58 protein-coding genes (1 of these 58 running past the window's edge) are annotated in these 54,350 nt (G+C 64.5%); 30 read left to right on the plus strand and 28 right to left on the minus strand.

What is annotated here, in order from left to right; translation table 11 throughout:
- Positions 1–46: 46 nt before the first annotated feature.
- From NR187_RS12890 to NR187_RS12900, 3 genes are all read left to right on the plus strand, one after another.
- Positions 47–256 carry a cold-shock protein gene (locus NR187_RS12890; protein WP_211386395.1) on the plus strand — a complete coding sequence of 70 codons (210 nt, stop codon included), beginning with the start codon at positions 47–49 and terminating at the stop codon, positions 254–256.
- Positions 257–416: 160 nt separating this feature from the next.
- The gene (locus tag NR187_RS12895; RefSeq protein WP_211386396.1) at positions 417–617 is read left to right on the plus strand and encodes a hypothetical protein; all 201 of its coding nucleotides are present in this window, start codon (positions 417–419) and stop codon (positions 615–617) included.
- Positions 618–635: 18 nt separating this feature from the next.
- A complete protein-coding gene (locus NR187_RS12900) occupies positions 636–872 on the plus strand; it encodes a hypothetical protein (RefSeq protein ID WP_211386397.1) in 237 nt (78 codons plus the stop codon).
- Positions 873–900: 28 nt separating this feature from the next.
- Here NR187_RS12900 and NR187_RS12905 read toward each other — a convergent pair whose 3' ends face one another.
- The 4 genes from NR187_RS12905 to NR187_RS12920 all read right to left on the minus strand — a co-directional run bounded on the left by NR187_RS12905 (position 901) and on the right by NR187_RS12920 (position 5,004).
- A complete protein-coding gene (locus NR187_RS12905) occupies positions 901–1,737 on the minus strand; it encodes an SDR family NAD(P)-dependent oxidoreductase (RefSeq protein WP_256806632.1) in 837 nt (278 codons plus the stop codon).
- A gap of 59 nt (positions 1,738–1,796) precedes the next feature.
- Positions 1,797–2,216: an ester cyclase gene (locus NR187_RS12910; RefSeq protein WP_256806633.1), complete on the minus strand. Its 420-nt coding sequence runs from the start codon at positions 2,214–2,216 to the stop codon at positions 1,797–1,799.
- A 66-nt stretch (positions 2,217–2,282) separates the two neighbouring features.
- Positions 2,283–4,523 carry a xanthine dehydrogenase family protein molybdopterin-binding subunit gene (locus tag NR187_RS12915; protein WP_256806634.1) on the minus strand — a complete coding sequence of 747 codons (2,241 nt, stop codon included), beginning with the start codon at positions 4,521–4,523 and terminating at the stop codon, positions 2,283–2,285.
- A 10-nt stretch (positions 4,524–4,533) separates the two neighbouring features.
- A complete protein-coding gene (locus tag NR187_RS12920) occupies positions 4,534–5,004 on the minus strand; it encodes a (2Fe-2S)-binding protein (protein ID WP_211386401.1) in 471 nt (156 codons plus the stop codon).
- Between the two features lie 202 nt (positions 5,005–5,206).
- On the opposite strand from NR187_RS12920, the gene NR187_RS12925 reads away from it, so the two are divergent.
- From NR187_RS12925 to NR187_RS12935, 3 genes are all read left to right on the plus strand, one after another.
- Positions 5,207–6,100, plus strand: a complete 894-nt coding sequence (locus NR187_RS12925; protein ID WP_256806635.1) for a LysR family transcriptional regulator — start codon at positions 5,207–5,209, stop codon at positions 6,098–6,100.
- A 160-nt stretch (positions 6,101–6,260) separates the two neighbouring features.
- Positions 6,261–7,049: a carboxymuconolactone decarboxylase family protein gene (locus tag NR187_RS12930; protein ID WP_256806636.1), complete on the plus strand. Its 789-nt coding sequence runs from the start codon at positions 6,261–6,263 to the stop codon at positions 7,047–7,049.
- A gap of 34 nt (positions 7,050–7,083) precedes the next feature.
- Positions 7,084–7,476 (plus strand): putative quinol monooxygenase, encoded by a 393-nt coding sequence (locus NR187_RS12935; protein ID WP_211386404.1) that lies wholly within the window; start codon positions 7,084–7,086, stop codon positions 7,474–7,476.
- A 1-nt stretch (position 7,477) separates the two neighbouring features.
- Here the strand turns inward: NR187_RS12935 and NR187_RS12940 are convergent, their stop codons facing one another.
- Positions 7,478–8,371 (minus strand): LysR family transcriptional regulator, encoded by an 894-nt coding sequence (locus NR187_RS12940; protein WP_256806638.1) that lies wholly within the window; start codon positions 8,369–8,371, stop codon positions 7,478–7,480.
- A 285-nt stretch (positions 8,372–8,656) separates the two neighbouring features.
- On the opposite strand from NR187_RS12940, the gene NR187_RS12945 reads away from it, so the two are divergent.
- From NR187_RS12945 to NR187_RS12955, 3 genes are read left to right on the plus strand one after another with little or no spacing between them, the layout of a single operon-like run.
- On the plus strand, positions 8,657–9,052 hold the full coding sequence (locus tag NR187_RS12945; protein ID WP_256806639.1) for a cupin domain-containing protein: 396 nt from the start codon (positions 8,657–8,659) through the stop codon (positions 9,050–9,052).
- Positions 9,053–9,091: 39 nt separating this feature from the next.
- Positions 9,092–10,087 (plus strand): aldo/keto reductase, encoded by a 996-nt coding sequence (locus NR187_RS12950; RefSeq protein WP_256806914.1) that lies wholly within the window; start codon positions 9,092–9,094, stop codon positions 10,085–10,087.
- Between the two features lie 42 nt (positions 10,088–10,129).
- Complete coding sequence (locus NR187_RS12955; protein ID WP_256806640.1) at positions 10,130–10,894, plus strand: SDR family NAD(P)-dependent oxidoreductase; 765 nt, start codon at positions 10,130–10,132, stop codon at positions 10,892–10,894.
- Positions 10,895–10,903: 9 nt separating this feature from the next.
- Here the strand turns inward: NR187_RS12955 and NR187_RS12960 are convergent, their stop codons facing one another.
- The 3 genes from NR187_RS12960 to NR187_RS12970 form a co-directional block, all read right to left on the minus strand.
- Entirely contained in the window at positions 10,904–12,127 is a 1,224-nt protein-coding gene (locus NR187_RS12960; RefSeq protein ID WP_211386407.1) for a GGDEF domain-containing protein, read from the minus strand.
- 86 nt (positions 12,128–12,213) lie between these two features.
- Positions 12,214–13,716 (minus strand): class I adenylate-forming enzyme family protein, encoded by a 1,503-nt coding sequence (locus NR187_RS12965; protein WP_256806641.1) that lies wholly within the window; start codon positions 13,714–13,716, stop codon positions 12,214–12,216.
- Positions 13,717–13,720: 4 nt separating this feature from the next.
- On the minus strand, positions 13,721–15,613 hold the full coding sequence (locus NR187_RS12970; protein WP_256806915.1) for an extracellular solute-binding protein: 1,893 nt from the start codon (positions 15,611–15,613) through the stop codon (positions 13,721–13,723).
- 259 nt (positions 15,614–15,872) lie between these two features.
- On the opposite strand from NR187_RS12970, the gene NR187_RS12975 reads away from it, so the two are divergent.
- The gene (locus tag NR187_RS12975) at positions 15,873–16,679 is read left to right on the plus strand and encodes an invasion associated locus B family protein (protein ID WP_211386409.1); all 807 of its coding nucleotides are present in this window, start codon (positions 15,873–15,875) and stop codon (positions 16,677–16,679) included.
- A gap of 78 nt (positions 16,680–16,757) precedes the next feature.
- On the opposite strand, the gene hspQ is transcribed toward NR187_RS12975, so the two are convergent.
- Entirely contained in the window at positions 16,758–17,090 is a 333-nt protein-coding gene (gene hspQ / locus NR187_RS12980; protein ID WP_092028580.1) for a heat shock protein HspQ, read from the minus strand.
- A gap of 106 nt (positions 17,091–17,196) precedes the next feature.
- Here hspQ and NR187_RS12985 point away from each other — a divergent pair, with 106 nt between their 5' ends.
- Positions 17,197–18,150: an AEC family transporter gene (locus tag NR187_RS12985; RefSeq protein ID WP_211386410.1), complete on the plus strand. Its 954-nt coding sequence runs from the start codon at positions 17,197–17,199 to the stop codon at positions 18,148–18,150.
- A gap of 18 nt (positions 18,151–18,168) precedes the next feature.
- Here NR187_RS12985 and NR187_RS12990 read toward each other — a convergent pair whose 3' ends face one another.
- Positions 18,169–19,353, minus strand: a complete 1,185-nt coding sequence (locus tag NR187_RS12990; protein WP_211386411.1) for a UbiH/UbiF family hydroxylase — start codon at positions 19,351–19,353, stop codon at positions 18,169–18,171.
- Positions 19,354–19,440: 87 nt separating this feature from the next.
- On the opposite strand from NR187_RS12990, the gene pcsA reads away from it, so the two are divergent.
- The 3 genes from pcsA to NR187_RS13005 all read left to right on the plus strand — a co-directional run bounded on the left by pcsA (position 19,441) and on the right by NR187_RS13005 (position 21,989).
- On the plus strand, positions 19,441–20,208 hold the full coding sequence (pcsA, locus tag NR187_RS12995; protein ID WP_211386412.1) for a phosphatidylcholine synthase: 768 nt from the start codon (positions 19,441–19,443) through the stop codon (positions 20,206–20,208).
- A complete protein-coding gene (locus tag NR187_RS13000; protein WP_211386413.1) occupies positions 20,205–20,939 on the plus strand; it encodes a TerC family protein in 735 nt (244 codons plus the stop codon). Before pcsA ends, NR187_RS13000 begins: the two co-directional genes overlap by 4 nt.
- A 75-nt stretch (positions 20,940–21,014) precedes the next feature.
- Positions 21,015–21,989 carry a quinone oxidoreductase gene (locus NR187_RS13005; protein WP_211386414.1) on the plus strand — a complete coding sequence of 325 codons (975 nt, stop codon included), beginning with the start codon at positions 21,015–21,017 and terminating at the stop codon, positions 21,987–21,989.
- A gap of 130 nt (positions 21,990–22,119) precedes the next feature.
- Here NR187_RS13005 and NR187_RS13010 read toward each other — a convergent pair whose 3' ends face one another.
- Entirely contained in the window at positions 22,120–23,316 is a 1,197-nt protein-coding gene (locus NR187_RS13010) for an acetylornithine transaminase (protein WP_256806642.1), read from the minus strand.
- Between the two features lie 322 nt (positions 23,317–23,638).
- Complete coding sequence (locus NR187_RS13015) at positions 23,639–24,787, minus strand: tetratricopeptide repeat protein (protein ID WP_256806643.1); 1,149 nt, start codon at positions 24,785–24,787, stop codon at positions 23,639–23,641.
- Between the two features lie 123 nt (positions 24,788–24,910).
- Between NR187_RS13015 and NR187_RS13020 the strand changes: the two genes are divergently transcribed.
- From NR187_RS13020 to NR187_RS13030, 3 genes are all read left to right on the plus strand, one after another.
- The gene (locus NR187_RS13020; protein ID WP_211386417.1) at positions 24,911–25,858 is read left to right on the plus strand and encodes a hypothetical protein; all 948 of its coding nucleotides are present in this window, start codon (positions 24,911–24,913) and stop codon (positions 25,856–25,858) included.
- A 151-nt stretch (positions 25,859–26,009) separates the two neighbouring features.
- On the plus strand, positions 26,010–26,441 hold the full coding sequence (locus NR187_RS13025) for a MerR family transcriptional regulator (RefSeq protein WP_211386418.1): 432 nt from the start codon (positions 26,010–26,012) through the stop codon (positions 26,439–26,441).
- Positions 26,374–26,793 (plus strand): carboxymuconolactone decarboxylase family protein, encoded by a 420-nt coding sequence (locus NR187_RS13030; protein ID WP_211386504.1) that lies wholly within the window; start codon positions 26,374–26,376, stop codon positions 26,791–26,793. Before NR187_RS13025 ends, NR187_RS13030 begins: the two co-directional genes overlap by 68 nt.
- An 81-nt stretch (positions 26,794–26,874) precedes the next feature.
- Here the strand turns inward: NR187_RS13030 and rimO are convergent, their stop codons facing one another.
- Positions 26,875–28,200, minus strand: coding sequence for a 30S ribosomal protein S12 methylthiotransferase RimO (gene rimO / locus NR187_RS13035; RefSeq protein ID WP_256806644.1), 1,326 nt, complete (start codon positions 28,198–28,200; stop codon positions 26,875–26,877).
- A 111-nt stretch (positions 28,201–28,311) separates the two neighbouring features.
- Here rimO and NR187_RS13040 point away from each other — a divergent pair, with 111 nt between their 5' ends.
- From NR187_RS13040 to NR187_RS13060, 5 genes are all read left to right on the plus strand, one after another.
- Positions 28,312–28,902 carry an ANTAR domain-containing response regulator gene (locus tag NR187_RS13040; RefSeq protein WP_256806645.1) on the plus strand — a complete coding sequence of 197 codons (591 nt, stop codon included), beginning with the start codon at positions 28,312–28,314 and terminating at the stop codon, positions 28,900–28,902.
- Entirely contained in the window at positions 28,899–30,062 is a 1,164-nt protein-coding gene (locus tag NR187_RS13045; RefSeq protein ID WP_256806646.1) for a CmpA/NrtA family ABC transporter substrate-binding protein, read from the plus strand. The genes NR187_RS13040 and NR187_RS13045 overlap by 4 nt, the downstream gene beginning before the upstream one ends.
- A gap of 334 nt (positions 30,063–30,396) precedes the next feature.
- Positions 30,397–32,178, plus strand: coding sequence for a NirA family protein (locus NR187_RS13050; protein ID WP_256806647.1), 1,782 nt, complete (start codon positions 30,397–30,399; stop codon positions 32,176–32,178).
- Entirely contained in the window at positions 32,175–33,794 is a 1,620-nt protein-coding gene (locus tag NR187_RS13055; RefSeq protein ID WP_256806649.1) for a sulfite reductase subunit alpha, read from the plus strand. Before NR187_RS13050 ends, NR187_RS13055 begins: the two co-directional genes overlap by 4 nt.
- 283 nt (positions 33,795–34,077) lie before the next feature.
- A complete protein-coding gene (locus NR187_RS13060; protein ID WP_211386424.1) occupies positions 34,078–34,230 on the plus strand; it encodes a hypothetical protein in 153 nt (50 codons plus the stop codon).
- Here the strand turns inward: NR187_RS13060 and NR187_RS13065 are convergent, their stop codons facing one another.
- Genes NR187_RS13065 through pxpB form a run of 3 tightly spaced genes read right to left on the minus strand, consistent with a single transcriptional unit; the run spans position 34,231 to position 36,797 of the window.
- Complete coding sequence (locus NR187_RS13065) at positions 34,231–35,001, minus strand: LamB/YcsF family protein (protein WP_211386425.1); 771 nt, start codon at positions 34,999–35,001, stop codon at positions 34,231–34,233. It lies immediately after the preceding gene.
- 30 nt (positions 35,002–35,031) lie between these two features.
- Entirely contained in the window at positions 35,032–36,069 is a 1,038-nt protein-coding gene (locus NR187_RS13070) for a biotin-dependent carboxyltransferase family protein (protein WP_211386426.1), read from the minus strand.
- Positions 36,066–36,797, minus strand: a complete 732-nt coding sequence (gene pxpB / locus NR187_RS13075; protein WP_211386427.1) for a 5-oxoprolinase subunit PxpB — start codon at positions 36,795–36,797, stop codon at positions 36,066–36,068. Before pxpB ends, NR187_RS13070 begins: the two co-directional genes overlap by 4 nt.
- Positions 36,798–37,046: 249 nt before the next feature.
- Between pxpB and NR187_RS13080 the strand changes: the two genes are divergently transcribed.
- A complete protein-coding gene (locus NR187_RS13080; RefSeq protein ID WP_211386428.1) occupies positions 37,047–37,745 on the plus strand; it encodes a ribonuclease activity regulator RraA in 699 nt (232 codons plus the stop codon).
- A gap of 24 nt (positions 37,746–37,769) precedes the next feature.
- Positions 37,770–38,174 (plus strand): cupin domain-containing protein, encoded by a 405-nt coding sequence (locus tag NR187_RS13085; protein WP_211386429.1) that lies wholly within the window; start codon positions 37,770–37,772, stop codon positions 38,172–38,174.
- A gap of 3 nt (positions 38,175–38,177) precedes the next feature.
- Here NR187_RS13085 and NR187_RS13090 read toward each other — a convergent pair whose 3' ends face one another.
- The 3 genes from NR187_RS13090 to NR187_RS13100 form a co-directional block, all read right to left on the minus strand.
- Positions 38,178–38,528 (minus strand): hypothetical protein, encoded by a 351-nt coding sequence (locus NR187_RS13090; protein ID WP_211386505.1) that lies wholly within the window; start codon positions 38,526–38,528, stop codon positions 38,178–38,180.
- Positions 38,529–38,703: 175 nt separating this feature from the next.
- On the minus strand, positions 38,704–39,603 hold the full coding sequence (locus NR187_RS13095) for a DUF2147 domain-containing protein (protein ID WP_256806650.1): 900 nt from the start codon (positions 39,601–39,603) through the stop codon (positions 38,704–38,706).
- 170 nt (positions 39,604–39,773) lie between these two features.
- Complete coding sequence (locus NR187_RS13100; protein WP_211386431.1) at positions 39,774–40,568, minus strand: transporter substrate-binding domain-containing protein; 795 nt, start codon at positions 40,566–40,568, stop codon at positions 39,774–39,776.
- 113 nt (positions 40,569–40,681) lie between these two features.
- Here NR187_RS13100 and NR187_RS13105 point away from each other — a divergent pair, with 113 nt between their 5' ends.
- Entirely contained in the window at positions 40,682–41,179 is a 498-nt protein-coding gene (locus NR187_RS13105; protein ID WP_256806916.1) for a DUF1993 family protein, read from the plus strand.
- A gap of 2 nt (positions 41,180–41,181) precedes the next feature.
- Here NR187_RS13105 and NR187_RS13110 read toward each other — a convergent pair whose 3' ends face one another.
- The 6 genes from NR187_RS13110 to NR187_RS13135 form a co-directional block, all read right to left on the minus strand.
- On the minus strand, positions 41,182–41,664 hold the full coding sequence (locus NR187_RS13110; protein ID WP_256806651.1) for a hypothetical protein: 483 nt from the start codon (positions 41,662–41,664) through the stop codon (positions 41,182–41,184).
- Between the two features lie 167 nt (positions 41,665–41,831).
- On the minus strand, positions 41,832–42,821 hold the full coding sequence (locus NR187_RS13115) for a hydroxyacid dehydrogenase (protein WP_211386433.1): 990 nt from the start codon (positions 42,819–42,821) through the stop codon (positions 41,832–41,834).
- 34 nt (positions 42,822–42,855) lie between these two features.
- The gene (locus NR187_RS13120; RefSeq protein ID WP_211386434.1) at positions 42,856–43,956 is read right to left on the minus strand and encodes an ABC transporter ATP-binding protein; all 1,101 of its coding nucleotides are present in this window, start codon (positions 43,954–43,956) and stop codon (positions 42,856–42,858) included.
- A 20-nt stretch (positions 43,957–43,976) separates the two neighbouring features.
- Positions 43,977–44,888 carry a carbohydrate ABC transporter permease gene (locus tag NR187_RS13125; protein WP_211386435.1) on the minus strand — a complete coding sequence of 304 codons (912 nt, stop codon included), beginning with the start codon at positions 44,886–44,888 and terminating at the stop codon, positions 43,977–43,979.
- Positions 44,888–45,826: a carbohydrate ABC transporter permease gene (locus NR187_RS13130; protein WP_211386436.1), complete on the minus strand. Its 939-nt coding sequence runs from the start codon at positions 45,824–45,826 to the stop codon at positions 44,888–44,890. The genes NR187_RS13125 and NR187_RS13130 overlap by 1 nt, the downstream gene beginning before the upstream one ends.
- Positions 45,827–45,957: 131 nt before the next feature.
- The gene (locus NR187_RS13135) at positions 45,958–47,298 is read right to left on the minus strand and encodes an ABC transporter substrate-binding protein (protein ID WP_211386507.1); all 1,341 of its coding nucleotides are present in this window, start codon (positions 47,296–47,298) and stop codon (positions 45,958–45,960) included.
- 445 nt (positions 47,299–47,743) lie between these two features.
- Between NR187_RS13135 and NR187_RS13140 the strand changes: the two genes are divergently transcribed.
- Both NR187_RS13140 and NR187_RS13145 read left to right on the plus strand, forming a co-directional pair.
- Positions 47,744–48,535, plus strand: coding sequence for a Spy/CpxP family protein refolding chaperone (locus NR187_RS13140; RefSeq protein WP_211386437.1), 792 nt, complete (start codon positions 47,744–47,746; stop codon positions 48,533–48,535).
- Between the two features lie 111 nt (positions 48,536–48,646).
- Entirely contained in the window at positions 48,647–49,024 is a 378-nt protein-coding gene (locus NR187_RS13145; protein ID WP_211386438.1) for a response regulator, read from the plus strand.
- Positions 49,025–49,114: 90 nt separating this feature from the next.
- On the opposite strand, the gene NR187_RS13150 is transcribed toward NR187_RS13145, so the two are convergent.
- From NR187_RS13150 to glk, 3 genes are all read right to left on the minus strand, one after another.
- Positions 49,115–49,270: a hypothetical protein gene (locus NR187_RS13150; protein WP_211386439.1), complete on the minus strand. Its 156-nt coding sequence runs from the start codon at positions 49,268–49,270 to the stop codon at positions 49,115–49,117.
- Positions 49,271–49,413: 143 nt separating this feature from the next.
- Positions 49,414–49,617, minus strand: a complete 204-nt coding sequence (locus tag NR187_RS13155; protein ID WP_256806652.1) for a hypothetical protein — start codon at positions 49,615–49,617, stop codon at positions 49,414–49,416.
- Positions 49,618–49,761: 144 nt separating this feature from the next.
- Entirely contained in the window at positions 49,762–50,730 is a 969-nt protein-coding gene (glk, locus tag NR187_RS13160) for a glucokinase (RefSeq protein WP_256806918.1), read from the minus strand.
- Positions 50,731–50,997: 267 nt separating this feature from the next.
- Between glk and pncA the strand changes: the two genes are divergently transcribed.
- From pncA to NR187_RS13175, 3 genes are all read left to right on the plus strand, one after another.
- A complete protein-coding gene (gene pncA / locus NR187_RS13165; RefSeq protein WP_211386441.1) occupies positions 50,998–51,633 on the plus strand; it encodes a bifunctional nicotinamidase/pyrazinamidase in 636 nt (211 codons plus the stop codon).
- 7 nt (positions 51,634–51,640) lie between these two features.
- Positions 51,641–52,756, plus strand: a complete 1,116-nt coding sequence (locus tag NR187_RS13170) for an alpha/beta fold hydrolase (RefSeq protein ID WP_256806653.1) — start codon at positions 51,641–51,643, stop codon at positions 52,754–52,756.
- 144 nt (positions 52,757–52,900) lie between these two features.
- Positions 52,901–54,350, plus strand: partial view of an NAD(+) synthase gene (locus NR187_RS13175; RefSeq protein WP_256806654.1) — the 5' portion only. 584 nt of this gene lie beyond the right edge of the window; the window shows 1,450 of its 2,034 coding nt (coding positions 1–1,450); its start codon is at positions 52,901–52,903; the stop codon falls past the right edge of the window.

A 54,350-nucleotide genomic window follows, 5' to 3' on the forward strand; every position in this document is an offset into this window, starting at 1 on the left:
CTTCTGAGCCCGGCCAAACGCTTATCTGTCTTAAAGGACGACCCCCATGACGACGGGAACTGTGAAGTGGTTTAACAGCCAAAAGGGTTTCGGCTTCATTCAGCCAGACCAGGGAAGCCAGGATGTGTTCGTTCATATCAGCGCCGTTGAACGCGCCGGCATGAATACCCTCAACGAAGGGCAGAAGGTTTCTTTCGAAATCGTTGCAGACAGCCGAACCGGCAAGTCTGCTGCTGAGGATCTGCGCGCCGCATAGGCTGCCGCAATCGCCATGACGTCGCTTTGACCACGGATGTACTGGCAGAGCTTCTGATTTCTGGACCCGCGACCGTTCATCGGCCGCGGGTTTTTTGCACCGGCTGACGCCCGTCGCAAATGAGAACGCCAATGGTCGCATTTCGCGCAAAGATCCCCATATGGACTCCATGAGCAATTGGCAGAAGTCGACCACGCGACAAGCACCCAAGACCAAGGCTGAGCTCCGGCTCATGCTGACCGAGGCGGTCCGCAATACGCAGCCGGGCCTTGAGCCGGAGCGGCTGTCGAAATCCAGGAAGATCGCGGCCGGGACGGCTCCCGCCAATCCAGCGTCCGGGGGCGCCGCACCGGTTCGCTGAGCCACGAGAAGGACCAGCATGCGCAAGCTTCCCCAGCCCACCGAGCAAGAGCTTAGAGAGGGGCCCCAGGCAGTGTCCTTTCAGATCGCGAATGGGAACGCGCGGCAGAGCTGTATTCTGCAAACCAATTTCCCCACCAAAGTGCAGGCGCAGAGATACCTTCTGGCGAATTGGCCGGCCGTCGAGAAGATGGCGCGCGACGCTCTCGCGACGGGAACCGTTGAGGACGGCCAGGTCAAGCTCGTGATGGTTTGAGCGTTCGAGCTCCGACGGCGGCGTGATCTCAGAAAGAGCCGTCTGTCGACTTGGACAGGTCAGAGTACGCTCGCAGTTCCTCGAGGCGAGCTTCGAGGGCCGGCTGGGCCACCGCGAGCGCGTCGCTGCCGGCCGCGAACTGCCTCGGCGGATTGTCCATCCCGGCGATTTTGACCAGGGCATCGCCGAGCCTGGCCGGATCACCTTGCTGGGCGCCGTGGTAGCCTGACCACATGTTTTCTGCGGTGCCTTCCGCGGCGTAGTCTTCGATCGTGCTGCCGGCATATTTGGCGTTGTGAGCATCGAGCAGGTCTGTCCGGAAGAACCCGGGCTCGACTGCGACGATCTTGATGCCGAACGGCTCGACCTCATGGGCCACCGATGCCGACAGGCCTTCGACCGCGAACTTTGCGGCGCTATAGGCCCCGCAATGCTTGAAACCGACGATACCTGCTAGGGAGCTGATGTTGATGATCCGGCCGGATCTCCGCTTGCGCATCACCGGAAGTACCGCGCGCATCATGTACATCACGCCGTAGAAATTGGTCGCGATCAGTCGCTCGATTTCAGCCGTGCTAAACTCCTCGAAATTGCCGAGCAGGCTATAGCCGGCATTGTTGACGAGAACGTCGATGCGGCCGAACGCCTTGATCGCCGCGTCGACAGCGGGCTTGGCCTGGGCCTCGTCGGCGACGTCCAACTGCACGAACGCGAGGTTGTCGCCTGCGACGTCGTTCAGGGCATTGCGGACCTTGTCGAGGTTGCGGCCGGTCGCGACGACGCGATCGCCGGCCTTCAATGCCGCCCTTGCGGTTGCCACACCGATGCCGCTGCCGGCGCCCGTGATGAACCAGACCTTGCTCATGATTACTTCCTGTTCTCGGTGTTGAGAGGGCACTGGCGCCGGGGCTTGGCGGTCAGCCGCTAATTTGCAGGGACTGCGCCGATTTGCTGAAGCAATCCGAGCAGATCGGGCTGGCCTGTTTCTTCGATGATCTGCCCATGCGACAGGCGATAGATGTTCAGGGCCTGGACCGCGATCTTCTTCCCGGTCGATGGGGTGCCGAAGAAGGTGCCGAGGTGAGTCCCTCCCATGGTGAAGCGCGCAGCCACCTTGTCATCTTCGGCAACCATCTCCTCGAGCGTCCATTGAATATCCGGGAAACTTCCGCGCATCATCTGGATGATGGCAAGATAACCCGCCGGCCCTCGCATCGGCTCGCTGCGTCCGGGGACATGGAAGGTCGCATCGGGAGAAATGAGCTCTGCGGCCAGAGTCTGGCTAGCAGTGTTGATGAACTCCGTGAAACGGATCATCACCTTCTTGCTCACGTCTGATGTCATGACGTCATCTCTCTATTCATGGACAATGTGGATATTCGGAAGACGACCGTGGCGGCCGCCGCCTGATCAGGCCAGTTTGAACGGGAGCTGACGCAGCGGCTTGCCGGTCAGCCGTGCGATGGCATTGCCGAACGCCGGTGCCAGGGGCGGCAGGCCAGGCTCGCCGATGCCGGTGGGTGGTTCGACGCTGGGCACGATGTGGACGTTGAATTCGGGCATGTCGGTGATGCGCGCGACGGTGTAGCCATCAAAATTACTCTGTTCGACCACGCCGTCCCTGAGCGTGATCGCCGACCCCGGCAGGCACATCGAGAGGCCAGTGACTGCGGCGCCCTGTACCTGGGCCTCCACGGTGCGTGGGTTCACGGCCAGATTGCAATGCACGCCGGCGGTTACGCGGTGTAGCGCAGGCCGGCCGTCTTTCACCGACGCTTCCACCACATAAGCCACCACGGAATCGAAGGACTCGTGCACGGCCACGCCCCAGGCCCGGCCCGCAGCAAGGTGCGTCTTGCCGTAGCCGCTTCTGTCCACCGCCAGTTGCAGCGCGTCCCTGTGGCGCGGATGCTTGTCGCCGAACAGCCGCATCCGATAGGTGACCGGATCCTGCTGCGTCGCACGGGCGATCTCGTCGAGCAGGGTCTCCATCACGAAGGCGGTGTGGGTGGAGCCCACGCTGCGCCACCACAGCACCGGTACGTTGAGCTTGGGATGATGCACGGTCAGGCGCATCGGCAGCGGGTAGGGGTCGCGCATGCCTTCGGTTGCCGTGCCGTCGATGCCGTTCTTGACCTGGAACTGCTCGAACACGGAGCCGGTGGTGATGGATTGGCCGACAATGACGTGATCCCAGGCCAGTACGTTGCCGCGCTCGTCGAAGCCGATGCGGGCGCGGTGCAGATGCATGGGACGGTAAAAGCCGCCCCGCATGTCATCCTCGCGGCTCCACAGCGTGCGCACCGGCGCATTCAGTCCGGCGGCCCGCGCAGCCTTCGCGATCTCGCAGGCCTCGACCACGGTGTCGCTCGTGCTGGAGAAACGCCGGCCGAAGCCACCGCCGGCCATTTGCACGTTCACAGTCACCTGTTCGGGCTTGAGGTTCAGCACGCGCGCCGCCGCGCCCGCATCCAGCCCGGCACATTGGCTGCCGACCCACAGCTCGGCGCGGCCCTCGGTGAGGGCAACGGTGCAGTTCAACGGCTCCATCGCCGCGTGGGCGAGGTAGGGGAAGACGAACTCGGCTTCCAGTTGCCGGGGCGCTGTGGCGAGCGGCGCCATGTCGGCGTCGAACTTGCGCGGGCCGGGACGGCCGGCCAGCTCGCGGTAGTGGACGAGCTGCCGTTCGCTGTCGACCTTCTCCACCTTCGCGGAGTCCCACTTCAGCTTCAGGGCGTCGCGGCCCTGTGTGGCCTGCCAGTATCCGTCGGCGACCACCGCGACGCCTTCGGCGCCGCCATCCAGCGGCACGCGCAGCACGGCCTTCACGCCATTGACGGCGCGCGCCGCGCTGTCATCGACCGCGGCTAGGCGTGCGCCGAATACTGACGGACGCGCCACGACGGCTGTCAACTGACCGGGCAGGCGCGTATCGATGCCGAAATCCTGTCGCCCGCTGCTCTTGGCCCGCGCATCCAGGCGCGGCGTAGGGCAGCCGATGATGCGGAAATCCTTCGGATCCTTCAGCGTAACCTTCTCAGGCACCGGCCGTGCCATGGCGGCTTCGGCCAGTTCGCCATAACCGAGCTTGCGGCCGCCGGGGCCAAGCACCGTCCCGGCCTGCGTTCGCAGCGTGGCTATATCCACCTTCCAGCGCGCCGCGGCAGCTGCGAGCAACATGGCCCGTGCGCGTGCGCCGAGTTCGCGATACTGCGAAAAACTGTTCTTGATCGAATGCGAGCCGCCGGTGAGATGAATGCCGAACAGCGGATCGACATAGGCGGCATCGTTGGTGCCGTGCCGGCTGCGCACCAGGGTCCAGTCGGCGTCGAGCTCTTCGGCCAGGATCATCGGCAGCGCGGTGTGGACGCCCTGTCCGAATTCCAGCCGGTTGATGGTCACGGTGACCTCGCCGTTGCCGGCGATTTGGACGAAGGCCGACGGCTGCTGTGTCGGCTTGAGGGCGCTGGCGGGGTTACCACCAGCGGTCGTCGCGCCCATGGCGACGTGCGGAAATGCGCCGAGCGCCAGCCCGGTGGCCCCGGCGAGTTTCAGGAAGCTGCGGCGCGGCAGCGTCTTCACGGGCTGACCCCGTTCCAGCATGTGCTGGAGCGCGCGCGGTAATTCGCTGTAGTCGATGTTCGGCAGCATGGCGGCTCCTTCAGGCGAGCGTGCGCGCGGCGTCGGCGACGGCGGCGCGGATGCGGACGTAGGTGCCGCAACGGCAGATGTTGCCGGCCATCGCCGCGTCGATGTTGTCGGGGGTCGGTTGCTGTCCGGCGGGCAGGGACTTGATCAAGGCGATGGCGCTCATGATCTGGCCGCTCTGGCAGTAGCCGCACTGCGCCACGTCGTGCTTGACCCAGGCTGCATGCACGGCGGCGCCGACGCGGTCGGTGCCGTCGGTCGCGGCCTCGATGGTGATGATCTTCTTGCCCTCGGCATCCGAGACTGGCGTGATGCAGGAACGGATGGCCTCGCCATCCAGATGCACCGTGCAGGCGCCGCATTGGGCGGCACCGCAGCCGAACTTGGTGCCGGTCAGCCCGATCACGTCGCGCAGCGCCCAGAGCAGGGGCATCGCAGGGTCTGCATCGATCGTGACCTCCCGGTTGTTCACGATAAGCTTCATCAATCCGCTCCTTGCGGCCTGTCGCGCAGGCCGAGTTGGTCAACTAGGCGTGCCGACATTCGGCTACGTTTGGAGCCGTCGGACAGCCACGACGGCGACGTCTCGACCGGTGCGCTACGTGCCCGCTGACAGCCTGATAAACCTAGATGCGGATTTCGATTAGTCATTATAATCTGCTTAAGCTTATGTATGTGGTGCATGAATGAAGCGAGACGATCTGTATGACCTCGCAGCCTTTGCTGCGGTCGCGGAACAGGGCAGCTTCACCCGTGCGGCGGCCGAGCTCGGCATGTCGCAGTCGGCGTTGAGCCATGCCATGAAGGCGCTGGAGGAGCGGCTCGGGGTGCGGCTGCTGTCGCGGACCACGCGTTCCGTGTCGACGACGGAAGCGGGGGAGACGCTGCTGCGTTCGCTGCGTCCCGCGCTGGACGAAATCTCCTCAGGTGTAGACGCGGTCGGCGCTCTGCGCGGCAAGCCGTCCGGCACCGTCCGCGTCACGGCGACCAAGCACGCGGTCTCGTCCGTCGTGATGCCTGTCCTGCCGCGTTTCCTTGCGTCCCATCCCGATATCCGGGTCGATATGATCGTCGATGACAATCTGATCGACATCGTCGCGGAGCGCATCGACGCCGGCATCCGTTTCGGCGACATCGTCGAGAAGGACATGATCGCCGTCCGCATCGGGCCGGACATCCGTATGGCTGTCGTCGGCGCGCCCTCCTATTTTGCCGACCATCCGGTGCCCAGGACGCCCCGCGAACTCGCCGGCCATCGCTGCATCAACTACCGGCATGTCAGGTCGGGTGGGCTTTACGCCTGGGACTTCGAGGAGAAGGGCCGGCCCCTGGAGGTTCGCGTCGAGGGACCCCTCGTGTTCAACAACGCCGATCTGATTCGAGAGGCAGCATTGGCGGGGCAGGGCATCGCCTATGTCTACGCGGATGAGGTAGCAGCGGACGTCCGCGCCGGGCGGTTGAAGCGGATTCTGGAGAAATGGTGCCCGACCTTCCCCGGCTACTACCTCTATCATCCCAGCCGGCGACAGATGCCTCCGGCGCTGGCTGCGCTGATTGGCGCGCTTCGTTACAAACCGTAAGAGCGCGACACGGACAATTCATAAGCTTGCTCGATAAGTCCATGCGAATTACGCCATCTAATCGCACGGCGGCCCATCTTCTATAACAGGCTGTGAGGGGTGACCACGCCCTGCCGGCGCGCGCGTCCGGGAAGCAACCGCGGCGCACAGGAGATCCTTCATGAAGCTGCAAGCCGCGGTCGTCGCATTGCTTGCGTTGATGGTAATACCATCGGCCCGCACGGAGGAGACTGCCATCATGACCGGATCGAAGTCTGTGCTCTCGTATGAGGATGTTCGGAAGGTTGCCCCGGCGCTGGAGGCCTACACGCAGAACCGTCTCCTCGGCGATGTCTGGAAACGGCCCGGCCTTGCGCCGCGCGACCGCAGCATCGTCATCCTGGCAGCGCTGATCGCGCGCAGTCAGACGATCGAGATGCCGTATCATTTCAATCTTGCGCTCGATAACGGCGTGAAGCCGCGCGAGATATCGGAGATGATCACGCATCTCGCCTTCTACGCCGGCTGGGCCAACGCGATGTCGGCCGTGGCCATTGCCAAGGACGTCTTCGCCGCCCGAGGCATCGGCGCCGGAGAGCTTCCGGCCGTCACGGTGAAGCCATTGCCACTCGACGAGGCTGCCGAGGCACAGCGTGCAGCGTTCGTCGAGGGCCAGTTCGGCGCATCCTTCCCAGGCGTTGTGCAATACACCACCGACGTGCTGTTTCGTGACCTGTGGCTGCGTCCGGACCTTGCGCCCAGGGACCGTAGTCTCGTCACCATCAGCGCGCTGATCGCAAACGGGCAGATGGCGCAGCTCACGCCGCACCTCAACAGGGCGATGGACAATGGTCTGACCCAGACCGAGGCTTCGGAAGCCATCACGCAACTGGCGTTCTATGTCGGCTGGCCCCACGTCTTTTCGGCGATGCCCGTCGCCAAGGATGTGTTTGCGAAGCGGCCACGTTAGCCGCGTTCGCGCGGCCATTGGCGAGGAGGCTGACTTGAGTATCTCGCAACTTCTTCTGATCGGCGCGTCCGTGCTCACGGCAGCCGTCTCCGGAGTCGCTGCCGGCGCCGGAACGCAGCCGCTCTACGTGCAGGAGGCGGAGATCGAGGTCGATCCCGCGCAGCTTGAATCCTACAAGGCTGCGGTGGCCGAGCAAATCGAGACCGCCACGCGCGTTGAGCCCGGTGTCATCGCACTCTATGCCGTATCCGAAAACGACAATCCCGCACGCGTCAGGGTGTTCGAGATCTACCGGGATCAGGATGCCTACCGGTCTCACCTGGAAACCATCCACTTCAAGACATACAAGGCAACGGTGGAGAAGATGGTCCGGTCGCTCAAGCTGATCCGAACCACGCCCATCGCTTTTGGTGCTTTGCCAAAGTGATTCAGCCCCGGTGGCGGAGCGCCTCCACCAGCAGCGCAAAGGCCGCGGAGGGCTGACGCCGGCTTGGGTAGTAGAGATGGTAGCCGGGATAGGGCGGGCACCAGTCCTCGAGCACCCACCTGAGGCGGCCCTTGCTGATATGTGGTTGCACCAGGCCCTCCGGCAGATAGGCCAGGCCCAGGCCTGCAAGCGCGGCCTGGAGCATCTGGGTCGTGGTGTTGAAGAACAATTGGCCGTCGACCCGAACCTTGAGCTCCCGCGAGCCCTTTTCGAACTCCCAGGCGTACAATCCGCCGTGGGTCGGCAGGCGCAGATTGATGCAATTGTGCTCGACCAGTTGCGACGGCTTTCTCGGCTCTGACCGGCTCCGGAAATAGGACGACGCCCCGACGACAGCCATGCGCGCGTCGGGGCCGATCCGCACCGCAATCATGTCCCTCGCGACTTGCTCGCCATCCCGCACGCCGGCATCGAAACGCTGCGCGACGATATCCGTCAGGCCGTAGTCGCTGACGATCTCGACCTTGATGTCGGGATACTCACGCAAGAGCTTCGCAAGTTTCGGCAGAAGGACAGCGCCGGTGGCATATTCGGTCGCGGTGATGCGGATCGTACCCGAGGGCCTTTCCCGAAGCTCGGTCAAGGCGGCGAGTTCGGTCTCGATCTCGGCGATGCGTGGACCCACATTGCGCAACAGGCGCTCGCCGGCGGCCGTCGGCGACACGCTGCGCGTAGTGCGCGTCAGCAGGCGTAGCTTCAGCCGGGCCTCAAGCTCCTTGATGGTGTAGCTGAGCGCGGACTGTGAAATGCCGAGTTTCGCGGCCGCTCTCGTGAAGCTGCCTTCTCGGGCGACGATCAGGAAGGCCGAGAGGTCGTCGAGATTTCCGCGCTGCATTTATCGATCCTGCTTATAAGCCCATGCCAATTATAGTGGCTAATCCGCATAGCCGCACGCGTTAGATTTGGCGCAGTCCCGCTTGAGGTAAGGCGAGCACGGCATATGGATCGATCGGATGTTCCCTTCCGGCAATGCGAGAGCAATGCGGCGAATGCACGCTGCGTGCTGACGCGACGGGGCATGCTCTCGGGCGCTGCCGGACTGGTTACGCTGGCATCGTTCCCTGCAGGCTCTGCGCGGGCTCGGGGTGAGACTAGTCCGACAACAGGAAGATTTGGAACAATGGACATCAAACGCAACGGCTCACGCCCCACTGGCAAAGGCCCCGAAGCATGGTTCAGCGGCACGGTTCGCGTCGATCCGCTCTTTCAGGTGGGTGATCCAGCACAGCTGAGCGGTGGTCAGGTGACTTTCGAACCCGGCGCACGAACCATGTGGCACACCCATCCGCTCGGCCAGACCCTGATCGTCACGACCGGCCTCGGCTGGGTGCAAAGCGAGGGGGGACCTATCGAGGAAATCCGCCCCGGCGATGTCGTCTGGTTCCCACCCGGCGAGAAGCACTGGCACGGTGCGACCGCGACGACCGCGATGACGCATATCGCCATCACGCAGTCACTCAACGGCAAGAATGTCGACTGGATGGAGAAGGTCAGCGACGAACAGTATCGCGAGTGATGTCGCAGCTGGCTGAGTGATATGACCGAAAGACCGAAAATGCAGATGCGCGAGCTCGGCGATAGCGGCCTCACGGTCTCGGCCATGGGACTCGGCTGCATGGGCCTGAATTATCATCGTGGCCCGGCGCCGGAACGGAACGAGATGATCGCGCTGGTCCGCGCGGCGGTTGAACGCGGTGTCACCTTCTTCGACACCGCCGAGGTGTACGGCCCGTTCACCAATGAGGAACTGGTCGGCGAGGCGCTGAAGCCGTTCCGGAAGGACGTCGTCATCGCCACCAAGTTTGGCCACGACCTCGATCCCGCCAGCTCTCAAACATCTGGCGGGCTCGACAGCCGTCCCGAACGCATCCGGCAGGCGGCCGAAGGTTCGTTGAAGCGATTGCGGGTCGATGCGATCGACCTGCTCTATCAGCACCGCGTCGATCCCAATGTCCCGATCGAGGACGTCGCCGGTGCGGTGAAGAATCTGATCGCCCAGGGCAAGGTCAGGCATTTCGGCCTCAGCGAGGCCGGTGCCTCGACCATCCGCCGCGCGCACGCGATCCAGCCGGTCGCAGCGATCCAGAGTGAATACTCGCTGTGGTGGCGTCAGCCCGAGGCGGACGTGTTGCCGGTTTGCGAGGAACTGGGGATCGGATTCGTCCCTTTCAGCCCCCTGGGGAGGGGATTCCTCACCGGCCAGATCGACGAGAGCACGAGCTTCGGCGGCAATGACAATCGCGCCGGCTTGCCGCGCTTTACGCCCGAGGCACGCAAGGCGAACAGGCCGGTCGTGGACCTGCTCGCCGAGATCGGCGTTCGCAAGCGTGCAACGCCGGCGCAGGTCGCGTTGGCCTGGTTGCTGGCACAGAGGCCGTGGATCGTCCCGATCCCCGGCACGACGAAGCTCGGCCGCCTCGACGAGAACATCGCCGCGACCTCGGTCGCGCTGACTCCCGACGAACTCAGGCACATCGATGCCTCGGTCGCGCGGATCACCATCACGGGCGATCGCTACTTGCAAGCGGAAGCCGCGCGTACGCAGCGCTGACAGCGCGTACGGCGACCCGATACATCGATAGGAGAGATATCCATGAACATTTCATTCGCAGGAAAGGTCGCGCTGGTGACGGGCGCGGCATCCGGGCTGGGTCTGGCCACGGCAAAAGCCTTCGCGGAAACCGGGGCATCCGTCGCGCTGGCGGACTGGAACGAGGATGCGGTGCGGGCCGCGGCAAGCGAACTGGCCACCCGAGGTCACAAGGCCATCGCGATCCGCTGCGACGTCTCCGACGACGCACAGGTCGAGGCGATGGTCGCGAAGACGGTCGCCGCCTTCGGCAGGTGTGATGCCGCCTACAACAACGCAGGTGTCCAGAACGTCCTCGCAGACACCGCCGACACCACCCGCGAGGACTACGACCGCGTCATGGGGATCAACCTTCGCGGCGAATGGAGCTGCATGAAATTTGAACTGCAATACATGCGCAGACAGGGGAGCGGCGCGATCGTCAATTGCTCGTCTCTCGGAGGACTCGTGGGCGGCGCCGAGCGCGGCATCTATCACGCCGCCAAGCATGGCGTCCTTGGCTTCACCAAGAGCGCGGCGCTCGAATACGCGGCGCGCGGCATCCGTATCAATGCCATATGCCCGGGGCTGATCTGGACGCCGATGGCCGACCAGATGGTCGCTAGCGGCCAGGGCGAAGCTCTCAAGGCCATGGAGAAGAGCGTGCCGATGGGACGGGTCGGCCGGCCCGAGGAGATCGCGAGCGCGGTGCTGTGGCTGTGCAGCGACGCCGCCAGCTACGTGACGGGCCAATCCATCTCGGTGGACGGCGGGTTCATCATGAGGTGACGAGACTACCTACGACGCCGCCCGCGATGCGTCCGCCGAAAGACGCCCTAGCAGTGACCGCGCCGTATCCGACGGCGAGAGCGAATCCACCGAGACGACGGGATCGCTGCGCATCTCGTGCTTGCCGTTCGAGGTGTGGCGCATCACCGCCGACAAGCGGCGCGCGATCATGTGCGCCGTGCGGAAGTCGGTTTCCGCGAACACGACGATGACGGAGCCGTCCTTCTGGGCCGCGCCAAAATCCATCTGCCGCATCAGCCGGCTCAGGATGCGCGCGGCATCGAGCTGGGCGCGGGAGTTGCCGGGATCGAAGGCGAAGCGCGCGACCGAGAGGCCGCCACCGCGGGCCAGTGTCTGCTCCACCGCCTTGGCAAAATCGCGGGCAAAGGCTTCCACCGTGAGCAGGCCGCTGCGCGGATCGAGCCAGCCGCCGGCATCGATCGAGCGCAGCGTGCGGCTCAGTTGCGATTCCATCGCATGCTGGCGAATCAGCGGCAGCGCGTTGGCGGCGATCTTCGCCGGCTCGCCCGGGATCAGCTCGAGATTGGGCAGGTCGTAGGTCTGCGTCAGCTGGTGTGCGGTGACGACCACGGGCAGGCTGCGGAAGCGGGTGTCCTCGGCGAGCACGGTGAGGAAGGCATCCGTCACGCGCGCGGTAAAACCTTCGGCGAGCACGACGCCGTCGAGGTCGCGGGTGTTGAGATGTTTGGCCGCGGCTTCGATCGAGAGCGCACCGATGACACCGGCGCGCTCGCCGAACGCGACGGAGAGCGCAGGGTAAGCCGCGCCGCGGCCGATCAGGAGCACGGTGGCATCGCGTGCGGGATCGGCCTCCGGCAGCGCGACCTTCACCTCAGGCAGCCGGCGCAGCACCGTGGCATGAAGCGTGCGGACGCGCAGCGCGGCGCGAAGCCGCGCGATCAGGCGGTCGGAATTGCCGCTGCGGGAGGAAAAGGGCAGGGCGTTGTGCGGGAGCGCACCCGCCGCGTCCAGCGCCACGAAGGGAAGGTAAGGCGATTGGTCCGCGATCTTCCTGGCGAGCGGCGCCAGATGCGGCTCGTGTCCGCCGGACATCGTGGCGAGGACGGCGGCCGGCTGCACCTGTTCGACCGCGCGCGCCGCGCTGGCCCAGTCGGCATCGACCACGGGAAACAGCCGGGCCTCGTCCAGCGCCGCAATGAAGGCCGGCCGCTCGACATTGGACACAAACAGGATCGGGCCGGCCTGGGACATCGAGAAACTCTGATCACGGCAATAGGTGCTGCGCAATCTAGTCCGGCCGCCTTAATGCAGCGTCAATGGATCGGTCGAAACTACGCTTAAACCGGCCCGGACCGGTCGCGAAAAGCTTCGACCATCAAGGGGTTAAGCCCGAGCTCGCTGAGCGCCTCGCGGGCGCGCGTATTGTCCTGGGCCCGGCCCGCCAGCCGGTGACCCGAGAGCCGGTCGGGCAGCGCGGTGAGCAGGGCGCCCTGGCCGAGCCGGCGCGCCCATTCCTGCAGGTCGTTGGAGAGGAATCGGTAGCCGCCGACGGCCATGATTCCGGATGGCGGCGCGGTGATGCAGATCGCGCCGCTCGGACGGTCGATCCGTGCGGCATAGCCGGTGTCGACATAGTCGCGCGGCGGCTGCGCGATCAGGGTCTCGCCGACCGGCTGCGGCGGGGCATAGGCCGCGATCGGCACCATTGCTCCGCGCAGGCCGAGCGTGCCCTTCGGCGTCAGCAGGATCTCGCCGGCGATGGAGGAGCCGGACTGCTCGCGCGGGGCGCCGTGCGGCCCGGGCATCACCGCAACAGGCATGCCGTCCTCGCCGCGACGGGCGCCGAACAGGCCGGCTTCGCCGAACAGATAGACGTCCGTGAGAGGCGCATGCGGCGCGATCCAGGCATCGCTCGCCGCCACCTGCTCCGGGGCGCGCCACAGGCCGATGACGTTGCGTAAGGTAGGCATGCGCGCCGCCAGGTCGGCATCGCCGAGCCGCAGCGCGAGTTGCGCAGGGGCGATCAGCACCTCGCATTCATGCTCGACGATCTGCTGCTCAAGCACGTCGTTCTCGAAGGGGTGATGCAGCGCCAGCGCGCCGCCGCTCAGCAGCCACACCGCGAGCGAGGAGGCGAGGCCGGCGAACGACATCGGCGTAAACGCCGCCATCACGGTCGCGCCCTGCCGGATGTCGGCTTCCAGCGACATCGCGAGCCCACCTGCGATCAGGCTGAAATGCGGCCGCGGCACCGGGCGAAAGCCTTCCGCGGTGACGTCGAAGGAGATCATCGCCGCCTTGCGGCCATCCTGGATCACGGCGCGCGCGGTGCCGGGCGGGCGAGCCAGCACGTCATCGAGCGAGGCCATGCCTTCGGGCAAATCGGCGCCGAAGCCGCAGACATGGCGGATCGAGAAGGCTTCGGCAGCCGCATGCATGGCCAGATCGGCATAGCTGACGCCGTCGACCGTGCTCATGGTGACGATGGCGCGCGCCGCGGTGCGGTTCAGAGCGGCGGTCAGTTCGGCATGACGCCAGAGCAGCGGCAGCACGGCGACGACGAGGCCGGCGCGATGGGCGGCGAGCACGGTGAGCACGAACTCGACCGTATTCGGCAACTGGATCGCAATGACGGAATTGGCCGGCAGGCCCGATTCGACGAAGTAGGCCGATAGCGCCTCGATCGCCGTGTCGGCCTCGGCATAGCTCATCCGCCGCGGCTGGTGCCCGGTCACGCGGGCCTTGTTGAGGGGGTCAAGCAGGGCAGGCGCATGCGGCTGCCGCATCAGCGTGCGCTGAAACAGCGTGTCGAGCGTCGGCGATACGGCTGGCTGGTTCACGGCGTCACTTTGCTTGATGAGCTTGCGGCTGCCCCTTCGACCACCAGGTCTCCGGCAGGTAGCCGGACAGCGCGGTGGTCCTTGGCCGTTCTATCCGATTCCAGCGCGCGATCCATTGCTCGGATACGTTAAACAGGGGGATTGTATAGAAACCGGAGATCAGTGCGCGGTCGAGCGCCCGCACCGCCGAGACGAAAGCCGTATGTTCACGGGCTTCCAGCAGCGCGGCGATCATGGCATCGACCGCGGGATCCTTGGCGCCCATGTAATTGCGGGTGCCCGGATTGTCGGCGGCGGCGCTGCCCCAGTAGAAATATTGCTCGTTGCCGGGCGACAGCGACTGGTCCCAGCGATTCTGGATCATGTCGAACTCGTAGGCGAGCCTGCGCTGGTCGAACTGCACCGGATCGACCGATCGCACGCTCGGCTCGATGCCGGCGCGCTTGAGGTCGCGCTGGAACGCGAGTGCGATGCGCTCCTGGTCGCGAGTCGTGACCAAAATCTCGAAGGTGAAGGGCGCCTTGGTCGCGCGATTGCGCAGCACGGTGCCGTCGAGATCGTAGCCGGCCTCGGACAACAGTTTCAGGGCTGCGCGCAGCGTGGTCCGGTCGCGGCCCGAGCCGTCGGTCACCGGCAGGCGGTAGCCGCCGTCCATGATCTCGGCTGGAATCTGCGCGGCGAACGGTTTGAGCAGCTCGCGCTCGCGCGCATCCGCAGGCCGGCCATAGGACGACAGGTCCGAGCCGGCGAAATAGCCGGGGACGCGCGCGTAGAGGCTGAAGAAGTAGTTGCGGTTGATCAGCTCGAAATCGAACAGCAGCGTCAAGGCCTGGCGCACACGGATGTCGGCGAAGATCGGACGGCGGGTGTTGAACACCAGAAACTCGGAAGGCTGCGGCAACCCGGGCGTGATGGTGTCGCGGATCACCTCGCCGCTTCTGGCCGCCGGAAAATCATAGCCGTCGTGCCAGCGCAGCGGCTCCTGCTCGATGCGGAAATCGTAGAGGCCGCGCTTGAAGGCTTCGAACTGGCCGTTGGCCTCGCGAAAATAGTCGAGCCTGATCTCGTCGAAATTGTACAGCCCGCGATTGATCGGCAAATCGCGGCCCCAATAATCGGGATTGCGGGTGAGCGTCACGCTGGCGCCGGGTTTCACTGCCGTGACGCGATAGGGGCCGGAGCCGACCGGGCCTGTCAGCGTCGTCTCCTCGAAAGCCGCGACGTCGACCGCATGCTTCGGCAGGATCGGCATCAGGCCGAGGATCAGTGGCAGTTCGCGGTCATTGGCTCCGGTCAGGTCGAAACGGACGGTGAGAGGATCTGGCGCGTCGGCTCTGGCGACCTTGGCATAGTATTGCCGGTGGTTGGGGCGGCCGTGGTCGCGCAGCAGCTGCCAGGAGAACAGCACGTCCTCCGCGCGCAGCGGCTCGCCGTCGGAGAAGCGGGCGCGGGGATCGATGTGGAACGTGACAAAACTCCGCTCGTCGTCGGTTTCGACCGATCTTGCGAGCAAGCCATAGAGCGTGAACGGCTCGTCATTGCCGCGTGCGAGCAGGCTCTCGACCACGTAGTTCCGCATCTGCTGTACGGCCAGCCCCCTGACGATGAAGGGATTGAGACTGTCGAAGGTACCGAGAATACCCCAGGTCAGCCGGCCGCCCTTGGGCGCATCAGGATTGACGTAGGGCATGTGGGTGAAATCGGCAGGCATCGCCGGCTTGCCGTGCATCGCGATGGCATGGAGTTCCTCGGCTCGCGCGCCACCAGCCGGGAGCGCGGAGGCCAGGGTCAAGGTGAGGGCCAAGACGAAAGCCGAGACGAAGGCCGAGACGAAGGCGCAAAAGCGGACGCCGAGGCCCTCAAGAAGCCAACCGAGCGGGCGCTGGAACATGAACATCGGCACACGCTGATTCGAGGACCGCCGGGCCTGAATCCTATCACAGGGAATTTGATGGGACGCTGGCGCCAGGGCGCTCAAAGACGCTTGTCGGCATTGATCTTTTCGTCGGCCACGTTAAGAAGGCGGGCAATCGCGCAAGAGCGCCGAGCCGTCACTTATCCGCCTCAATTGACGGGGAGAGAGCCGCGCCCAAGGCGGCCAGGTTCGGCGCTTCGGAGCGGTTCGGGCACTTCCCGTTCAGAAAGGGTTTTCCGCAATGAATTTCCGTTACTTGGCCGCGTCCGTACGGCTGCGCGGGCGACTTCTCGCCTTGTTGACGGCCACGGCGTTGGCCGTTCCGTTTGCCGCCGAGGCCCAGGCGCCGGCCCCAGGCGCACCCAAGGCGGCTCCGAAGGCCGCTCCGAAGGCCGCCCCCAAGGCTCCGGCACCGGCCGCTCAGGCGCCTGCCCAGCCGGCTCCCGCGCAGGGCGCTCCGGCGCAGCAGGGCGCGGCCCAGCCAGCGGATCAGCAGATCCAGCTGATCTACGCCCCCTGGACCAAGTTCTGCCTCAAGGGCCAGGACGCCAATGCCAAGCAGGTGTGCTTCACCGGCAAGGACGGCCGCATCGAGTCGGGCCAGCCGGTCATTGCCGCCGTGATCATCGAGCCGGAAGGCGAGCCGAAGAAGATCCTGCGCGTGACGCTGCCGCTCGGTATGCAGCTCGTGCACGGCACCCGCATCATCGTGGACAGCAATCCGCCGTTGCAGAGCCCGTACGTGATCTGCTTCCAGAACGGCTGCATGTCGGACTACGAGGCCACGCCCGAGCTCATCAACAACATGAAGAAGGGCCAGAATCTCGTTGTCCAGGCGATCAACGCCAACGGCGCGCCGCTGACTCTTCCGCTGCCGCTCGCCGGCGAGTTCCAGAAGGCCTATGACGGTCCCCCGACCGATCCGAAGGTGTTCGAGGAAACCCAGAAGAAGCTCCAGGAAGAGCTTCAGAAGAAGGCTGACGAGCAGCGCAAGAAGCTCGAGCAGCAGGGCGCGGCTCCCGGCACACCGCCGGCGGCTCAGAAGTAATCGGGACTCAACGTCCGGACATGAAAAAGGCGCTCGATCGAGCGCCTTTTTTGCTGCCCCGCCTGTCGAGGGCGACGCTTAGTTCAGCGACGGATTTCGCGGACGGTAGCCGCCAGTCTTGTCCTTGATGAAGATCTCGGCGACTTGGGAGTGCCGGATCGGCTCGCCGGACTCGTCGGGCAACAGGTTCTGTTCGGAGACGTAGGCGACGTATTCCGACTCAGCGTTCTCCGCGAGCAGGTGGTAGAACGGCTGGTCCTTGTGGGGCCGCACCTCCTCGGGGATCGACAGCCACCACTCCTCGGTGTTGTTGAATTCCGGATCAATGTCGAAGATTACGCCCCGGAACGAGAAGATCCGGTGGCGCACGACCTGTCCGATCTGGAATTTGGCGGTCCGCGCTTTAATCATTCCCCGTCGATAGACCAGGATTGTGGCCGATGCTAGTGCCCTGATCTGGAATTAACCCGCGGTTGCGGGGCGGATAGGCACCAAGTCTTCAGAAAACACTTCATCAATGGTCGATATCCTCAATCTAGCTCTACCCTATTTCGGCTTGATCTTCGTTGGATTCGCCTGCGGCAAGGTCAAATCCCTGCCAGAATCGGGTCTCGCCTGGATGAACTTCTTCTTGCTCTATGTGTCGCTGCCGGCGCTGCTGTTTGCGATCATGTCCAAGACGCCGTTTGCGGAATTGAACAATCCGCCGTTCCTGGTCGCGACCACGCTGTCGACGGTCGCGGCATTCACCCTGGCGCTCGTCCTGGGGAAAGCTATCGGCGGGCTGACGCTGCGCGAGGCGACGCTTGCCGGGCTTTCCGGCGGCTACGGCAATATCGGCTATATGGGGCCGGGACTGGCGCTCGCCGTGCTCGGGACGAAGGCCTCGGCGCCGACCGCGCTGATCTTCTGCTGCGACAGCATCTTCCTGTTCACGATCGTGCCGCTCTTGATCGAGCTGTCCGACCGTGATCACCCCTCGATCGTGCACGCCTTCGGCGTCGTGCTCAAGCAGATCGTGCTCAACCCGTTGATCATGTCGGCCTGCTTCGGCGCGGCGGTGGCCGCGCTCCACATCGAGCTGCCGGTGGCGCTCGACCGCACCATCACCTTCCTTCAGAACGCGGCCGCTCCGACCGCGCTGTTCGTGCTCGGCGTGACGGTGGCGCTTCGCCCGTTCGACCGCGTGCCCTGGGAAGTGCCCGGCGTGATCGCGGTCAAGCTGTTGATCCACCCGCTCGCGGCGTTCGGCCTGATGCTGGCGTTCGGTCCGTTCGCGCAGCCCTGGGCCGCAACCGCGGTGCTGATGGCCTCGCTGCCGCCGGCGCTCAACGTGTTCGTGATCGCCCGGCAGAACGACGCCTGGATCGAGTCCGCCTCCGTTGCGGTGCTGCTCGGGACCTTTGCGTCCGTGGTCACGCTGACGAGCGTGATGTGGGCGATACAGACCGGCCGGCTGGCGTTTCCGTAAAACGCTAACTTCGCCAGATTACCTGCGCCACGTCGGCGTCAGGCCCTCGCGCATCGCAAAGCGCCGGAGCGGGCCGATGGCGCCGAGCAGGTGCATGCCAATGGCGCGGACCGGCTGCAGCGGCAGGAAATCGTTGAGCAGGGAGCGATTGGCGATGTCGATCGCGAACGTCCGGCTCAGGATGTCCGGACGCCGCGCCCGGTCGTAGCGCTTGAGCACGTCGGGGTCGCCGGGATCCTGGCCCGACGCGATGGCTTCACCCGCGAGCTTGGCAATGTCGGCGGCATCGCGCAGGCCGAGATTGAGGCCCTGGGCGCCGATCGGGGGAAGCACATGGGCGGCTTCGCCGACCAGCGCGATCCGGTCGCGGCCGAAGGATTTCGGCCGCTCGATCGCCAGCGGGAACAGGTTGCGTCCGGGCTCGACCGTCATGCGTCCAAGGATCGACTGCGACTGCTTCTCGATCGCGGCGGAGAGTTCCGCGTCGCTCAAGCCGCGTAGCCGCTCGGCGTCCGCGGGCGCCGCGACCCAGACGATGCTGGAACGGTTGCCGGGCAGTGGCACGAACACGCAGGGCCCGTGCGGCGTGTGGAACTCGGTCGAGACGTTGCGATGCGGGCGCGCGTGGCCGACGTTGAAGGTCAGCGCGGTCTGCGACAACTCACGCCGGGTTACTTCGATGCCGGCGGCTTCGCGGCACAGCGAATGCCGGCCGTCGGCACCAACCACGAGGCGGGCCGCGATGAATTGCGCGGAGGCCGTCCGGATCGCAACGTCGTCGGCCGCGACGACGATGCTCTCGGCCTCGTCGTCGAAACGGACGAGGTTGGAGAACTCACCCGCGCGCTCTTCCAGCGCCAGCATCAGCGAACGATTGTCGATGTTGTAGCCGAAGGCGTCGAGCGCGATCTCGTGACAGGAGAAGCGGACCTCCGGGGCGCGGAACAGCCGCCCGGTGTTGTCGACGAGCCGCATGATTTCGAGCGCCGCCGCCTTGTCCTTGCAGCGCGGCCAGACGTCGAGGCTCTCTAGCAGATCGACGGAGGCACCTAACAGCGCGGTCGTGCGATTGTCGGCATAGGGCACGCGCCGCGCCACCAGCGCGGTTCGTGCACCCGCCTGCGCCAGCGCGATGGCCGCCGCAAGGCCCGCCGGTCCGCCGCCGATCACGGCCGCGTCATGGAGTGTCGATGCATCTGTCATGGAACGACATTGGACACGCCCCGCGACAAATTCAAGCCCACCTGTTTTTCCCTGATTTTATGGCGAATTGTGCGACCGAGCGCCGCAATGGCGGATGTGCAAACCGGTGTCATTCTGATAGCAGAAGCCATGGAGACCCAGCAGGATTCCCTGAAGCCCAGACCCGCGATCCGCGCCGCGGCCTTCTCGGTGCACATCTTCACCGCCTTCGGCGCGGCGATCGCGCTGCTGGCGATGCTGGAGGCGGTGCGCGAGCATTGGGCGGCGATGTTCGGATGGCTGGGTGTCGCCCTCGTCATCGACGCGATCGACGGGCCGATCGCGCGCCGGCTCAACGTCAAGGACGTGCAGCCGAACTGGTCGGGCGACGTGCTCGATCTCGTGGTCGATTTCGTCACCTATGTTTTCGTGCCGGCCTATGCGATCGTCGCCAGCGGCCTGCTGCTGCCGGTTGCCGCGCCCTTGCTCGGCGTCGCCATCATCGTCACCAGCGCACTATATTTCGCCGATCTGCGCATGAAGGCGGATGACAATCATTTTCGCGGTTTTCCGGCGCTGTGGAATGCGGCGGCGTTCTATCTGTTCCTGCTGCACTGGCCGCCGCTGGTCTCGACGCTGCTGGTCGCAAGCCTGGTGGTGCTGACCTTCGTGCCGTTCCACGTGCTGCATCCCGTCCGCGTCGTGCGGCTGCGCTGGCTGACGATGTCGCTGATCGCGGTCTGGGCGGTGCTCGGCCTCTATACGCTGAAGATGGATTTCCGCGTCGGCGCCGGCGTGACCATCGCGCTCTGCGCGATCGCGCTCTGGATCAGCTTCAGCGACGCAATGATAAGGCTGACAAGATCCTTCGCATGATGCACCTGTTGACCAGTCCCGAAGCCTGGGCCGCGCTGCTCACCCTGACGGCGCTCGAGATCGTGCTCGGGATCGACAACGTCATCTTCCTGTCGGTCATCGTCTCGCGCATCCCCGAGAAGCAGGCCAACCGCGCCCGCCAGATCGGGCTCGCGCTGGCTCTCATCTTCCGCATCATGCTGCTCAGCGTGCTGGTCTGGCTGATCGGCCTCACCGCGCCGGTGTTCTCTTTCTCGGTTTACGACTTCTCCTGGCGCGACCTCATCCTGATCGGCGGCGGCCTGTTCCTGATCGCGAAGGCCACGCACGAGATCCACGCCGAGGTCGAGGCCGATGACGGCGAGGGCGATGAGAAATCCGGCGGCAGCGCCTTCTTCTGGGTGATCGTCCAGATCATCATCATCGACATCGTGTTCTCGCTGGACTCGATCATCACCGCCATCGGCATGGCGCAGGACATCGAGATCATGATCGCGGCCGTCGTGATCGCCTGCCTGATCATGTACATTTCGTCCGGGCCGGTGTCGCGATTCGTCGCCGAGCATCCGACCACCAAGATGCTGGCGCTTGCGTTCCTGGTGCTGATCGGCGTCGCGCTGGTCGCGGACGGATTCCAATTCCACATTCCGCGCGGCTACATCTATTTCGCAATTGCGTTCTCGGCAGCGGTCGAATTCTTCAACGTGCTGGCCAAGCGCAACCGCAGAAAATCGGCCAAGCCGCCCGTTTAACCGTTCCAGTTTGCGTCGAGTTGACAAGGCGGGCGCGATGTCTTTCGCTGAGCTTTGAGAAGAGGAGGTCAGGTAATGACCAAAGCCGTCCGTGTCCACAAGGTCGGAGGCCCCGAGGCCCTGGTCTATGAGAGCGTCGAGGTGCCGGCGCCCGGGCCCGGCGAGGTGCGCATCCGCCAGCATGCGGTCGGCCTGAACTTCATCGACGTCTATTACCGCACCGGCCTCTACAAGGCGCCGGAACTGCCGTTCATCGCCGGCAACGAGGCCTCGGGCGAGGTCGCCGCGGTCGGGCCGGGCGTGACCAATTTCCATCCCGGCGACCGCGTCGCCTATTACCACAATCTCGGCGCCTATACCGGCGAGCGCAACATCCCCTGGGAGAAGCTGGTCAAGCTGCCCGACCACATCACCTACGAGCAGGGCGCCGTGCTGATGCTGAAGGGGCTGACGGTCTGGTATCTCCTGCACAAGACCTTCAAGGTCGAGCCGCATCACCGCGTGCTGATCCATGCCGCGGCCGGCGGCATCGGCCTGTTGGCCTGCCAATGGGCGAGGGCGCTCGGGGCACACGTCATCGGCACCGTCGGCTCGCGCGAGAAGGCCGAGCTTGCCGAAGCCAATGGCTGCGACCACGTCATCCTGTACAATGAGGAAGACTTCGTCGCGCGCGTCAAACAGATCAGCCGTAACGAGGGCTGCGACGTCGTCTATGACGGCGTCGGCAAGGCGACCTTCCCGGGCTCGTTGTCGTGCCTGAAGCCGCGCGGCATGTTCGTTTCTTTCGGTAACGCGTCAGGTCCGGTGCCGCCGTTCTCGATTGCCGAGCTCAATAATCACGGCTCGCTGTTTGCGACGCGGCCGAAGCTCAACGACTACGTCGGCACCCGCAAGGAACTGCTGGAAGGCGCCGACACGCTGTTCGCCGCCGTCATCAACGGCAAGCTGCACGTGCCGATCAACCACGCCTACGCGCTGAAGGATGCCGCGAAGGCGCATATCGATCTCGAAAGCCGCAAGACCACCGGCGCGTCGATCTTGAAGCCGTAGTTTCCTTCGTCATTGCGAGCGAAGCGAAGCAATCCAGGTCTGTATCCGCAGAAGGCAGTCTGGGTTGCTTCGTCGCATCGGCGCAAAATTGCTTCGCAATTTTGTCGCGAGCTCCTCGCAATGACGAGACCTACGCCACCCGCCGTGCCGCGCCAGCCTTGGTCAAGATCACATCGAGACAATCGATCATCTCGGTGATTTCTCCCTTCGTGACGTTCAGCGCCGGCATGAAGCGCAGCGCGTCGACCTGCGGCGCGTTGAGGAGCACGCCGGCCTCGAACGCCTGCGCGACGATCCCGGGCGCGATCGGCAGCTTGAGGTCGAGCGCGAGCAGAAGCCCACGGCCGCGCACGCCGCCAAGGCCATGCCGGGCCGAGACCTTCTGCAGCTCGCTTTCGAGCAGCAGCCCGGTTTCGGTCACCGACTTCAGGAAGTCGGGCTTGCTGACCTCGTCCAGCACCGCGAGTCCCGCCGCGCACATGATCGGGTTGCCGTTGAAGGTGCCGCCCTGGTCGCCGTGCTCGAAACAGGAGGCGCGTTCGGTCGCGAGCAGGGCGGCGAGCGGCACGCCGCCGCCGATGCCCTTGCCGAGCGTCATGATGTCGGGCGCGATTCCGGCGTGCTCGTAGTGGAAGAGCTTTCCGGTCCGGCCCATGCCGGTCTGGATCTCGTCGAAGATCAGCAGCAAGCCGCGCGCTTCGGTGAGCGCGCGCAGCTCCTGCAGGAACTGATCGGTCGCAGGCCACACGCCTGATTCACCCTGGATCGGCTCCAGCATCACCGCGACGGTATTGTCGTTGATCAGCTTCTCGACCGAGACGATATCGTTGAGCCTGGCCTTCTTGAAGCCCGCGACTTTCGGCTCGAACAGCGGCTCGAATGCCTTCTTGCCCGAGGCCGACATCGTCGCCAGCGTGCGGCCGTGGAATCCGCCCTCGAAGCTGATGATCTCGAAGGCGCCGCCCTTGTGCAGGCTGCCATATTTGCGCGCGAGCTTGATCGCGCCCTCATTGGCCTCCGCGCCCGAGTTGGCAAAGAACACCTGGTCGAACGCGCTGTTTGTAACCAGTGCCTCGGCGAGCTTCAGGCTCGGCTCGTTGTAGAAGGCCGGGCTCGGCGTCAGCAGCCGCTTGGACTGCGCGGTGAGCGCATCGGCGATGGCCGGCGGCGAGTGGCCGAGACAGTTGACGGCCCAGCCCTGCACGAAATCGAGATAGCGCTTGCGGCTGTCGTCCCAGAGGTAGGAGCCGGCGCCGCGGACGAACACGGCCTTGGGCCGTGCGGTGATGTCCATCAGCGCGTCATACGGATGGGTGGCGTCGGTCATGTCGAACTCCTCTGGAGGCGGGTGGAATCGGGGTGCAAAAAGCAAAAAGGCCGCACCTTGCGGGTGCGGCCTTCTCGAAAACTCAAGCTGAATTCAGTGGTTCAGCGGCGTCGTCGGACATGGCGCACCCTCTCATCGTCGCGGGAGCGACGACGGAGCATTTCGGTGCGCTGATGGGTCCGAGCGTTGATCATGGAGCGCGGCAATACATGCCAATGGCAGGGCTTGTCAAGCGGGCGTTTTGCGCAACACAAGCCGAGTGTGCATCGGTCGGGTCAGATGCCCGGCATCTTCGGCTGCGCGACGACGTCGCGGGAGAGGATCACTTGATGTCGTAGACGGCGAAGCTATCCGCGATGCCGGCATTGATGGCCTTCGCGGCCGCGATGTCGCGTTCGGCGCCTTCGTTGTCGCCCTTTTTCCGTCTCGCAAGTCCGCGGCCGTAGAGCGCATTATCGAGCGCGGGCTTTACGCTCAGCGCAGCGTCGTAATCCGCGATCGCCGCATCGACTTCGCCAAGCCGGAGGTGGATCAGTGCGCGGGTGTCGAGCATGTAAGGTTCGTTCGGCTTCATCCGCAGCGACTGATCGCAATCGGCGAGTGCTTCCGGCAATTGGCGAAGAATCGCGCGTGTCACGCAGCGGGCAAAAAATACGCCGGGATAGTTCGGATTGGCCTTGATCGAGCGGTCGTAATCCTCGAGCGCCCGCGCATAATCGTGCGCGTTGAAATAGATCTCGCCGCGCGCATAGGCGTCGCCGCCATTGTTCGGATTGAGCTCGAGCGATTTGCTGAAATCGGCGAGGGCGCGTTCGCGGTCGCCCTTGTCGCGGAGGACGCGCGCGCGGTTGCCATAGGCGACGGCGTAATTCGGATCGAGCCTGATCGCCATGTCGAAATCGGCGAGCGCGCGATCCGCCTCGCGATGCTGGGCATGGGCGGTGCCGCGGTTGAAATAGCACAGCGTGAATTTCGGATCGATCCTGATGGCCTGATCGAAGTCGGCGATCGCATGCTCGTAGTCGTTCTTGCCGAAGAGGGAATTGCCGCGGTTGCACCAGTAGTTTGCGTTGTCCGGCTTGAGCTCGATCGCGCGGGTGTAGTCGGCAATGGCGTGGTCGCGGTCGCCGACATCGGCGTAGACCAGGCCGCGGCTGAACCAGATTCGGGAATTGTCAGGGGCAAGGTCGATCGCGCCGCTGAGATCGGCCAAGGCCCGCTGTGTGTCGCCCTTGCGCCGGAAGGATCTGCCGCGGTTGGCGAGCGCGGCGGCGTTCGACGGATCGGCCTGCAGCAGGGACGAGCAACCTTCTATGCGCTGGTCGTCGCTGATCTCGCTGGAACCGAAGCACCATTGACGCGCCTCGGCGGGTGATGGAGATTGCGCCGTGGCGGGGAGGGCAAGCAGAATCAATGCGGTGCCGATCGCGCACAGTCCGACCCGGATACCAATCGTGTGATTGTATTTCATTTGACGGCCGCACAGAAACCAACAAGCCTCTAGCGCGTTTGTGATCGCAGGACGCCAATTGGTTCGAACCGAACGCCGGACGGTCGAGACCAACTGGCGGGACCAACCAGATAGTTTCAAGCCTTGTCTGATACGCCTTACCCGATCGACCTCGACAGCATTCGCGGCGCGTTTCCGCCGGGCATCGAGGCGCCGTCCCTGCTGGTCGACTTTGCCGATTGGCTGAACGGGCGCCCCTGGGGCAGCGTTGGCTGCTTCTCCCTGCAAGGCCAGTTCTCCGATCACGCGCCGATCGTCGACGGCAGTCGCTTGCGCGACAGGTTTTCGCTGTTCATGCGGCTGCCCGACGGCTCGGCCGTCGGGGGCTGGTATGGCGCCGGTCTCGACCGGGACAATCCGCCGATCGTGGGCTTGGGGTCGGAGGGCGACTACGAACTGCTGGCGCCGAGCCTCGACGGGCTGCTTGCAAAACTGACGTCGCAGCAATTCGACAAGGCCTGGAGTGATCTCTTGCCGCATGACGAGGTCGAGTGCCAGACGGTCGAGCTGGCACAGTGGCTCGCCGGACGGCCGGTCGGCGAGCAGGCGGCGTGTGACGACGGCGTCGCAGAGCTCCCCGACTTCCGCGGCTTCGTGGAAAAATGGAGCCGGGATCGCGAGGACTATTGGGCCAATCACCGTTTGATGGCCGAACTCGGCTGGCGGCTCGCGGCACATCTGCCCAAGGGAAAAAACGCCTGGGACAAGACGCACTTCGAGGTTGCGATTGTCGGCAAGCAGTACGAGGCCCGCGTCCTGACCCGCGGGCCGCAGCCGTTCGAGGAAGCAGCCTCGATCGAATCCCTGCTGCGCGATTTGCGCGAGGAGATGCGCCGCGCGCAGCCCGAGCTCGGGTTGTGGTACGCGATGAATTTCGGCCTATATGCCGACGGCCGCGTCATGCCGAACTTCGAATACGACGTGCGCCCGACCGTCGATGGCGAGCCGGCAAAACTGTCGGAGGCACAGGCCGATCTCGGCCGCGCCCCGCGGCCCGAGCGCTGGGTGCCGAAATGGCTGGCGGGATCCTGAAGCTCGGAATCCCGCAATCCTGCCGCCCTGCCGGCGCGCCGAAAACTGTCGCGCCATCATGACCTCGCGGGAACGGCGCCTTCGATCCCCCTTGACTTAGAGCGCGCTCGAAGGGGTATCTGTACGTGCGTCAGTACGAGAACGGGCACACATGAAGATCGGCGACCTCGCAAAACGAACCGGCCTGTCGACCCACACGCTGCGTTACTATGAGCGCATCGGGCTGTTGCCATACGCTGACCGGGATCGCTCCGGCCAGCGTGACTTCGACGCATCGATCCTCACATGGATCGCATTCCTTGGTCGGCTCAAGACCACCGGCATGCCGATCCGGGACATGTTGCGCTACGCGGCGCTTCGTGACGAAGGCGACGCCACCGGGCCAACCCGGCGGCAGATGCTGGAAGTCCACCGGGAACAGGTTCGCACGCAGATGGCCGAACTCCAGGAATGCCTGCTCGTCCTTGATACCAAGATCGCCGGCTATGCCGGCGGCGAACAGAGGACGAAGGAAAATGACGCACGCCCAAACACAAGCCGAAAGCCGCTTCGATCGCGGCCAGCGGGCCCTGTCACGCATTGACGGCAGTGCCGGCGAAAAGGTCGTCGCCTCACTCGCCGACATCGCTCCGGATTTCGCACGATACGTGATCGAGTTTCCCTTCGGCGACATTTACAGCCGCCCGGGCCTCGGCCTGCGCGATCGAGAGATCGCGACGATCGCCGCGCTGACGGCGCTCGGAAATGCCGCGCCTCAGCTCAAGGTGCATATCGAGGCGGGGTTGAACGTCGGGCTGTCTCGCGACGAGATCGTGGAGATCGTCATGCAGATGGCCGTCTATGCGGGCTTCCCGGCGGCGGTGAACGGCCTGTTCGCAGCCAAGGAGGTGTTCGCCGCGCATGACGGACAGCTGGCGTCGGGACAAGCAACATGACGAATTGCGAAACGCGTCGATCTCGCCCGCGCACCCGGGCCGGAGGGCTTGCTGCCGAAATGGCGGGCGGCGCCGTGAACCTCAGAATCCCGCGACGCTGCCGTGCAGGTCGTATTGGTCGGCGCGCTCGATCTTGGCCGTGACAATCTCGCCGACGCGCAGGGGGCGGCGGCTGGTGAGATAGACCGCGCCGTCGATCTCCGGCGCATCGGCCTTGGAGCGGCCCTTTGCAACGGTCGGTCCGACCTCGTCGATGATGATCTGTTGCCGCGTGCCGACCTTGCGCTTCAGCCTGCGCGCGGAAATCTTCTGCTGGCGGGCCATCAGTGCGTTGTAGCGCTCCTGCTTGATCTCTTCCGGCACGGGGTTCTCGATCGCGTTCGAGGTCGCGCCAGCGACCGGCTCGTACTTGAAGCAGCCGAGGCGATCGATCTCGGCTTCGTCCAGCCAGTCGAGCAGATAGGCAAAGTCCGCGTCGGTCTCGCCCGGGAAGCCGACGATGAAGGTCGAGCGCAAGGCAAGATCGGGACATTCCTCGCGCCAGCGCTTGATGCGCGCCAGCGTCTTGTCCTGCGCCGCCGGGCGCTTCATCGCCTTCAGCACCTCGGGGCTTGCGTGCTGGAACGGGATGTCGAGATAGGGCAGCACCTTGCCCTCGTTCATCAGCGCGATGACCTCGTCGACATGCGGGTAGGGGTAGACATATTGCAGGCGGACCCAGGCCCCCAACTCGCCGAGCTCGCGCGCGAGGTCGAGGAATCTGGCGCGGACCTGGCGGTCCTTCCAGGGGCTCTCGGCATATTTCAGATCGACGCCGTAGGCCGAGGTGTCCTGCGAGATCACCAGCAGCTCCTTGACGCCAGCGTCGACCAGACGCTCGGCCTCGCGCAGCACGTCGTTGGCCGGGCGCGAGACGAGATCGCCGCGCAGCTTCGGGATGATGCAGAAAGTGCAGCGGTTGTTGCAGCCTTCGGAGATCTTCAAATAGGCATAGTGGCGCGGCGTCAGCTTGATGCCCTGTGGCGGCACCAGATCGAGATGCGGATTGTGGGCGGGCGGCAGCGCGCGATGCACCGCGTCCAGCACGCTCTCATATTGCTGCGGGCCGGTGATGGAGAGCACGCCGGGATAGGCCTGCTCGATCTGCTCGGGTTCCGCGCCCATGCAGCCGGTCACGATCACCCTGCCGTTCTCGGCCATGGCTTCGCCGATCGCCGAAAGCGATTCCTGCTTGGCGCTGTCGAGGAAGCCACAGGTGTTGACGATGACGATGTCGGCCCCGTCATGCTTGCGGGCGAGCTCGTAGCCCTCGGCGCGCAGGCGCGTGATGATGCGCTCGGAATCCACCAATGCCTTGGGACATCCGAGCGACACGAAGCTGACCTTGGGCGCAGCCGTCTGATCCATATCCAAATCTGCCTGATTGACCGGCTTGAGCTAGTCCCAATTGCCCATAATTACAACCCTTTGCATGGCCCCCCGGCATGCTAAGGATGAATCGCCTGACGTGAGTGAGCAATGAGCGCCGAACAGTCGCCCAAAATCGTGATTGTCGACGAGAGCCCGATCCGGGCCGCGATCCTCCAGGAGGGGCTGCGGGAGGCCGGGTTCACGCAGGTCGTCCATATCAGCGAGATGCAGAGCCTGCTGGCCCGTATTTATGCGGTCGACCCCGACATCATCCTGATCGATCTGGAAAACCCCAGCCGCGACGTGCTGGAGGCGATGTTCCAGGTCAGCCGCGCCGTGAAGCGTCCGATCGCGATGTTCGTGGACCAAAGTGATTCAGCCTCGATCCAGGCCTCGGTCGAGGCGGGGGTCTCTGCCTACATCGTCGACGGGCTGAAGAAGGAGCGCATCAAGCCGATCCTCGACCTCTGCGTGTCCCGCTTCAACGCCTTCGCCAAGCTCCAGGAGGAGCTCGAGCGCACCAAGTCGCAGCTCGAGGACCGCAAGGTCATCGAGAAGGCCAAGGGCATCCTGATGAAGGTGAAAGGCCTCAACGAGGACGAGGCTTATGTGCTGCTGCGCTCCACTGCGATGCGCGAGAAGAAGAAAATCGGCGAGATCGCCCAGTCGATCATCACCGCGTCGGAGATGCTGAAATGACCGCTCCCCTCCGCATCGGGTTCATTCCGCTGGTCGATGCCGCCGCCCTGATCGTCGCCGTCGACAAGGGCTTTGCTGCCGCCGAGGGGCTCGAGGTCGAACTGGTGCGCGAGGTGTCCTGGTCCAACGTCCGCGACAAGCTCAATATCGGCCTGTTCGACGCTGCGCATCTGCTGGCGCCGGTGGCGATCGCGTCCTCGCTTGGGCTCGGTCACGTCAAGGTGCCGATCGCCGCACCCTTCAATCTCGGCATCAACGGCAATGCGATCACCGTGTCGCCGGCGCTCCATGCCGCGCTGATGGAGGAGATCGACGGCGATCGCTTCGATCCGCTCGTGACCGCGAAAGCGCTGGCGAAGGTGGTCGCCAAGCGCCGCAAGGCAGGGGCCGATCCGCTGACCTTCGGCATGACCTTCCCGTTCTCGACCCACAATTACCAATTGCGGTTCTGGATGGCCGCGGCCGGCATCGATCCGGACGAGGACGTGCGCCTCGTCGTGCTGCCGCCGCCTTACATGGTCGACAGTCTCGCCAATGGCCATGTCGATGCGTTCTGCGTCGGTGCCCCGTGGAATTCGATCGCGGTCGATCTCGGCATCGGCCACATCCTGCATTTCGTCTCCGACATTCTCGACCGCGCGGCGGAAAAGGTGCTGGCAGTCCGCCAGGTCTGGGCCGACAAGAATCCGGACGTGGTCGCCAGCCTGGTGCGCGCGGCGGTGAAGGCGGCCGAGTTCATCGAGCAGCCGGAAAACCGGGCCGAAACGGCGCGGATCCTGGCGCAGCCCGAGCGGATCGGCGTCGATGCCGAAGTCATTCTGCGGACCCTCACGGGACGCCTGAAGATTTCGCCGGACGGCACCGTTCGCGAGAGCGGCAGCTATCTTCTGGTGGGACGCGAGGAGGCAGGGCGCCCCGATCCGGTCCAGGCCGCCTGGCTCTATGCGCAGATGGTGCGTTGGGGTCAGACAGCGCTGGCGCCCGACGGCGTCAAGACCGCCATGGCCGTTTTCAGGCCCGATCTCTACGACGCCGCCCTCGGCCGCCGGCCGCCCAGCGAGGCACCAGCGCCGTTCGGGGCATTCGCCGGCCCCACCTTCGATCCCGGCAACATTCAGGGGCATCTGGAAGCCTTCGAAGTTGGTCGCTGGAAGGCTTGATTCGGGCCTGCATCGTTTTTGGGCGTGCTGGATTATCGGCTAAATATTGAGCCGACTGCTCGAATTTCGGGTGAGTTCCAATGCGAGGATCTTCCGCGGTCACCCATAATCAACTGAAATTACATACGTTTTCATTTCCAGAAAGCTGGCACGCAACTTGAATGTTGCAGTGCGGCCAGCCTGTCACAGATGCCTGCTGAGCCAAGTCCCGCAGCAACGAAGCTGACCGGACCGTTAGGTGCAGAGCCGGCTTTTGAGCCAGCCGAGTTCCTCGCGGGTCGTGCACTTTTCCGTCGATCCCACTCAGGTGGCCGCAGGAGCTTCGTTACCGACCATGAAAATCGATACGCTCGCAGTCGACTTTACCGACGAGCAGAAACGTTACCTCGAAGGCTTCACGACCGGTCTGCAGATCAGCCGCGTCGGTCGCGGTCTCGGTGGTGGCGCCGGCAAGGCGAATGCCGAGCCCACCGGTCCCGATGCCGTGCACCTCAAGACGCAGGACAAGGTCATCGCCGCGGGCAAGAAGCTCGCCGACCAGGAGAAGGTCAAGCGCGACGAGCATCCCTTCGATGCCTATCCGCGGCTGCGTCAGCAGGCGCTCGACAACGCGCCGCCGAGTCCGGCGGACAATTTCCGCTGGCGCTATTACGGCATCTTCTACGTCGCGCCGACGCAGGATTCCTACATGTGCCGGCTGCGCATCCCGAACGGCATCATGAAGCACTGGCAGCTGTCCGGCCTTGCCGATCTCGCCGACGAACTCTGCGGTCCGTACAGCCACGCCACGACGCGCGCCAACCTCCAGCTGCGCGAGATCCAGCCGAAGAACGCGATCAAGCTGATCGAGGGCATCCAGGACCTCGGTCTGTGCTCGCGCGGCTCCGGCGCCGACAACATCCGCAACGTCACGGGAACGCCGACGGCCGGCATCGATCCGCAGGAGCTGATCGACACGCGCCCCTACGCGCGCGAGTGGCACTACCACATCCTCAACGATCGCTCGCTCTACGGCTTGCCGCGAAAGTTCAATGTCGCATTCGACGGCGCCGGCAGGATCGCGGTGCTCGAGGAGACCAATGACATCGCGTTCACCGCATTCGAGGTGAAGGACGGCTTCGGCGTCGAGCCCGGGATCTGGTTTCGCCTCGGCCTCGGCGGCATCACCGGACACAAGGATTTTGCAAAATACTCCGGCATCATCGTCAAGCCGGAGCAGGCGACCGCCGTCGCGGACGCCATCGTGCGCGTGTTCATCGACCATGGCGATCGCACCAACCGCAACAAGGCGCGGCTGAAATACGTGCTCGACGCGATGGGCCATGACGGCTTTCTGAAACTGGTCGAGGAACGGCTCAAGACCCCGTTCACGCGCGTTCCGGAAGAGGCGTTCGCGCCGCGGCCGGCCGCGGATCGCATGGCGCATATCGGCGTGCACAGGCAGAAGCAGGAGGGCCTCAACTGGATCGGCGTGTCGCTGACGCTCGGCAAAATCAGCTGCGATCAGATGCACGGCCTTGCCAAGGTCGCCCGCGACCTCGGCGACGGAGAGATCCGCCTGACCGTCTGGCAGAACCTGCTGATCTCTGGGGTGCGCGACGACAATGTCGAGCTTGCGATCGCGGCCATCAAGCAGATCGGGCTCGCGGTCGAAGCCTCGCATATCCGCGCCGGCCTGATCGCCTGCACCGGCAATGCCGGCTGCCGCTTCGCTGCCTCCAACACCAAGCGTCACGCCGCCGAGATCGGCGACTGGTGCGAGCCGCGCGTTGCCATGGATGAGCCGGTCAACATCCACGTCACCGGCTGTCATCATTCCTGCGCGCAGCACTATATCAGCGACATCGGGCTGATCGGCGCGCGTGTGCCGATCAATGAGGAGGACACGGTGGAGGGCTATCATCTCTTCACCGGTGGCGGGTTCGGCCCCGACGCCGACGTCGGGCAGGAGGTCTACCACGACCTCAAGGCCGAGGACGCGCCGAAGACGGTCGAAGGACTGCTCAAGGCCTATATCGCCCACCGCTCGTCTCCCGACGAAACTTTCCTCTCCTTTGCGCGCCGCCATGACGGCGAAACGCTGCGCAAGCTTGCCGATGCACAGGTGTCCGCATGAACCAGATCACCCCTCCGCCGAAACTCGACATCATTCCCGCCAGTGCGCCGTTCTCCGACGCGCAGCGCTCCTGGCTGAACGGCTTCTTCGCCGGACTGCTGTCCCCTGACGTGGCCACGCCGTTGTCGGCGGAGCAGGGCGCCGCGGTCATGCAAGCAGGTGACGGCGATGATGGCGAAGCGCCGTGGCACGACCAGACCATGCCGATCGCCGACCGGATGAAGCTCGCCGAGGGGCGCCCCGTGCGGCGCAAGATGATGGCGGCGATGGCGCAGCAGGATTGCGGCCAGTGCGGCTACAATTGCAACGATTATTCGGAGGCGATCGCGGGCCGCAGCGAAGCGCGGCTCAACCTTTGCGTCCCCGGCGGCAAGGAAACCGCGCGGATGCTGAAGTCGCTGTACGAGGAGCTCGACAAGGCGCCGGCGGCCAAGATGGGTGACAAGGCGTCCGACAAGCAAGGCGCGGTGGCAGCTCCCGCCGTGACGGTGACGATCGCCGAGCCCGGCCGCTCGCGCGACAATCCCGTCGCAGCGACCTTCCTGTCGCGCCGCCTTCTCAACAAGGGAAAGTCGGAGAAGGAAACCTATCACGTCGAGTTCGATCTCTCCGAGAGCAAGCTCGACTACATCGTCGGCGACAGTTTTGGCGTGTTCGCGCGCAACGAGGTCGGTCTGGTCGACCAGATCATCGCGCTGCTCGGCGCCTCCCATACCACCAAGGTCAACGGCAAGACGCTGCGGGAGGTGCTGATCGACGACGTCTCGCTGTCGCCGGCGCCCGACACGCTGTTCGAATTGCTGTCCTTCATCACCGGCGGCGCGCAGCGTGAGAAGGCGAGGGCGCTGGCGCAGGGCGAGGATCCCGATGGCGATGCGGCGACCCTCGATGTCATGGCGGCGCTCCAGAAGTTTTCCGGCACGCGGCCGCATCCCGAGGCGTTCGTCGAGGCGCTGGAGCCGCTCCAGCCGCGGCTCTACTCGATCTCCTCGTCGCACAATGCAACGCCGGGAAAGCTGTCGCTGACGGTGGACTCCGTGCGCTACATCATCGGCAAGCGCAAGCGCATTGGCGTCGCCTCGACCTTCCTCGGCGAGCGCATCAATGAGGGCGAAAAGCTCAAGGTCTATGTGCAGAAGGCGCACGGCTTCGGCCTGCCGCAGGATCCGAAGACGCCTGTCATCATGATCGGTCCCGGCACCGGGATCGCGCCGTTCCGCGCCTTCCTGCTCGACCGCAAGGCGACCGGCGCACCCGGCAAGAACTGGCTGTTCTTCGGCCATCAGCGCAGCGATTGCGATTTCTTCTACCAGGAGGAGCTGAACGCGATGAAGACCTCGGGGCTCCTGACCCGGATGTCGCTGGCCTGGTCGCGCGACGGCGAGAAGAAGTTTTACGTGCAGGACCGCATGCGCGAGGTGGGCCGCGAGGTGTGGACGTGGCTTGCCGAGGGCGCGCATCTCTATATCTGCGGCGATGCCAAGCGCATGGCCAAGGATGTCGAGCGCGCGCTGGTCGACATCGTCGCCCAGTTCGGCGCACGTTCCACCGACGAAGCCGTCAGTTTTGTCGCCGAGCTCAAGAAGACCGGTCGCTTCCAGGCCGACGTCTACTAAGGCGCGGCGGTATCAGCGTGAATCGCCCCGGCTGCGCAAGGCGCGGGCGATTCACCGTCTACTGTGCATGGGGTTGTTTTCGACATTTTTAGCCGCACGACCCAAATCAGTTCCAATCGGCTCGAACTTTAACGAATAAGATTCTCGAAACCTCGGGGTAAAGAGAATTTGCGCCTGCGACGGGGCGCCTTCAGAGAATCGCCATCGCTATTTCCGCCGCCATCTTGCCTCCCGCCAGGGTTGATCCTTCATAATCCCGCAAATGGGGCCTTGGAGATCGACCATGCGCGAATTGTCGGCGGAAGCCAGGCTGCACTTCTACGCGCGTTCGCTCTCGCGTCGGACCGGGGCGAGCATGCAACACGTTGCGCTCTACAGCGCCTTCGCCGTCATCGCGGCCGTCGTGTTCGGCACGCTGTCGGTGCATCCGTTCTGATCACGCCCCGCGCTTGAACGGCGCCACCTCGATCCCCGCATCCTTCAACGCCTGACGCAGGCCGCGCGCGATGTCGACTGCGCCGGGCGTATCGCCGTGGATGCAGACCGTGTCCGTGCGCATCTTGATGATTTTGCCGGTGACCGAGACCACCGCGCCGTCCTGCACCATCCGCACCACGCGGTCGGCGATGGCCTTGGCGTCATGCAGCACCGCACCGGGCTTCTTGCGCGAGACGAGGTTGCCGTCGTCCTCATAGGCGCGGTCGGCGAACACCTCGTGCACCATCGGCAGGTTGGCGGCTTCGCCGGCCTTCACCAGCTTCGAATTGGCGAGCACGACGAAGATCAGGCTCTGATCGACCGCCTTGATGCCGGCGGCGATCGCCTTGGCGGTCATGTCGTCCTCGCAGGCGACGTTGGAGAGCGCGCCATGCGCCTTCACATGCGTCACCTTGTGGCCTGCCGCGGTCGCAATCGCCTGCAGTGCGCCGATCTGGTAGGCGACGAGGTTCTCGATCTCGGAGGCCTTCAGGCCCGCGATTGGATGGCGGCCAAAACCGTGCAGGTCGCGATAGCCGGGGTGGGCGCCGACCGAGACGCCGCGCGCCTTCGCCAGCTCGACGGTCCGGCGCATGATGTCGGGGTCGCCGGCATGGAAGCCGCAGGCGACGTTGACCGAGCTCGCCAGCTCGATCATCGCGGCGTCGTTGCCCATCTCCCACGCGCCAAAACCTTCGCCGAGATCGCAATTGAGATCGACTGTCTTCATGGTGCTCTCCGCCTGTGGTCTTGTTGTCGTTTAAGGCTCGGCCGCGACCTGCCAGGTCCCGGCGTCGACGGCGCTGACGGCATAGCCCGCGACGTTGGCATCGCTGAGCGCCTCGATATTGAGTGCGACGGTGTCGGCGGAGCGCAGGCGATCGGGCAGGCCGCGGATGGTTTGTGCGAATTTGCGCGCCTCGTCCTGCGCCTCGGCCATGCTGACCTGCTTGAAGCGGAACGCGGTTCCTGCCGAAGTCTGCGCGAGGCGGCCGACATCGGCCGTGATCACCGTCGCGATCTTCGGGTAGCCGCCGGAGGTGCCGCGGTCCATCATCAGCGCGATCGGCGAGCCGTTGCCGGGCACCTGGATGCTGCCGTTGACGGTGCCGTCGGAGACGATGTTGTGGCCGTGCAGATGCTTGATCGCGGGACCTTCGAGCCGGTAGCCCATGCGGTCGGAGGTCGCCGAGATCTTCCACTCGCTGTCCAGGAACAGCGCCCTGTTGGCGTCGTCGAACTCGTCGTCCTGTGGCCCCAGCAGGACACGGATCGGACCTGTCGCAGGCTTCGGCAATTCGATCCGCAGCTCAGGCGCTCCGCTCGCGGCATCGACCGTGAATTCGTCACCGGCCTGGAGCGGGCGCGGGTAGGGGCTGCCGAGACCGGCGCGGGCGTTGACCGCGAGGCTGCCGAACACCGGCTCGCCGCGGATTGCCCCTTCGATCGCGAGATAGGTGAACGCACCGCCGCGGGCAAAGCCCAGCGTCAGCGTCTCGCCGTCCTTCAGCGTCAGCGACGTGTCCATGGCGACCGGGCTCCCGGCGACATCCGCATTGCGAGGCGCGCCGGAAATCGCCACGCGCACGGCACCGTCCTTGGCCGTAAAGGCGGCACCGAACGGGCCGATCTCGACAGCGGCCGCGAACGGCTCGTTGCCGACCAGCGTGTTCGCCGCCGCGAGCGACAGACGGTCCATCGCCCCGCTGACCGTCAAGCCGTAGCGCTGCGCGCCGAAACGGCCGCCGTCCTGGACGGAGCTTGCAGGGCCGATGCTGGCAACCACGAGCCGGCTCATGCGATCACCTGCTCGGCGACGATCTCGCCGGCCTCGGCGGCGCGATCCTGCTCCTCGAACGTCTTGTGGTCGATGGCGAAAAACGTCACGCGATCACCGGGTTCGGTCAGGAAGGTCGGATTGCGGTGGAGCTGATAGGTCCGTACCGGCGTGCGACCCAGCAGGTGCCAGCCGCTCGGGGCAGCCAGGCATTGGATACCCGCCTGGACGCCGCCGATCGAGATTGTGCCGGCGGGCGTCAGCAGCCGCGGATTCTGCCGCCGCGACATATGCAGCGATTTGTCGAGACCACTGAGATAGGACCAGCCCGGCGTGAAGCCGATCATGGCGACCTTGTAGTCGCCGGCCACGTGACGGGCGATGATGTCGTCGGGCGTGGTGTTCAGCGCCTTGGCGACATCCTCGAGGTCGATGCCGTGCTCGCCGCCATAGGCGACGGGAATGCGCCAGCGGCGCGCCTTTGTGGCCGGCGGCAGCGGCTGGCTCGCGAGCGTGAGCAATTTTTCCCCGAGCGCGTCGAAGCCGATCTTGCCGGGATCGTAGTGCACCAGCAGCGAGCGATAGGTCGGCACGGACTCGGTGATGCCGTCGATGGGACTTGCCGCGATCGCCTTGTCGAGCGCCAGCACGCGCTGGTTGGCCTCGTCGTCGATGGTGCGGCTGAACTCGACCGTGACGGCGCTGTCGCCACTGGGCAGAAGGCGGGGCGGGGGAAGCGTCGCGGCCATGAGCTGTCGAAATCGGCTTCTCGGAAAAGCGCGGGCTCGACCTTGAGTTCCGCGTCACCCCCTGCTTCGCGTAAATGCGCCCGCAAGTCCAATAAATTAATGCAGGGGGGCGCGATAAAGCCTTGTTATCGCGTCGCATAACGGCGCTGCGGCCCTGCATTATTGGGACCCTCTTGGCCCTTGACGCAAAGCGCCGGGCTCGCAAGATGCGCGCGTTCTTTCCCTCCCATCCGGAGCTCGTCTGTTTCCATGTCGCTGTCCCCCGAAGCCCGCAAGACCCTCGCCGGCATCACCACTGCCACCATCACCACGGTCCTGCTGAAGAAGGGCCTGCGCAACATCTGGATGCGCGGCGCGCGTCCGCTGCGCCCGGGCCTGCCGCGCCTGGTGGGACCGGCCTTCACCCTGCGCTTCGTGCCGGCGCGCGAGGATCTGGCGACGCCGGAATCCTGGTCGTCGCCAATCTCGACCCGCACCGCGATCGAGGCGATGCCCGAGGGCTGCATCGCCGTGGTCGATGCCATGGGCATCACCGATGCCGGCATTTTTGGCGACATCCTCTGCGCGCGCATGATGAAGCGCGGCGTCACCGCACTCGTCACCGACGGCGTGGTCCGGGACGTCGAGGGTGTGCTCGGCACCAACCTGCCGGTCTGGTGCGACGGCTATGCCGCGCCGCCATCGGTTGCCGGCCTGACCTTCGTCGGCTGGGGCGAGCCGATCGGCTGCGGCGGTGTTGCGGTATTTCCGAACGATATCGTGGTCGCCGACCAGGACGGCTGCGTGCTGATCCCGCAGGCGATGCTCGATCACGTCCTCGCCGAGGGCGTCGAGCAGGAGCGAATGGAAGCCTGGATCGTCAACGAGGTGAACAACGGCGCGGTGCTGCCGGGCCTCTATCCCATGAACGCCGAGACCAAGGCGCGCTACGCTGCAAGCAAGAAGTAACGAGACAACAAGCGAGGTTACCCCATGGAAATCACTGTCGCAGGCACGCGGCCGACTCGCCGCGCGCCGAAGGAAAACTTCACCGGTACCGTGTGGCAGGACCCCGTGATCATGGCGCCCGCGCCGGCACGGCTGAACTGCTCGCGTGTGTCGTTCGAGCCGGGCGCGCGCACCAACTGGCATCACCATCCGCTCGGGCAGACGCTCTACGTGATTTCGGGCGTCGGGCGCGTTCAGACCAAAGGCGGGCCTGTCATCGAAATCCGTCCCGGCGATACCGTCTGGATTCCACCGAACGAATTGCACTGGCACGGCGGGTCGCCGACCAACGGCATGACCCATATCGCCATGCAGGAAGCGCTCGACGGCGTCTATTCGACCTGGCTGGAGCCCGTGACGGACGCGGAGTACGGCGCGGCGCTGGGCTAGCTCTCACTGCCGCTCGGCGGTCCACGTTCCCGTGCACAGGGCGCCTCGCCAGGTGCCGGAGCCCGAGGTGCCGCTGAGCCGGCCGAAGCCGACCGCGCGCTTGATGCCGGTGCTCAAGGTCACGTTGATGCTGCCGGCATCGGCCACGCGGCCTGACGCCGTCACCATTGCGCTGCTCGAGGCGATCTGACCGTTGCTGATGCCGATCGCGACGGTCGCGCCGTTGCCGCAGGTCTCGCTTGACGACGAGATCCGGACATTCCATGCGCCGTCGAAGGTGCTGGCGTTCGCCTGCGCGGCCGGCAAGGCGATGGCGAGGATGGTGGCGAAAAGACACTTGCGGAAGCCGTTCATGACACGCCCCTGTGGGTTGACCATGCGGGCACCCTGGCATGGGCGTGGCGCGGTCGATGTGAGGGCAGTCACGCGCGCAAGGCGCTGAGTGACGTGGCGCACGTCGCAAGGTGCGCAAACCAAAGGGGCCCGGATCGCGGGCCCCTCGTCTCCGTCAGAGTGTCGAACCCGAACTCTAGTTCACCCGCGTCCAGGTCTGGCCGCCGCAGAACATGCCGCCGAAGGCGCAGCCCTGCACGCGCAGGCGGTCGGTGCCCCTCAGCGTGATCGTCGAATCGTAGGTCGAGCCGGAGTTCGGATCGAGGATGCGGCCGGACCATTTCTGGTCCTTCTGATCCTTGCCGGGCTTCATGTTGATCAGGACCTGCTCGCCGTTCTGGTTCGATTTGCTGTCGACAGAATAGCCGCAGAGATTGGTGCCGCATTGCTCGATCCGGACCTTGCCTTCCTTCTCCTCGGTGAGCCAGACGCCGAGCGGTGACGTGAGATCGCGCGTGGGCGCGGTTGCGGGAGCCGGCGGCGCGACGGCTGCGGCCTGAACGGGGGCAGGGGCCGGAGCGGGGGGCGCGGGCGGAACGGCGGCTACTGCCGGAGCAGGCGGGGCGGGCGGTACCGCGGCCACCGTTGGGGCAGCGCTTGGAGCGGGTTGAGGCGGCGGCACCATCGCATCTTCGGCCGGCGCATTTTTGGCTGTGTTGGCCGGAGGTGCCGGCGGGGCGGACGGCGCCGCGGCCACGGGAGCTTGGACAGGAGCCTGCTCGGCCGCTGGAGGCGCGGCGAGAGGCGCAGGTGCCGGCGCGGGATTGGCCGGCGGTTGCGGATCTGCCTTGGCTTGTTGCGGGGCCTGCGGGTCGGCCTTCGGAGTTGCCTTGGGGTCGTTCTTGAGGTCGGCCTTGGGATCGTTCTTGGCCTTTTTCGCCTTGCCCTGGCCGGTGTTGTCGTAGACGCCGGGAATCGACACCGTGCCGCGGTCCGGATCGATCCGGATGGTGCGCCCGCCATATTCGAAAGTGTACTGCGCCTGGGCAGCGGTGCTCGCCAAAAGGAATGCGGCCGTGGCCAACAGCTTCCTCATTTCCATCTCCTGAACAGGTGGTCCCCGCACCGACGCTTACGCCCCGGTTCGATCGTAAAAAGTGATCTAGATCACGGTCACCGTATGAGTCGTCCTGCGGCAGGTTCGGGTTCAATATGCCCGAGACCGGTCCGCAATTCGGCCGGAGGCAAACGACAGGAAGGCTCGACCTAGTCGAACCAGGCGGCGTAGATCTTTCTGTAGCTGCCGTCCTCCATCGAGATGTGCAGCCATTGGTCGACGAAGGCCTTCAGCGCCATGTCGCGCTGAAGCCAGTAGGCCTTCTCGGAGAAGTCGAACGGTTTTTCGGGATGCACCGCGCAGAGCACGCCCGCATGCTGCTTCTGCTGGTAGCGGGTCTCGGAGGCGTCCGTCATCATCAAATCGGCATTGCCCTTGGCGATCTCGTCGAAGATCGCGGTATTGTCGGGGAAGACGGTGATGTCGGCGTCCTTGATGTTGGCGCGGGCGAAGCGTTCGTTGGTGCCGCCGGGATTGACGACCACGCGGGTGCCCTTCTTGTCGATGTCGGAAAGCGTCTGGTACTTGCCGACATCGGCGCAGCGCGCGATCGGGGTCTTGCCCTCGCGCATGATCGGCATCGAGAAGAAGCCCTTCTTCTGCCGGTCGAGCGTGACCGAGACGCCGCCCATGGCGATGTCGAACTGGTCGGCCTCGAAATCCTTCATCAGCTTCGGCCAGGCGGTCGGCACGAACTCGACCTTGACGCCGAGCGCCTTGCCGAGCGCTTCCGCCATATCGACGTCGAAGCCGCTGAACTGCTGCGTGGCCTTGTCCAGATAGGTGAAGGGTTTGTAGTCGCCGGTCATGCCGACGCGCAAAGTGCCGCGCTTGAGGATCTCGTCGAGGCGCGAGGGCGCCGCCTGCTGGGCGTGGGCCGAAAGGTTTGCCAGCAACACCACGGCCAAGGCCGCCAGGATTCGAATGGTCGTTCGAACGATCATCTCTTTTCCACTCATGCCCGAGCTGTCATTGTGCAGCTCTTGAGGATGGATTTAGACCAGTTGCCAGTTGCTGGCGAGATGCAATTGAAGGGAATCCTGACGTGACGATCTCGATGTACGAGGCCTCGGTCGGCCTCTTCTTGCCGTACCTGCGCAACCTGTCCGCGCTGCTCGACAAGGGCGTTGCCTATGCCGAAGCCCGCAAGTTCAATCCGGCCGTCCTGCTCGGCATGCGGCTATCGCCGAACATGTACGATCTGGCGCAGCAGATCGGCGAGGCCTGCCGCCATGCCACCGTCGCGCCGGCCTTGCTGGCGCAGTGCGAGCCGGTCGTGCTGCCGCCGCTGGAGCACGACATGGCCGGGCTTCAAGCGCGGATCGCAACGTCAATCGAATTCATTGAAAGTCTGCCCCGGGCCGAGATCGATGCGGCCGCGGAACTGAAGGTCTTCTTCAAGCTGAAGAACGGGACCGAGCTGCCCTTCACCGGGCGGACACTGCTGCTCACGAACAGCGTCCCGCAGTTCTTCTTTCACGTCACGACCGCCTACGATCTTTTGCGGCACGCTGGCGTTGAACTCGCGAAGAAGGATTATCTCGGAAGGAAGTAGGCCTAAGCCTCGCCCTTGCGCTCGTAATCGGCGAGCGAACTGCGGCCGGCGATCTCGCTGCGCAGCTCTTCGAAACGCCGGTGCGCCTCGTCCTCGTGCGCGTCGACGAAATGCACGGCGGCCTCGCTGGTCATCGGACCGCTGATTACGGGCGCGGATTGCTCGCCGATGGTCTCGTGGACGTAGTACTGGTCGTCGTCGCCGCGATGGACCGTCCATTTCAGGCGGATCGCCACCATCGGCCCGGGACCGACCTTGCTGTAGCCGTCGGCATCGGTATGCTCCGGCACCAGCGGCTGCTCCTCGACCACCGGATGCTCGTCGGCAACGGGATGCTCGTCGGCAGCCGCAGGCTCGTCTGCGGCCACGTGCTCATCGGCGACCACCACGGTCTCGGTCTCGCGAACGACGAGGACGGGTTCGGGGTGCTCCAAAATGCTGGCGATGGTCGCCAACGCGTGGTCGGTCGGGTCGATCTCTGACAAGGGTCCATCCTCCAGCTCGACGCGGCCGGCAAGTCTGTCCCACTGCCGCCGCGGCCGGGAACATTAGGCGCGTTTGATTAAGGCTGAGTTTGGGCTCGATCTGCACCAAAATGGGACGCATTCTGGCGTTCCGGAGGCGGGCGGATTGGGCACTCCCGGAGGAGGGCTCAGCCCAGCACGTCCTGATTGATGATGTTCTGCCTGATCGGATCGCCGTCCAGCACACTCAGGATGTTGCGCGCGGTCTGCTCGCTCATGCGCTGGACCGCCTCGACCGTGACGCCGGCGACATGCGGGGCCATGATGACGTTGGGCAGCGCGAACAGCGCGTTGCTGACCGGCGGTGGCTCCACCTCGAACACATCGATGCCGGCCCCCGCGATCTTGCCGGAGACCAAGGCGTCGTACAGCGCGGCCTCCTTCACGATGCCGCCGCGCGCGGTGTTGATGAGATAGGATTTCGGCTTCATCCGGCCGATCCTGTCAGCATCGAACAGGCCGACGGTTTCCGGCGTCTTCGGGCAGTGGATGGTCACGAAATCGGCGTTGGGCAGTGCGGCGTCAAGGTCGGCGACGGGCTCGCAACCGGCGGCCTTGATCTCGGCCGCGGGCTTGTAGGGATCGTAGACCTGCACCTTCATGTCCATCGCCAGGCAGCGCTTGGCGGTGCGGGTGCCGATGCGGCCGAAGCCGATGATGAGGACGGTCTTGCCGTAGAGATCGAACGGCAGCATCCCGAGCCGATCGGCCCATTTGCCGTCCTTGACGCAGGCATGCATCTCCTGTGCGCGCTTGGCGAGCGTCAGCATCATGAACAGCGCCTGCTCGGCTACCGAGGGCGAGTTCGCACTGCCCGCGACCATCAGCGGGACCTTGCGGCGGGAAAGCGCGGGCACGTCGACGGCGTCGTAGCCGACGCCGATGCGCGTCACCACTTTCATGTCCCCGGATGCCTCGAGCTCGGTCTCGCCGAAGGCGGTGGCACCCAACGCCACGCCGTGGACCGGCGCATGGCTCTTCAGCAGGGCCTCGAAATCCCTGGCGGAGATCAGGTTCGGAAACTCGACGAGCTCGATGTCATCCCGCTGGGTGAGAAGGGCGCGCGCGCCTTGCGACAGAGTTTGTGTAACGAAAATCTTCTTCTTATTGGTCGCCATCGTCCCCTGCCTGCGCGAGTTTCTTGTCCGGCGGTCACAACACGACGCCGCTCGCCTCGTTTAGCAGGTGCATATTGTTGAGGTCCATCGCCAAACGCATGGGTGCCCCGTCCTTGGCGCCGGCATTGGGATCGACACGGCCGCAGATGGGTGTGCCGTCGAGTCCGAAATAGACCAGGGTCTCCATCCCCATCGGCTCGGTGACGTCGAGCACTGTGTCGAAGGTCTCGACGCCTGGTCCGAGATGCGCATGGGCCTCGGTGAGATGCTCCGGCCGGATGCCGAGCAGCAGCTTGTCGGTGCGCGGCAGAGCGTTGTAGCGCGCGGCGCGGGCCGGCGGCAGCGCAAAGGCGATGCGGTCGGTCAGGCGGATCTGAAGCGTGCCGCCGGCGTCCTCGAGCCGGCAGGGAATGAAGTTCATCGCGGGCGAACCGATGAAGCCGGCAACGAAGCGCGTCTCCGGCTTGTGGTAGAGCTCGTTCGGCGTGCCTATCTGCTCGATGCGCCCCTTGTTCATCACGACGACCCGGTCGGCCAGCGTCATCGCCTCGACCTGGTCGTGGGTGACGTAGACAGTGGTGGTGCGCACTTTCTGGTGCACCTTCTTGATCTCGATCCGCATCTGCACGCGCAGCTTGGCGTCGAGATTGGAGAGCGGTTCGTCGAACAGGAAGACCTTCGGGTTGCGGACGATGGCCCGCCCCATGGCGACGCGCTGGCGCTGGCCGCCGGAGAGCTGCTTCGGCTTGCGGTCGATCAGGTCGGTAATATCAAGGAGGCGGGCGGCTTCCGTCACCCGCGCCTTGATCTCGGCCTTGGGATAGTGCTTCAGGCGCAGCCCGAACGACATGTTCTCCGCGACCGTCATGTGCGGGTAGAGCGCGTAGTTCTGGAACACCATGGCGATGTCGCGATCCTTCGGCGGCACGTCGTTGACGACGTCCCCGCCGATCATGATGTCGCCGTCGGTGATGTCCTCGAGTCCTGCGATCATGCGCAGCGTCGTCGATTTGCCGCAGCCGGACGGGCCGACCAGCACGATGAACTCATGGTCGGAGATTTCGAGATCGATGCCGCGCACGGCTTCGACATCGTCGTAACGCTTGATCACCTTGCGCAGGGAAACGTCGGCCATTGCACTTCAACCCCTCGTTCTCAACCCTTCGTCGCGCCGGCGGTCAGGCCGGCAATGTAATAGTCCATCAGGAAGGCGTAGATGATCAGCGGCGGGGCTGCGCCAAGCAGCGCGCCGGTCATGATCTGACCCCAGTTGAAGACGTCACCCTTGATCAAGGTCGTGATGATGCCGACCGGCAGCACGAGCTGATCGGTCGATGTCGTGAACACCAGCGGATAGAGGAACTGCGCCCAGGAGACCGTGAAGGCAAAGATCGTCGCCGCTATGATCCCCGGCAGCGCCACCGGAATGAAGATCCGCGTCAACGTCTGAAACCAGGACGCACCGTCGATGATCGCGGCCTCGTCGAGCTCCTTCGGTATCGAGGCGAAGTAGCCGATCATGATCCAGGTGCAGAATGGCACGGTCAGGGTGGGATAGATGAAGAGCAGCACGTACCATCGATTGATGAGTTGGATGCCGGTCCAGTCGCCGAACAGTGCAAACACCTTGAACAACGGAATGAACAACAGGCTGTCCGGAATGAGGTAGGTCAGGAACACACCGGTAGCCAGCGTCGCCGAACCCCAGAACCGCATCCGCGCCAGGGCGAACGCCGCAGGCACGCTGATCAGCATGGTAATGGTGACCACGAAGATCGAAACCAGCGCAGAATTCCAGAAAAACCGCAGGAACTGGTTTGACGTCAGCAGGCCAACGTAGTTGTCCAGCGTCGGGTGGAAAACCCACCATGGGTTGGTTGCGGCCGAGATTTCCGCGCTGCTCTTCAGCGAGGTGATCAGCATATAAATCGGAGGAAGCAGCGAGAAGACCGCAAAGAGGGTCAGGAAGAAGTACGACCACCTCAGCGCCCAGGTGCGGTCGCGGCTCATACTGCCGTATTTGACGGGGCGCGTCGGCGCGGCCTTGTCCATCGTGACTGAGCTCATCAGGATTCATTCCCGCGCTTGTTGACGTCGCGCAGGATGAAGATCGCCGCGACCGCCAGGATTGGTACCATGAACAGAGAGACGCTGGCGCCCAGCGGAATGTCGCTGCCTTCGATGCCTATCCTGAAAGCCCAGGTCGCAAAGATGTGGGTGTGGTCCAGAGGACCACCGGCGGTGAGGATTCTTACGATGTCGAAGTTGGCGAAGGTGACGATCAGCGAAAACAGCGTCGTGATCGCTATGATGTTGCGCATCATCGGCAGGGTCACGTACCAGATCCGTTGCCACCAATTGGCGCCGTCAATGGCGGCCGCTTCATAGAGCTGCTCGGGCACTGATTTCAGGGACGCCAGATACATGATCATGAAGAACGGCGCGCCGTACCAGACGTTGACCAGAATGACCGAGAAGCGCGCCCATGCGGCGTCGCCCGTCCACGGGATCGGCCCGATTCCGAAGAACGATAGCGTGTAGTTGAAGGCACTATAAGAGGGATCGAACAGCCACAGCCATGCCAGCGTGCTCATCGCGGGCGGGATCACCCATGGCACCAGGAGCATGCCGCGCCATTTGCGCTGACCCTTGGCCGGAATGTTGTGGACGAAGTGCGCGACGATGAACCCGATCAGCGCTTTGAAGAACACGGCAGTGATGGCGAAGATGCAGGACTGCTTGACGACCAGCCAGAAGGTGTCGCGCTTGAACAGGAATTCGAAGTTGCCCAGACCGACGAACCTTTGCATCGACTTGTTGAGCGTCGCCAGATGAAGGGAATAGAACGCCGGATAAAGCACCAGGAGGGTGATGAGTATAATCAGCGGCAGCGTCATCAGAAACGCGGCGGTGGATTTGCGTTTGAGCGCCCTCTGCAGACCGGAACGGTTTCGCGCCGGCTGCTTTGCGCCAACCCTATCCGGCTGCAATGCCACATCAGCCATGTGCATCTTCCTCGCGCGGTTTAGCTCGATAGACTCAGATATTGGCGAGCGCCGACATACCCGGCTCTCGTTGAGGCGAGTCGAAGGACCGCCGCGAGCGACCAGGGGCCGTCGCGGCGATACTTTTCATGTTAGCTTCGCATGAAGCCTTCGCACTCGCCTTCGGCCCAGGCGAGCGTCTTTTCCATCGCTTCCCCTTGCTGATAGCGCAAGCACATCTTGGTCAGCGTGGCCTGAGCATAGATCTGCTGTGCAATCTTGGGCGGCGCCGGCGAGGCCGCAATTGACAGCGTCTGATGGTTGTAGGGGTTCGGGTAGTGATAAAGCGTGCCTTTGGGAGGTCCTTCTTCCTGCCAGACCTTCAAGGTTGTCAGCTTCGCATATGCCGGCAGATCATAGCCGCCGCTTGCGACCACCATCTTTTCGATAGCTGCCGGCTTCGAGAGTTCAATCAAGAGGCTCCTCGCTGCTTCCTTGTTCTTGGAGAAGTTCCATATGCTCCAGAAATAGGGCAAGTAAGGCGCAAAACGCCCCTTCGGTCCGGCCGGGAATCCATGTGTCCAGCATTGCTCGGCGACCTGTGGCGCGTCGCGTTTCGCAACGGCCCAGGCGCTCGGCGGGTTCATGATCATCGCACCCCTGCCGGAGACCAGCCATTTGTTGTTGGATGCATCGTCCCAGGCCGCGACGTCGGGCGGCAGGAAAGCGATCAGCTTCTTGTAAAACTCGAGCGCTTGGCGAACCTCATCGGTCTTGACGGTGAGATTGCCCTTGGCGTCGACGAGATGGGCGCCGAACGAAAGGAAGATCGCGCCTGCCGTGTCGACGTTATCCGTCGTCTCGCCGAGGCCGATGCCGAACGGGAAGCCGGCCTTGTGACAGGCTTCAGCCGCTTTCAGGAATGTTTCCAGAGTCCAATTGTCGGCTTTTGGTTCAGAACCGGCCGGGTACATCGCCTGGACGTCGATGCCGGCGTGCTTCTTCATCAAATCGATACGCGAACAGGGTCCCTTGATTTGACTGCCGACACAGGCGGGAACGCCGAGCCATTTGCTGCCTGCGGTGCCGAGATACTTGGCTGTGCCGTTGACCTCGCCGTTCTCGGCGATGATCTTCCCCATGATGTCGCTAACGTCCTCCAACTGGTCGGCATTGGAGTGTGCCCACCACGTCGGCATCGCGAAAATATCGTGGCCGGACTTTGCCTGGGCTTCGGCGGCAATGGTCAGCAGGTTCTTGTTGCCCTGGCTTGGGATGTAGTCGATCGTAACTTCGACCTTCTCCTTCGCCGCCCATTCGTTGACCAGATCGGTCGAGGCCTTGTTGGCGCCGGGCACCCAGTGGTCCCAGAAACCGATCGAGAGCTTGCCGGCGGCGTAAGCGCCGCGGACATATGGCGCTGCGATCAGCGCCGTGGAGGACATAGCAGTGGCAGCCACAAATTGACGTCGCGTCAGTGTCTTGCGTGACATCTCGTTTCCTCGCTTGGGTGTTTTATTGCTTTGGTGTTTCCTCTGAACTCTTCCGAGTTTTGCTCTTGATTTTCTTGTTGTGCGTTTCTTGTTACGAATTGGTAGCGCGATCAGATCATGATTGATCGCGTCTGTCGAGAAAACCGAACGGCGCGCGTCTAGAACTAACGTTGTGTCCGGGAACGCCGACACTGCCCTCGGAGTCGTGTGCCGGCGATGATCCGCGGCCGGTCGTTTTGCGACGCACACGTTGCGCCGACCTGCCGGGGCGATCCGTGCGCAATTACGCCGCAGTTTCGAATAAGCCTGCATAAGCGTCTCGCGCCAAACACTTTTCGGGCGTGGATAGCAATTGTCGGCGCCTAGACCTCGAAGCGGTGAAAACGATAGAGTTGCAACTGGCGGGTGGTTTTCACCCGAACAGGCCAATCAGATGGAGACCAGAATGATCAACCCGGCGCCACCCGCGCGGCTTTACCTGCGACGATGGTTCGCGCTGGGGTCCGTTTTCGTGTTGCTGCTCGGCGCCGCCGCGGTGGCGAATGCCCAAGGTCTGGTCAAGGGCGTCCAGGAAGGAGCGGCGGCCGGGAACAAGGCGGCCGGTCCGGTCGGCGGCGTACTCGGCGGCGCGATCGGGGGTGTGGTGGGCGTCTTCACGGGTGTGCTCGGCGTTGGCAACAATAACAACGGCAATCAGGCGCCGGCGGCCAAGGACGCAAACAAGGACACCAGCAAGGACGCCAAGCAACAGGGCGCCGGCAAGGACAAGGACGCCAAAAGCGCCAAGGCGGGCAAGGGCGCCAAGTCGAGCAAGGAAGCGAAGAACGCGCCCCAGGACAACAAGGATGTCACGGTCCTCACCCAGAGCGGCGCGCCGCAGCAGACCGCCGAGCAGATCGTCGCCAACAGCGATTCCTATATCGAGCGGATCAAGACCGAGCTGAACCTCACGCCTGATCAGGAGAAGCATTGGTACGGCTTCTCGAGCGCCATGCACTACCTTGGGCACAATGGCGCCGAGCGGCTCAACCTGCGGGTTGCGCGCGCCAAGCGGGATCCGCCCGACGACATCGTCGAGCAGATGCGCAACGAGGCGCAATTCCTCATCGACCGCGCCGCCGACCAGCGCAATGTCGCCGACGCCGCCGAGCCCCTCTATTCGAGCCTCGATGACAAGCAGAAGCAGGTCTTCGTACAGGAAATGGTGCGCCTCAGCCACGAACGCGGATTGGATTGATCAAGTTGAATCGGATCGGGCGCGTCTGAATTAACGGCGCCCGCCACGAATTCGTGTATCCTCTTCGCAACTCGATTATGATTAGCTTCGTAAGCTGATTGCGGGGTTGATATGGCGGACGGACTCTCCGTTTTCCTGGTCGAAGACGAGACGTTGATCCGGATGATGATCGCGGACATGGTGGTGGAACTCGGCCACCACGTCGTCGCGGAAGCCGACAACGTCCGGGACGCCAGCGCTTTTGCCATGACCGCGCAGTACGATATGGCAATCCTCGACATCAATCTGAAGGGCGTCTACGTCGATCCCGTCGCAGACCTCATCGAACGTCGCGGCAAGCCGTTTCTGTTCGCCACGGGTTACGGGCCGGAGCTGCTGCCGTCCTTGCTCCGGCGCCGGCCGATCCTGCGCAAGCCGATTTCGATCGATCAGCTCAAGGCTATGATCGAGTCGATGTTTCCGGAAGCCGCGGCGAATACGCCGCACTGAGCGACGGCGGAGGCGCCGCGCTGAGATCGCCAACGAAAATGGCCGCCCGTCGGGGGCGGCCATCTGGCTGGCGACGAAATTCGCGCAGTCTCACATCAGGCCGGCGCCAAGATCGATGCCGCGCGCCATCAGGCCGAACGAGGCGACGAGGCCCATGCAGCAGAACAGCAAAATGGTCTTGAACGAAGAATCGGCCAAACGCGTTTCGACGGCGGCCGGCATTGCGGCGAGCGAGATCATGCTCATGTTCATTCCCCCCTTTGTTGCCCCTGAATTGCATCAGGTGAGGGAACTCTTAGAGCAAAAGGTTTGACGCGAGCTTTCGAGGGATCGTTAACGGAATCGCAATCGGTGCTGCGATCGCAGGCGCCGTAACGGAATCACCAGCCTCAGTTGCGACCGTTATTCAGCACCGTGGCGATGGTATGGGCCGTCATGGCTGCGCGGTCCGAAGCCCGCTGGGCGGCCAGCCGGTCTTGCGCCTTTTCCTCGATCAAGAGCTCGATCAAGGCCAGCCGCTTGTCCTCGTCATCCGCCTCGATCAGGAGGCGGTGATAGCGGTGATAGTCGAACCCCAGATCCTGTTTACGCATGTCACGCCCCCGCAACCACGCCACACACACTGGCTGGATTGTTTCTCATCGGAAACATGTGCGCAAGCACGATCCCGCATGGAACCGAGCGTGCGGCGTATTCAGCTGTGAATTAGCGGACCCCGGCGGGAGGAGGGATCCGCCTCAGGGCTGGTTGTGCTCGGCAAACATCTTGAGGCCGAGGAAACTCGCGTCAGGTTTGGTCACCAGCCTGGTCGGGATGTTGCGCAGATAGTCCTGGAAGCGTCCCTTGGCTTCAAAGCGCGCCCGGAACGCGGAGGCCGCAAGGAATTCCGGAAAACGCGGCGCGATCCCGCCGGCGATATAGACGCCGCCACGGGCGCCGAAGGTCACGGCGAGATTACCGGCGACCGAACCGAGGATGGCGCAAAACATCTCGAGCGTCGCGCGGCTGACGGGACAGCTGCCGTCCAGGGCGGCCTTTGTGATGGCGGCGGCATCGCGATGCGGCACCTGGGCGCCGTCCACCTCGGCCAGCGCCTCGTACAGGCTTTGCAGTCCGGAACCGGATAGCGCCCCGCGCTCGATCGAGACATGGCCGAGGCGTCGGCGCATGGACGCAATCAGGCGTTCCTCACGCTCGTTCTCCGCCGGCAAAGTCGCGTGGCCGGCCTCGGTGACGACGGCCAGCCGCGCGCCATGACGTTCGACCAGACAGGAAACGCCAAAGCCGGTTCCCGGTCCGACCACCAGCAGTGGCTCTCCCGGCAAGCCGTCCTGCCCGCCGAGCGAGATCAGGTCGGCGGGCTGCAGGGCGGGCAGCGACCAGGCCACCACCTCGAAATCGTTGAGGACATGAACGCTCTCGAACCCGAGGGCCGGCTGCAATTCGTGGCCGTCGATGACCCAGGGGCTATTGGTCATGACGCAGCGATTATTGGTGACGGGACCGGCCACGGCCAGCACGGCCCTTTTGGGCGGCTCGTCTGGCCGACGCGCGAGCACGTCGACAATCGCTTCCCGGACAGTGGGGAAATCCGCCACCTTCACATAATCGATCGGTCCGGTCTGATCGCCCTGACTGAGCGCAAAGCGCGCATTGGTGCCGCCGATATCGGCGAGAAGAATCCGTTCTGTCTTGCCGATGGTCATGGCCATATGGCTACCGCGGCCGTGCCGGCTGCGGGAACCACTTCCTCCGCTCTCTCTGATCACTAACTGCGAACGGCTTTTAGAATCCGCGCTTGGGTGCGCCTAGTCAACACGGAGAAGGCCAAACCGTTGCATTCCGGGCACGATGTGGGCCATTCGCGCAGATCGCCGCACCTTGTCGGTGGTTGCGAAGCAGCGCGGGAAGATCGACAGTGTGGGGAGCGTTCGGCACCCGTGGGGCCGGACGGCTGGAATGGACCTTGCCAAATGAAGATATCCGACCGCGACGTGCTGCTGGTCATCGACGTTCAGAACGATTTTTGCACGGGCGGGGCGCTTGCCGTTCCCGGTGGCGAGAAGGTCGTCCCCGCCATCAATCGAATCGCCCAAAAATTCGCCAATGTGGTGCTGACCCAGGATTGGCATCCGGAGGATCACGTCTCCTTTGCCCCGAACCATGCGGGCAAGCAGCCGTTCCAGACCATCGAGCTGGATTACGGCGCCCAGGTGCTGTGGCCGATGCATTGCGTGCAGGGCACGGCCGGCGCTGAATTTCATCGCGATCTCGACGTCACCCGAGCAAATCTCGTGGTGCGGAAGGGGTTTCGGCGCGGCATCGATTCCTATTCGGCGCTGTTCGAGAACGACAGGAAGACACCGACCGGCCTGCTCGGGTATCTGCGCGAACGCGAGTTGAAGACGGTCTTCGTCACCGGCCTCGCGCTCGACTTCTGCGTCCGCTTCTCGGCGGAGGATGCCCGCAAGGCGGGGTTCGACGTCGCCGTCGTGGAGGACGCTTGCCGTGGCATCGATCTCGACGGCTCGGTGGCCGACGCCCATCGGAGTTTGCGCGAGCGTGGCATCGCGGTCGTCGGCCTCGAAGCAACCTTGGGAGGATCGTGAGATCGCTATGGCGCAGAAGCCCGGCAAACAGCTACGCGCACCGCGGCCGATCCCGGATGCCCCGCTGCTGTGGCCATTCGCAGCGGCTCAGCTTGCCATGGACGCTTGTTTCTGGTGGCTCGATCGCGGGCCGCCGGAGCAGGACGACAGTAGCCTGCCGTGGACCACTCCCAACTCCGTCGCGCTGGAGCTTGCGACCATGCGTCTGCGCCGTTGCACGCGGACGCAATCCGGCCAGCCGGCGCTGGTCTGCGCACCCTATGCGCTGCATCGGGCCCTGATCGCCGACTTCGCACCCGGCCACAGCGTCGTGCAGGCCCTGCAAAATGGCGGCATCGACCGAATCTATCTCACCGACTGGCGCTCGGCCACGCCGGATATGCGCCATCTCTCCATCGACAGCTATCTCGGTGATCTCAATGTCGCCATCGACGAGATCGGCGTGCCGGTCGATCTCGTCGGCCTGTGCCAGGGCGGCTGGCTGTCGCTGCTCTATGCCGCGCGCTTTCCCGCCAAGGTGCGGCGGCTGGTCCTGGTCGGCGCCCCCGTTGACCTCTCGATCGACTCCGCGCTGTCGCGGCTTGCCCGCAACGCGCCCGAGGCTCTCTACGACCAGCTCGTCGCGCGCGGCGGCGGCAACGTCAGCGGCGAGGAGATGCTTCGCGTCTGGTCGAAGGCGCCAAGCCGCGACGACATCGCAGCGGCGCTGCAAATAGATCTCTCGGACGAGGAGGGCGCGGCACTGCTCGCGCGCTTCGAGCTCTGGAATACAGAGACGCTCGATCTGCCCGGCAGGTATTATCTCGAGATCGTCAACTGGATTTTCCGGGAGAACCGTATCGCGGGCGGCAACTTCGTGGCGCTGGGCCGCGAGATCGACCTGAAGACCGTCAATGCGCCGGTCTTCCTGCTGGCCGGGCTCGATGACGAGGTCGTGCCGGCCGCGCAGGCGCTCGCCACCGCCGGGCTGCTCGGCACGCCACCGGCCTTCATTACTGCGGCTTCCGAACCCGGCAACCATCTCGGCCTGTTCATGGGCGCGCGGACCCACGCTCATGCCTGGCCGCGGATCGCCGAGTGGCTGCGCGACGATCTCTCCGGCGTGCTGGCTCGCAGCGCCTGACGTCGCCGGGCACGGGGCGGGCGAACATGCAAATCCGTTATGCATGAGGGCGGATGGCCTGCACGGGGCCGGCTCCATGGGCTACAAATGGTCCGGAGCTGACGGCTGCGGACGGCCGCAGAGAGACTAAAGGTACTTCGCTCGATGAGTTTTCACTCGATCTACGCCCACGGATTCGCGCGCGTGGCGGCCTGTGTCACCACGTCCCACGTGGCCGATCCCACCGCCAACGCCAAAGCCGTGCTGGCGGCGGCCAATGCCTGCCACGAGCAGTCGGCGGCGGTCGCCGTGTTTCCGGAATTGTGCCTGTCCGGCTATGCGATCGAGGATCTGGTGAAGCAGGACCCGCTGCTCGATGCGGTCGAGCGCGGGCTCGCGGCGATCGTCGAGGCCTCCTCCGCGCTGCTGACTGTCCTGATCGTCGGCGCGCCGCTGCGCTTTGGTCATCGCATCTATAATTGTGCCGTCGTCATTCATCGCGGAAATGTGCTCGGCGTCGTGCCCAAGAGTTATCTGCCGACCTATCGCGAATTCTACGAGGGGCGGCATTTCGCCTCCGGCGCGGGCATCGTCGGCGAGACGATCGCTTTTGGCGGGCTGGACGCACCGTTCGGCGTCGACCTCCTGTTCGCGGCTGAGGACGTCCCGGGCCTGACTATCGGCGTCGAAATCTGCGAGGACATGTGGATCCCGGTGACGCCGGCGTCCGAACTCGCGCTCGCGGGCGCCAGCGTGCTGATCAATCTCTCGGGTAGCCCGATCACGATCGGCCGGGCGCGCTCGCGCGCGCTGCTGTGCCAGTCGACCTCGGCGCGCTGCCTGGCTGCCTACGTCTATTCGGCGGCCGGGGCAGGGGAATCGACCACGGATCTGGCCTGGGACGGCCAGACCTCGATCTACGAGAACGGCGTGCTGCTGGCCGAGGGCGAGCGGTTCCGCCAGGGCGGCCAGATCACCTATGCCGATGTCGATCTCGATCTGCTCAGGCAGGAACGCTCGCTGATGGGCACGTTCGACGACAATCGCCGGCAGCGCGAAGGCTTCTACCGGACGGTCACCTTCGCCCTGACGCCGCCGAGCGCCGATATCGGCTTTCTGCGCAAGATCGAGCGATTTCCGTTCGTGCCAAGCGACGAGAGCCTGCTCGAGCACGATTGCTACGAGGCCTACAACATCCAGGTCGCAGGCCTTGTCCAGCGCATGCGCGCCACCGGCACCAAGCGCGTCGTCATCGGCGTGTCGGGCGGGCTCGATTCCACCCACGCCCTGATCGTCGCCGCCAACGCGGTGGATCTGCTCGGCCTGCCACGCGAAAACATCCTCGCCTATACCATGCCGGGCTTTGCCACGGGCAGCGAGAGCAAGACCAACGCGCTGGCGCTGATGAAGGCGTTGCAGACCAGTTGGCAGGAACTCGACATCCGCACCACGGCGACGCAAATGCTAAAGGACATCGGCCATCCCTTCGGCAAGGGCGAGAAGGTCTACGACATCACCTTCGAGAACGTGCAGGCGGGCCTGCGGACGGATTATCTGTTCCGGCTCGCCAACCATCACGGCGGCATCGTCATCGGAACCGGCGATCTCTCGGAGC

Source organism: Bradyrhizobium sp. Bra64 (genome assembly GCF_024519875.1).
Classification (GTDB): domain Bacteria; phylum Pseudomonadota; class Alphaproteobacteria; order Rhizobiales; family Xanthobacteraceae; genus Bradyrhizobium; species Bradyrhizobium japonicum_G.

Excerpts from the sequence above, each read along its gene's own strand:
- NR187_RS13010 (WP_256806642.1), bottom strand. The coding sequence starts at position 23,316 with ATGACCGACGCCACCCATCCGTATGACGCGCTGATGGACATCACCGCA.
- NR187_RS13050 (WP_256806647.1), top strand. The coding sequence starts at position 30,397 with ATGAAAATCGATACGCTCGCAGTCGACTTTACCGACGAGCAGAAACGT.
- NR187_RS13125 (WP_211386435.1), bottom strand. The coding sequence starts at position 44,888 with ATGAGCTCAGTCACGATGGACAAGGCCGCGCCGACGCGCCCCGTCAAA.
- NR187_RS12920 (WP_211386401.1), bottom strand. The coding sequence starts at position 5,004 with ATGAAGCTTATCGTGAACAACCGGGAGGTCACGATCGATGCAGACCCT.
- NR187_RS13000 (WP_211386413.1), top strand. The coding sequence starts at position 20,205 with ATGATGCACCTGTTGACCAGTCCCGAAGCCTGGGCCGCGCTGCTCACC.
- NR187_RS12990 (WP_211386411.1), bottom strand. The coding sequence starts at position 19,353 with ATGACAGATGCATCGACACTCCATGACGCGGCCGTGATCGGCGGCGGA.
- NR187_RS12910 (WP_256806633.1), bottom strand. The coding sequence starts at position 2,216 with ATGACATCAGACGTGAGCAAGAAGGTGATGATCCGTTTCACGGAGTTC.
- NR187_RS13150 (WP_211386439.1), bottom strand. The coding sequence starts at position 49,270 with ATGAGCATGATCTCGCTCGCCGCAATGCCGGCCGCCGTCGAAACGCGT.
- NR187_RS13005 (WP_211386414.1), top strand. The coding sequence starts at position 21,015 with ATGACCAAAGCCGTCCGTGTCCACAAGGTCGGAGGCCCCGAGGCCCTG.
- rimO (WP_256806644.1), bottom strand. The coding sequence starts at position 28,200 with ATGGATCAGACGGCTGCGCCCAAGGTCAGCTTCGTGTCGCTCGGATGT.
- NR187_RS13120 (WP_211386434.1), bottom strand. The coding sequence starts at position 43,956 with ATGGCCGACGTTTCCCTGCGCAAGGTGATCAAGCGTTACGACGATGTC.
- NR187_RS13030 (WP_211386504.1), top strand. The coding sequence starts at position 26,374 with ATGACGCACGCCCAAACACAAGCCGAAAGCCGCTTCGATCGCGGCCAG.
- NR187_RS13100 (WP_211386431.1), bottom strand. The coding sequence starts at position 40,568 with ATGATCGTTCGAACGACCATTCGAATCCTGGCGGCCTTGGCCGTGGTG.
- NR187_RS13155 (WP_256806652.1), bottom strand. The coding sequence starts at position 49,617 with ATGCGTAAACAGGATCTGGGGTTCGACTATCACCGCTATCACCGCCTC.
- NR187_RS13045 (WP_256806646.1), top strand. The coding sequence starts at position 28,899 with ATGACCGCTCCCCTCCGCATCGGGTTCATTCCGCTGGTCGATGCCGCC.
- NR187_RS12955 (WP_256806640.1), top strand. The coding sequence starts at position 10,130 with ATGAACATTTCATTCGCAGGAAAGGTCGCGCTGGTGACGGGCGCGGCA.
- NR187_RS12985 (WP_211386410.1), top strand. The coding sequence starts at position 17,197 with ATGGTCGATATCCTCAATCTAGCTCTACCCTATTTCGGCTTGATCTTC.
- NR187_RS12905 (WP_256806632.1), bottom strand. The coding sequence starts at position 1,737 with ATGAGCAAGGTCTGGTTCATCACGGGCGCCGGCAGCGGCATCGGTGTG.
- NR187_RS13145 (WP_211386438.1), top strand. The coding sequence starts at position 48,647 with ATGGCGGACGGACTCTCCGTTTTCCTGGTCGAAGACGAGACGTTGATC.
- NR187_RS12900 (WP_211386397.1), top strand. The coding sequence starts at position 636 with ATGCGCAAGCTTCCCCAGCCCACCGAGCAAGAGCTTAGAGAGGGGCCC.
- NR187_RS13080 (WP_211386428.1), top strand. The coding sequence starts at position 37,047 with ATGTCGCTGTCCCCCGAAGCCCGCAAGACCCTCGCCGGCATCACCACT.
- NR187_RS13055 (WP_256806649.1), top strand. The coding sequence starts at position 32,175 with ATGAACCAGATCACCCCTCCGCCGAAACTCGACATCATTCCCGCCAGT.
- NR187_RS12950 (WP_256806914.1), top strand. The coding sequence starts at position 9,092 with ATGCAGATGCGCGAGCTCGGCGATAGCGGCCTCACGGTCTCGGCCATG.
- NR187_RS12940 (WP_256806638.1), bottom strand. The coding sequence starts at position 8,371 with ATGCAGCGCGGAAATCTCGACGACCTCTCGGCCTTCCTGATCGTCGCC.
- NR187_RS13105 (WP_256806916.1), top strand. The coding sequence starts at position 40,682 with ATGTACGAGGCCTCGGTCGGCCTCTTCTTGCCGTACCTGCGCAACCTG.
- NR187_RS12895 (WP_211386396.1), top strand. The coding sequence starts at position 417 with ATGGACTCCATGAGCAATTGGCAGAAGTCGACCACGCGACAAGCACCC.
- NR187_RS13135 (WP_211386507.1), bottom strand. The coding sequence starts at position 47,298 with ATGTCACGCAAGACACTGACGCGACGTCAATTTGTGGCTGCCACTGCT.
- NR187_RS13140 (WP_211386437.1), top strand. The coding sequence starts at position 47,744 with ATGATCAACCCGGCGCCACCCGCGCGGCTTTACCTGCGACGATGGTTC.
- pncA (WP_211386441.1), top strand. The coding sequence starts at position 50,998 with ATGAAGATATCCGACCGCGACGTGCTGCTGGTCATCGACGTTCAGAAC.
- NR187_RS13070 (WP_211386426.1), bottom strand. The coding sequence starts at position 36,069 with ATGAGCCGGCTCGTGGTTGCCAGCATCGGCCCTGCAAGCTCCGTCCAG.
- NR187_RS12915 (WP_256806634.1), bottom strand. The coding sequence starts at position 4,523 with ATGCTGCCGAACATCGACTACAGCGAATTACCGCGCGCGCTCCAGCAC.
- glk (WP_256806918.1), bottom strand. The coding sequence starts at position 50,730 with ATGACCATCGGCAAGACAGAACGGATTCTTCTCGCCGATATCGGCGGC.
- NR187_RS13130 (WP_211386436.1), bottom strand. The coding sequence starts at position 45,826 with ATGGCTGATGTGGCATTGCAGCCGGATAGGGTTGGCGCAAAGCAGCCG.
- NR187_RS13040 (WP_256806645.1), top strand. The coding sequence starts at position 28,312 with ATGAGCGCCGAACAGTCGCCCAAAATCGTGATTGTCGACGAGAGCCCG.
- NR187_RS13115 (WP_211386433.1), bottom strand. The coding sequence starts at position 42,821 with ATGGCGACCAATAAGAAGAAGATTTTCGTTACACAAACTCTGTCGCAA.
- NR187_RS13065 (WP_211386425.1), bottom strand. The coding sequence starts at position 35,001 with ATGAAGACAGTCGATCTCAATTGCGATCTCGGCGAAGGTTTTGGCGCG.
- NR187_RS12890 (WP_211386395.1), top strand. The coding sequence starts at position 47 with ATGACGACGGGAACTGTGAAGTGGTTTAACAGCCAAAAGGGTTTCGGC.
- NR187_RS12930 (WP_256806636.1), top strand. The coding sequence starts at position 6,261 with ATGAAGCTGCAAGCCGCGGTCGTCGCATTGCTTGCGTTGATGGTAATA.
- NR187_RS12925 (WP_256806635.1), top strand. The coding sequence starts at position 5,207 with ATGAAGCGAGACGATCTGTATGACCTCGCAGCCTTTGCTGCGGTCGCG.
- NR187_RS13090 (WP_211386505.1), bottom strand. The coding sequence starts at position 38,528 with ATGAACGGCTTCCGCAAGTGTCTTTTCGCCACCATCCTCGCCATCGCC.
- NR187_RS13025 (WP_211386418.1), top strand. The coding sequence starts at position 26,010 with ATGAAGATCGGCGACCTCGCAAAACGAACCGGCCTGTCGACCCACACG.
- NR187_RS13085 (WP_211386429.1), top strand. The coding sequence starts at position 37,770 with ATGGAAATCACTGTCGCAGGCACGCGGCCGACTCGCCGCGCGCCGAAG.
- NR187_RS12975 (WP_211386409.1), top strand. The coding sequence starts at position 15,873 with ATGAATTTCCGTTACTTGGCCGCGTCCGTACGGCTGCGCGGGCGACTT.
- NR187_RS13060 (WP_211386424.1), top strand. The coding sequence starts at position 34,078 with ATGCGCGAATTGTCGGCGGAAGCCAGGCTGCACTTCTACGCGCGTTCG.
- hspQ (WP_092028580.1), bottom strand. The coding sequence starts at position 17,090 with ATGATTAAAGCGCGGACCGCCAAATTCCAGATCGGACAGGTCGTGCGC.
- pxpB (WP_211386427.1), bottom strand. The coding sequence starts at position 36,797 with ATGGCCGCGACGCTTCCCCCGCCCCGCCTTCTGCCCAGTGGCGACAGC.
- pcsA (WP_211386412.1), top strand. The coding sequence starts at position 19,441 with ATGGCGGATGTGCAAACCGGTGTCATTCTGATAGCAGAAGCCATGGAG.
- NR187_RS13170 (WP_256806653.1), top strand. The coding sequence starts at position 51,641 with ATGGCGCAGAAGCCCGGCAAACAGCTACGCGCACCGCGGCCGATCCCG.
- NR187_RS12945 (WP_256806639.1), top strand. The coding sequence starts at position 8,657 with ATGGACATCAAACGCAACGGCTCACGCCCCACTGGCAAAGGCCCCGAA.
- NR187_RS12970 (WP_256806915.1), bottom strand. The coding sequence starts at position 15,613 with ATGTTCATGTTCCAGCGCCCGCTCGGTTGGCTTCTTGAGGGCCTCGGC.
- NR187_RS13095 (WP_256806650.1), bottom strand. The coding sequence starts at position 39,603 with ATGAGGAAGCTGTTGGCCACGGCCGCATTCCTTTTGGCGAGCACCGCT.
- NR187_RS12960 (WP_211386407.1), bottom strand. The coding sequence starts at position 12,127 with ATGTCCCAGGCCGGCCCGATCCTGTTTGTGTCCAATGTCGAGCGGCCG.
- NR187_RS13015 (WP_256806643.1), bottom strand. The coding sequence starts at position 24,787 with ATGAAATACAATCACACGATTGGTATCCGGGTCGGACTGTGCGCGATC.